56 protein-coding genes, 1 tRNA gene and 1 riboswitch (1 of these 58 only partly in view) are annotated in these 55,536 nt (G+C 64.5%); of the genes, 33 read left to right on the forward strand and 24 right to left on the reverse strand.

The window, feature by feature from the left end; all coding sequences use genetic code 11:
- Nucleotides 1-318 precede the first annotated feature (318 nt).
- The 9 genes from FJW04_RS13645 (at nucleotide 319) to FJW04_RS13685 (ending at nucleotide 11,084) form a co-directional block, all read left to right on the forward strand.
- Nucleotides 319-2,115: an acetolactate synthase 3 large subunit gene (locus FJW04_RS13645; protein ID WP_140615748.1), complete on the forward strand. Its 1,797-nt coding sequence runs from the start codon at nucleotides 319-321 to the stop codon at nucleotides 2,113-2,115.
- A 77-nt stretch (nucleotides 2,116-2,192) separates the two neighbouring features.
- A complete protein-coding gene (gene ilvN / locus FJW04_RS13650; RefSeq protein WP_013894763.1) occupies nucleotides 2,193-2,768 on the forward strand; it encodes an acetolactate synthase small subunit in 576 nt (191 codons plus the stop codon).
- A 117-nt stretch (nucleotides 2,769-2,885) separates the two neighbouring features.
- Nucleotides 2,886-3,482, forward strand: a complete 597-nt coding sequence (locus tag FJW04_RS13655) for a LysE family translocator (protein WP_140714685.1) — start codon at nucleotides 2,886-2,888, stop codon at nucleotides 3,480-3,482.
- Between the two features lie 235 nt (nucleotides 3,483-3,717).
- On the forward strand, nucleotides 3,718-4,980 hold the full coding sequence (locus tag FJW04_RS13660) for an efflux RND transporter periplasmic adaptor subunit (RefSeq protein ID WP_140714687.1): 1,263 nt from the start codon (nucleotides 3,718-3,720) through the stop codon (nucleotides 4,978-4,980).
- Complete coding sequence (locus tag FJW04_RS13665; protein WP_140660968.1) at nucleotides 4,977-8,138, forward strand: efflux RND transporter permease subunit; 3,162 nt, start codon at nucleotides 4,977-4,979, stop codon at nucleotides 8,136-8,138. Before FJW04_RS13660 ends, FJW04_RS13665 begins: the two co-directional genes overlap by 4 nt.
- Nucleotides 8,139-8,216: 78 nt before the next feature.
- The gene (gene nthA, locus FJW04_RS13670; RefSeq protein ID WP_140714689.1) at nucleotides 8,217-8,822 is read left to right on the forward strand and encodes a nitrile hydratase subunit alpha; all 606 of its coding nucleotides are present in this window, start codon (nucleotides 8,217-8,219) and stop codon (nucleotides 8,820-8,822) included.
- Nucleotides 8,819-9,478 carry a nitrile hydratase subunit beta gene (nthB, locus tag FJW04_RS13675; RefSeq protein WP_140714691.1) on the forward strand — a complete coding sequence of 220 codons (660 nt, stop codon included), beginning with the start codon at nucleotides 8,819-8,821 and terminating at the stop codon, nucleotides 9,476-9,478. Before nthA ends, nthB begins: the two co-directional genes overlap by 4 nt.
- A complete protein-coding gene (locus FJW04_RS13680) occupies nucleotides 9,465-9,830 on the forward strand; it encodes a nitrile hydratase accessory protein (protein WP_015317299.1) in 366 nt (121 codons plus the stop codon). The genes nthB and FJW04_RS13680 overlap by 14 nt, the downstream gene beginning before the upstream one ends.
- 126 nt (nucleotides 9,831-9,956) lie before the next feature.
- Nucleotides 9,957-11,084 carry an ATP-dependent RecD-like DNA helicase gene (locus FJW04_RS13685; protein WP_140714693.1) on the forward strand — a complete coding sequence of 376 codons (1,128 nt, stop codon included), beginning with the start codon at nucleotides 9,957-9,959 and terminating at the stop codon, nucleotides 11,082-11,084.
- Between the two features lie 25 nt (nucleotides 11,085-11,109).
- On the opposite strand, the gene FJW04_RS13690 is transcribed toward FJW04_RS13685, so the two are convergent.
- Nucleotides 11,110-11,538, reverse strand: coding sequence for an STAS/SEC14 domain-containing protein (locus FJW04_RS13690; protein ID WP_140714695.1), 429 nt, complete (start codon nucleotides 11,536-11,538; stop codon nucleotides 11,110-11,112).
- Nucleotides 11,539-11,698: 160 nt separating this feature from the next.
- Between FJW04_RS13690 and FJW04_RS13695 the strand changes: the two genes are divergently transcribed.
- The 4 genes from FJW04_RS13695 to FJW04_RS13710 all read left to right on the forward strand — a co-directional run bounded on the left by FJW04_RS13695 (nucleotide 11,699) and on the right by FJW04_RS13710 (nucleotide 17,640).
- Nucleotides 11,699-12,439 (forward strand): pyridoxine 5'-phosphate synthase, encoded by a 741-nt coding sequence (locus tag FJW04_RS13695; protein ID WP_140714948.1) that lies wholly within the window; start codon nucleotides 11,699-11,701, stop codon nucleotides 12,437-12,439.
- Between the two features lie 96 nt (nucleotides 12,440-12,535).
- Nucleotides 12,536-14,449 (forward strand): potassium transporter Kup, encoded by a 1,914-nt coding sequence (locus FJW04_RS13700; protein WP_015317303.1) that lies wholly within the window; start codon nucleotides 12,536-12,538, stop codon nucleotides 14,447-14,449.
- 194 nt (nucleotides 14,450-14,643) lie between these two features.
- Complete coding sequence (locus FJW04_RS13705) at nucleotides 14,644-16,563, forward strand: potassium transporter Kup (RefSeq protein ID WP_140714697.1); 1,920 nt, start codon at nucleotides 14,644-14,646, stop codon at nucleotides 16,561-16,563.
- Nucleotides 16,564-16,599: 36 nt separating this feature from the next.
- Nucleotides 16,600-17,640 (forward strand): aldehyde reductase, encoded by a 1,041-nt coding sequence (locus FJW04_RS13710; protein WP_140714699.1) that lies wholly within the window; start codon nucleotides 16,600-16,602, stop codon nucleotides 17,638-17,640.
- 35 nt (nucleotides 17,641-17,675) lie between these two features.
- Here the strand turns inward: FJW04_RS13710 and FJW04_RS13715 are convergent, their stop codons facing one another.
- Nucleotides 17,676-18,566, reverse strand: a complete 891-nt coding sequence (locus FJW04_RS13715) for an SDR family oxidoreductase (protein ID WP_140714701.1) — start codon at nucleotides 18,564-18,566, stop codon at nucleotides 17,676-17,678.
- A 135-nt stretch (nucleotides 18,567-18,701) separates the two neighbouring features.
- Here FJW04_RS13715 and FJW04_RS13720 point away from each other — a divergent pair, with 135 nt between their 5' ends.
- Both FJW04_RS13720 and FJW04_RS13725 read left to right on the forward strand, forming a co-directional pair.
- On the forward strand, nucleotides 18,702-19,112 hold the full coding sequence (locus FJW04_RS13720) for a helix-turn-helix domain-containing protein (RefSeq protein WP_015317307.1): 411 nt from the start codon (nucleotides 18,702-18,704) through the stop codon (nucleotides 19,110-19,112).
- 53 nt (nucleotides 19,113-19,165) lie between these two features.
- The gene (locus tag FJW04_RS13725; protein ID WP_140714703.1) at nucleotides 19,166-20,431 is read left to right on the forward strand and encodes an NAD(P)/FAD-dependent oxidoreductase; all 1,266 of its coding nucleotides are present in this window, start codon (nucleotides 19,166-19,168) and stop codon (nucleotides 20,429-20,431) included.
- Here the strand turns inward: FJW04_RS13725 and FJW04_RS13730 are convergent.
- The gene (locus FJW04_RS13730; RefSeq protein WP_140615768.1) at nucleotides 20,379-21,116 is read right to left on the reverse strand and encodes a glutathione S-transferase family protein; all 738 of its coding nucleotides are present in this window, start codon (nucleotides 21,114-21,116) and stop codon (nucleotides 20,379-20,381) included. The two genes, FJW04_RS13725 and FJW04_RS13730, sit on opposite strands and share 53 nt — an antisense overlap.
- A gap of 100 nt (nucleotides 21,117-21,216) precedes the next feature.
- Here FJW04_RS13730 and FJW04_RS13735 point away from each other — a divergent pair, with 100 nt between their 5' ends.
- The 3 genes from FJW04_RS13735 to ilvC all read left to right on the forward strand — a co-directional run bounded on the left by FJW04_RS13735 (nucleotide 21,217) and on the right by ilvC (nucleotide 23,523).
- Entirely contained in the window at nucleotides 21,217-21,675 is a 459-nt protein-coding gene (locus FJW04_RS13735) for a MarR family winged helix-turn-helix transcriptional regulator (RefSeq protein ID WP_140714706.1), read from the forward strand.
- Nucleotides 21,676-21,823: 148 nt separating this feature from the next.
- Complete coding sequence (locus tag FJW04_RS13740) at nucleotides 21,824-22,477, forward strand: TetR/AcrR family transcriptional regulator (protein WP_181172933.1); 654 nt, start codon at nucleotides 21,824-21,826, stop codon at nucleotides 22,475-22,477.
- Nucleotides 22,478-22,503: 26 nt separating this feature from the next.
- Nucleotides 22,504-23,523 carry a ketol-acid reductoisomerase gene (gene ilvC / locus FJW04_RS13745; RefSeq protein WP_140714711.1) on the forward strand — a complete coding sequence of 340 codons (1,020 nt, stop codon included), beginning with the start codon at nucleotides 22,504-22,506 and terminating at the stop codon, nucleotides 23,521-23,523.
- 79 nt (nucleotides 23,524-23,602) lie between these two features.
- Here ilvC and FJW04_RS13750 read toward each other — a convergent pair whose 3' ends face one another.
- Complete coding sequence (locus FJW04_RS13750) at nucleotides 23,603-24,184, reverse strand: BA14K family protein (RefSeq protein ID WP_015317312.1); 582 nt, start codon at nucleotides 24,182-24,184, stop codon at nucleotides 23,603-23,605.
- A gap of 183 nt (nucleotides 24,185-24,367) precedes the next feature.
- On the opposite strand from FJW04_RS13750, the gene FJW04_RS13755 reads away from it, so the two are divergent.
- From FJW04_RS13755 to FJW04_RS13770, 4 genes are all read left to right on the forward strand, one after another.
- Complete coding sequence (locus tag FJW04_RS13755) at nucleotides 24,368-25,480, forward strand: endonuclease/exonuclease/phosphatase family protein (protein WP_015317313.1); 1,113 nt, start codon at nucleotides 24,368-24,370, stop codon at nucleotides 25,478-25,480.
- Nucleotides 25,481-25,486: 6 nt separating this feature from the next.
- Nucleotides 25,487-26,203: a hypothetical protein gene (locus FJW04_RS13760; RefSeq protein ID WP_140714713.1), complete on the forward strand. Its 717-nt coding sequence runs from the start codon at nucleotides 25,487-25,489 to the stop codon at nucleotides 26,201-26,203.
- Between the two features lie 81 nt (nucleotides 26,204-26,284).
- Nucleotides 26,285-26,539: a plasmid stabilization protein gene (locus FJW04_RS13765; protein ID WP_140615778.1), complete on the forward strand. Its 255-nt coding sequence runs from the start codon at nucleotides 26,285-26,287 to the stop codon at nucleotides 26,537-26,539.
- Nucleotides 26,536-26,961: a type II toxin-antitoxin system VapC family toxin gene (locus tag FJW04_RS13770; RefSeq protein ID WP_140714715.1), complete on the forward strand. Its 426-nt coding sequence runs from the start codon at nucleotides 26,536-26,538 to the stop codon at nucleotides 26,959-26,961. Before FJW04_RS13765 ends, FJW04_RS13770 begins: the two co-directional genes overlap by 4 nt.
- Nucleotides 26,962-27,021: 60 nt before the next feature.
- On the opposite strand, the gene FJW04_RS13775 is transcribed toward FJW04_RS13770, so the two are convergent.
- The 4 genes from FJW04_RS13775 to FJW04_RS13790 all read right to left on the reverse strand — a co-directional run bounded on the left by FJW04_RS13775 (nucleotide 27,022) and on the right by FJW04_RS13790 (nucleotide 30,606).
- A complete protein-coding gene (locus FJW04_RS13775) occupies nucleotides 27,022-27,261 on the reverse strand; it encodes a hypothetical protein (protein WP_140714717.1) in 240 nt (79 codons plus the stop codon).
- Between the two features lie 132 nt (nucleotides 27,262-27,393).
- Nucleotides 27,394-28,611, reverse strand: a complete 1,218-nt coding sequence (locus FJW04_RS13780) for an ABC transporter permease (RefSeq protein WP_140714719.1) — start codon at nucleotides 28,609-28,611, stop codon at nucleotides 27,394-27,396.
- Nucleotides 28,608-29,315, reverse strand: a complete 708-nt coding sequence (locus FJW04_RS13785) for an ABC transporter ATP-binding protein (protein WP_140714721.1) — start codon at nucleotides 29,313-29,315, stop codon at nucleotides 28,608-28,610. Before FJW04_RS13785 ends, FJW04_RS13780 begins: the two co-directional genes overlap by 4 nt.
- Before the next feature lie 4 nt (nucleotides 29,316-29,319).
- A complete protein-coding gene (locus FJW04_RS13790) occupies nucleotides 29,320-30,606 on the reverse strand; it encodes an efflux RND transporter periplasmic adaptor subunit (RefSeq protein WP_140714723.1) in 1,287 nt (428 codons plus the stop codon).
- Between the two features lie 101 nt (nucleotides 30,607-30,707).
- Between FJW04_RS13790 and FJW04_RS13795 the strand changes: the two genes are divergently transcribed.
- Complete coding sequence (locus FJW04_RS13795) at nucleotides 30,708-31,616, forward strand: PhzF family phenazine biosynthesis protein (RefSeq protein ID WP_140660984.1); 909 nt, start codon at nucleotides 30,708-30,710, stop codon at nucleotides 31,614-31,616.
- A 106-nt stretch (nucleotides 31,617-31,722) separates the two neighbouring features.
- Nucleotides 31,723-31,798 (forward strand) — tRNA-Lys (locus FJW04_RS13800).
- 71 nt (nucleotides 31,799-31,869) lie between these two features.
- On the opposite strand, the gene FJW04_RS13805 is transcribed toward FJW04_RS13800, so the two are convergent.
- From FJW04_RS13805 to cbiE, 8 genes are all read right to left on the reverse strand, one after another.
- Nucleotides 31,870-32,268, reverse strand: a complete 399-nt coding sequence (locus FJW04_RS13805; RefSeq protein WP_140714725.1) for a hypothetical protein — start codon at nucleotides 32,266-32,268, stop codon at nucleotides 31,870-31,872.
- 90 nt (nucleotides 32,269-32,358) lie between these two features.
- Nucleotides 32,359-33,369, reverse strand: a complete 1,011-nt coding sequence (gene cobT / locus FJW04_RS13810; protein ID WP_140714727.1) for a nicotinate-nucleotide--dimethylbenzimidazole phosphoribosyltransferase — start codon at nucleotides 33,367-33,369, stop codon at nucleotides 32,359-32,361.
- A 37-nt stretch (nucleotides 33,370-33,406) separates the two neighbouring features.
- Nucleotides 33,407-34,183: an adenosylcobinamide-GDP ribazoletransferase gene (gene cobS, locus FJW04_RS13815; protein ID WP_140615791.1), complete on the reverse strand. Its 777-nt coding sequence runs from the start codon at nucleotides 34,181-34,183 to the stop codon at nucleotides 33,407-33,409.
- A gap of 4 nt (nucleotides 34,184-34,187) precedes the next feature.
- Nucleotides 34,188-35,501 carry a cobyrinate a,c-diamide synthase gene (locus FJW04_RS13820; protein ID WP_015317324.1) on the reverse strand — a complete coding sequence of 438 codons (1,314 nt, stop codon included), beginning with the start codon at nucleotides 35,499-35,501 and terminating at the stop codon, nucleotides 34,188-34,190.
- Entirely contained in the window at nucleotides 35,498-36,316 is an 819-nt protein-coding gene (gene cobA / locus FJW04_RS13825) for a uroporphyrinogen-III C-methyltransferase (RefSeq protein ID WP_015317325.1), read from the reverse strand. Before cobA ends, FJW04_RS13820 begins: the two co-directional genes overlap by 4 nt.
- The gene (cobM, locus tag FJW04_RS13830) at nucleotides 36,313-37,077 is read right to left on the reverse strand and encodes a precorrin-4 C(11)-methyltransferase (protein ID WP_015317326.1); all 765 of its coding nucleotides are present in this window, start codon (nucleotides 37,075-37,077) and stop codon (nucleotides 36,313-36,315) included. The genes cobA and cobM overlap by 4 nt, the downstream gene beginning before the upstream one ends.
- Nucleotides 37,074-37,460 (reverse strand): cobalamin biosynthesis protein, encoded by a 387-nt coding sequence (locus tag FJW04_RS13835; protein WP_140714729.1) that lies wholly within the window; start codon nucleotides 37,458-37,460, stop codon nucleotides 37,074-37,076. The genes cobM and FJW04_RS13835 overlap by 4 nt, the downstream gene beginning before the upstream one ends.
- Nucleotides 37,457-38,698 (reverse strand): precorrin-6y C5,15-methyltransferase (decarboxylating) subunit CbiE, encoded by a 1,242-nt coding sequence (cbiE, locus tag FJW04_RS13840; protein WP_140714731.1) that lies wholly within the window; start codon nucleotides 38,696-38,698, stop codon nucleotides 37,457-37,459. Before cbiE ends, FJW04_RS13835 begins: the two co-directional genes overlap by 4 nt.
- Before the next feature lies 1 nt (nucleotide 38,699).
- Between cbiE and FJW04_RS13845 the strand changes: the two genes are divergently transcribed.
- Entirely contained in the window at nucleotides 38,700-39,467 is a 768-nt protein-coding gene (locus FJW04_RS13845; RefSeq protein ID WP_140714733.1) for a cobalt-precorrin-6A reductase, read from the forward strand.
- On the opposite strand, the gene FJW04_RS13850 is transcribed toward FJW04_RS13845, so the two are convergent.
- The 8 genes from FJW04_RS13850 to FJW04_RS13885 all read right to left on the reverse strand — a co-directional run bounded on the left by FJW04_RS13850 (nucleotide 39,431) and on the right by FJW04_RS13885 (nucleotide 49,252).
- Entirely contained in the window at nucleotides 39,431-40,195 is a 765-nt protein-coding gene (locus FJW04_RS13850) for a precorrin-3B C(17)-methyltransferase (protein ID WP_140714735.1), read from the reverse strand. The genes FJW04_RS13845 and FJW04_RS13850 overlap by 37 nt on opposite strands.
- Nucleotides 40,192-40,950 carry a precorrin-2 C(20)-methyltransferase gene (locus FJW04_RS13855; protein WP_140714737.1) on the reverse strand — a complete coding sequence of 253 codons (759 nt, stop codon included), beginning with the start codon at nucleotides 40,948-40,950 and terminating at the stop codon, nucleotides 40,192-40,194. Before FJW04_RS13855 ends, FJW04_RS13850 begins: the two co-directional genes overlap by 4 nt.
- On the reverse strand, nucleotides 40,947-41,579 hold the full coding sequence (locus FJW04_RS13860; protein ID WP_140615803.1) for a precorrin-8X methylmutase: 633 nt from the start codon (nucleotides 41,577-41,579) through the stop codon (nucleotides 40,947-40,949). The genes FJW04_RS13855 and FJW04_RS13860 overlap by 4 nt, the downstream gene beginning before the upstream one ends.
- Before the next feature lie 2 nt (nucleotides 41,580-41,581).
- Nucleotides 41,582-42,919 carry a precorrin-3B synthase gene (gene cobG / locus FJW04_RS13865; protein ID WP_140714739.1) on the reverse strand — a complete coding sequence of 446 codons (1,338 nt, stop codon included), beginning with the start codon at nucleotides 42,917-42,919 and terminating at the stop codon, nucleotides 41,582-41,584.
- Nucleotides 42,916-46,290 (reverse strand): cobaltochelatase subunit CobN, encoded by a 3,375-nt coding sequence (gene cobN, locus FJW04_RS13870; RefSeq protein ID WP_140714741.1) that lies wholly within the window; start codon nucleotides 46,288-46,290, stop codon nucleotides 42,916-42,918. Before cobN ends, cobG begins: the two co-directional genes overlap by 4 nt.
- 19 nt (nucleotides 46,291-46,309) lie before the next feature.
- A complete protein-coding gene (cobW, locus tag FJW04_RS13875; RefSeq protein WP_140714743.1) occupies nucleotides 46,310-47,347 on the reverse strand; it encodes a cobalamin biosynthesis protein CobW in 1,038 nt (345 codons plus the stop codon).
- Nucleotides 47,348-47,349: 2 nt separating this feature from the next.
- Entirely contained in the window at nucleotides 47,350-47,778 is a 429-nt protein-coding gene (locus FJW04_RS13880) for a DUF1636 family protein (protein WP_140714950.1), read from the reverse strand.
- Between the two features lie 37 nt (nucleotides 47,779-47,815).
- Nucleotides 47,816-48,023: riboswitch (cobalamin riboswitch) on the reverse strand.
- Between the two features lie 29 nt (nucleotides 48,024-48,052).
- Nucleotides 48,053-49,252 carry a winged helix-turn-helix domain-containing protein gene (locus FJW04_RS13885; RefSeq protein ID WP_140714745.1) on the reverse strand — a complete coding sequence of 400 codons (1,200 nt, stop codon included), beginning with the start codon at nucleotides 49,250-49,252 and terminating at the stop codon, nucleotides 48,053-48,055.
- Between the two features lie 335 nt (nucleotides 49,253-49,587).
- On the opposite strand from FJW04_RS13885, the gene FJW04_RS13890 reads away from it, so the two are divergent.
- The 8 genes from FJW04_RS13890 to FJW04_RS13925 all read left to right on the forward strand — a co-directional run.
- Entirely contained in the window at nucleotides 49,588-49,953 is a 366-nt protein-coding gene (locus tag FJW04_RS13890; RefSeq protein WP_010910112.1) for an NADH-quinone oxidoreductase subunit A, read from the forward strand.
- On the forward strand, nucleotides 49,944-50,525 hold the full coding sequence (locus tag FJW04_RS13895; RefSeq protein WP_015317338.1) for an NADH-quinone oxidoreductase subunit B: 582 nt from the start codon (nucleotides 49,944-49,946) through the stop codon (nucleotides 50,523-50,525). The genes FJW04_RS13890 and FJW04_RS13895 overlap by 10 nt, the downstream gene beginning before the upstream one ends.
- 4 nt (nucleotides 50,526-50,529) lie before the next feature.
- Entirely contained in the window at nucleotides 50,530-51,132 is a 603-nt protein-coding gene (locus FJW04_RS13900; protein WP_015317339.1) for an NADH-quinone oxidoreductase subunit C, read from the forward strand.
- A 34-nt stretch (nucleotides 51,133-51,166) separates the two neighbouring features.
- A complete protein-coding gene (locus FJW04_RS13905) occupies nucleotides 51,167-51,544 on the forward strand; it encodes a four helix bundle protein (RefSeq protein WP_140714747.1) in 378 nt (125 codons plus the stop codon).
- A gap of 66 nt (nucleotides 51,545-51,610) precedes the next feature.
- Entirely contained in the window at nucleotides 51,611-52,801 is a 1,191-nt protein-coding gene (locus tag FJW04_RS13910) for an NADH-quinone oxidoreductase subunit D (RefSeq protein WP_140615815.1), read from the forward strand.
- Nucleotides 52,802-53,815 carry an NADH-quinone oxidoreductase subunit NuoE gene (gene nuoE, locus FJW04_RS13915; RefSeq protein WP_140714749.1) on the forward strand — a complete coding sequence of 338 codons (1,014 nt, stop codon included), beginning with the start codon at nucleotides 52,802-52,804 and terminating at the stop codon, nucleotides 53,813-53,815.
- A gap of 10 nt (nucleotides 53,816-53,825) precedes the next feature.
- Entirely contained in the window at nucleotides 53,826-55,130 is a 1,305-nt protein-coding gene (gene nuoF, locus FJW04_RS13920) for an NADH-quinone oxidoreductase subunit NuoF (protein WP_015317342.1), read from the forward strand.
- Nucleotides 55,131-55,195: 65 nt separating this feature from the next.
- Nucleotides 55,196-55,536: the start of an NADH-ubiquinone dehydrogenase gene (locus tag FJW04_RS13925; protein WP_140714751.1), read on the forward strand. It continues 355 nt past the right edge of the window; only the first 341 of its 696 coding nucleotides appear in the window; the start codon lies at nucleotides 55,196-55,198; the stop codon falls past the right edge of the window.

Here is a 55,536-nt window from a genome sequence, read left to right on the forward strand (position 1 = left end):
GGCACGTCGTCAGCCCGGCATAGTGGTGCGTCGATGGGATGGGCTCAACTGTACTATGGTAGCGCGCGGCGGAGCCGATCTCACGGCTGAGTGAATTCGTGCGGTACCCCATTGACGACCCCGCGACTTCGCCTTTATGGTCCGCCACCATGAAAACGGCACTCATTCTCGTAGGAAGGCGCGTGGGCAAGGCGGTGTAACCGCCGGGCGAAAACCCCCCATGCGCAGACACAGGCTCCCTCGGGGGCCTTTTTTATTGCCTGAAACACGACTAAACGACCAGCAACGCCCAATGGCGGACAGTACGGGACCAGACCGATGAGCAATGGACAGAACGAGCGGCGCGAGATGGCAGGTAGGGAAATGACCGGCGCCGAAATGGTGGTGCAGGCGCTGAAGGACAATGGCGTCAAGCATGTCTTCGGTTATCCCGGCGGCGCCGTTCTCCCGATCTATGACGAGATCTTCCAGCAGGACGAGGTCGAGCACATCCTCGTGCGGCACGAGCAGGGCGCTGGCCATGCGGCAGAGGGATATGCGCGGTCGACCGGCAAGGCCGGCGTCATGCTGGTGACATCGGGTCCCGGCGCCACCAATGCGGTGACGCCGCTGCAGGATGCGCTGATGGATTCGATCCCGCTGGTCTGCCTGACCGGTCAGGTGCCGACCTCGCTCATCGGCTCCGACGCGTTCCAGGAATGCGATACGGTCGGCATTACGCGGCCCTGCACCAAGCACAACTGGCTGGTGAAGGACGTCAACGAACTCGCCGCGACCATCCACGAGGCGTTCCATGTCGCGACGACCGGCCGTCCCGGTCCGGTCGTGGTCGACATCCCGAAGGACGTGCAGTTCGCCAAGGGCTTTTACGTGCCGCCGCAGATCGCGCCGCGCACCAGCTACCAGCCCAAGGTCCAGGGCGACCTGGAGAAGATCAAGGCGGCGGTCGAACTGATGGCCGGCGCCAGGAAACCGGTGATCTATTCGGGTGGCGGTGTCATCAATTCCGGCCCGGAAGCGAGCCATCTCTTGCGCGAACTGGTCGATCTCACCGGTTTCCCGATCACCTCGACGCTGATGGGGCTCGGCGCCTATCCGGCGTCGGGCAAGAACTGGCTCGGCATGCTCGGCATGCACGGCACCTACGAAGCCAACATGGCCATGCATGATTGCGACGTCATGCTCTGCATCGGCGCGCGTTTCGACGACCGTATCACCGGCAGGCTGAATGCGTTCTCGCCGAACTCGCGCAAGATCCACATCGATATCGATCCGTCCTCGATCAACAAGAACGTCCACACCGAAGTGCCCATCATCGGCGATGTCGGGCGGGTGCTGGAAGACATGGTGCGGCTGTGGCGGGCAACCGCCAAGGCCGACAAGAAGGCGCTCTACCCCTGGTGGGAGCAGATCGCCAAATGGCGCGGGCGCGATTCACTCGCCTTCAAGATGAACAACGACGTGATCATGCCGCAATACGCCATCCAGCGGCTCTACGAGCTGACCAAGGACATGGACACCTACATCACCACCGAGGTCGGCCAGCACCAGATGTGGGCGGCGCAGCATTATCATTTCGAGAAGCCGAACCGCTGGATGACCTCGGGCGGGCTGGGCACGATGGGCTACGGCCTGCCGGCCGCGCTCGGCGTGCAGATCGCGCATCCCGACGCGCTGGTCGTCGACATTGCCGGCGATGCTTCGGTGCAGATGACCATGCAGGAGATGAGTGCGGCCGTGCAGCACGACGCGCCGATCAAGATCTTCATCCTCAACAACCAGTATATGGGCATGGTGCGCCAGTGGCAGCAGCTGCTGCACGGCAACCGGTTGTCGCACTCCTATACCGAAGCGATGCCCGATTTCGTCAAGCTGGCCGAGGCCTATGGCGGCCACGGCATTCGCTGCGACAAGCCAGACGAACTGGACGACGCGATCAAGGAGATGATTTCGGTCAGGAAGCCGGTGCTGTTCGACTGCCGCGTGGCGACGCTCGCCAACTGCTTCCCGATGATCCCGTCAGGCAAGGCGCATAACGAGATGCTTCTGCCCGACGAGGCGACGGACGAGGTCGTGGCCAATGCAATCGACGCCAAGGGCAGGGAACTGGTGTAGACGACGAACCGGAGCACGGCTTGTCAAAATAAGCCGTGCGAAAACAGATAATTAGTCAAGAACTTGAGATTCATGTCATGAACGCACAGCACCTTCAACCCACCGGTTCCGCCTACTTCATCGCCAAGGAGACGGAGAGGCCGGAAAACCACACGCTTTCCGTGCTGGTCGACAACGAACCGGGCGTGCTTGCCCGGGTCATCGGCCTGTTTTCCGGCCGCGGCTACAATATCGAGAGCCTGACCGTCTCGGAGACCGAGCATGAAAAACACCTGTCGCGCATCACCATCGTGACGCGCGGCACGCCGCATGTGCTGGAGCAGATCAAGCATCAACTCGAGCGCATCGTGCCGGTGCATCGCGTGGTCGATCTCACCGTGCGTTCGCACGAGTTCGGACAGGAGCGGCCGCTGGAGCGGGAACTGGCGCTGGTCAAGGTTGCCGGCACCGGCGAAGCCCGGGTCGAGGCGCTCAGGCTCGCCGACGCGTTCCGCGCCAGCGTCATCGACGCCAACACCGAGCATTTTATCTTCGAGATCACCGGCAAGGGCTCCAAGCTCGACCAGTTCATCGCCATCATGAAGCCGCTCGGCTTGGTCGAGATCTGCCGCACCGGCGTGGCAGCCATGAACCGCGGCCCTCAGGGGATGTAGGCCGACTTACCCATCTGAATTTCCAGGAGTGTAGGGACTGGCGCGACCAACGGTCGGCACTGGCCTTTGTGCATCGTTGGAAAAAGACAATAGTGCTGACGTATCTGGGAGGATATCATCTCACTCGACGCGTTCCTCGCACTGCTCGTCTATGCCTTCGTGACCTCGATCACGCCGGGCCCGAACAACCTCATGCTGCTGGCCTCCGGCGTCAATTTCGGCATCGTCAGGACTGTGCCGCACATGCTGGGGATCAGCATCGGCTTTCTTGTCCTGCTGCTCGCTGTCGGCTTCGGGCTTGGCGCGGTGCTGACGGCCTTCCCGGCGCTGCACACCGGGCTGAAGATCGCCGGTGCCGTCTATCTGCTCTACCTCGCCTGGAAGATCGCCACGTCGCGCTCGATGGGTGGCAAGGGTGAGACGGATGCGCGGCCGATGCGATTCATCGATGCCGCGGCCTTCCAGTGGGTCAACCCCAAGGCCTGGGTGATGGCGATCACCGCGATGGCCGTCTACACCAATCCCGAACGGCCGTTCTTGTCCGTCATTCTGATCGGCGTGGCTTTCACCGTGGTCAATCTCCCCAGTGTCTCGGTCTGGGCCGGATTCGGCACGGCACTACGCGGCTTCCTGTCCGACCCGGTGCGGTTGAAATGGTTCAACATCGGCATGGGCGTGCTGCTGGCGGCGACGCTTTGGCCGATGCTGCGCTAGATAAGGCTGCCCTCTCGGAGGCCATATTTCGGAGCCCATCCGGCTTCCGGCTTTGAGGATAGCCGGCTGCACAGCTATTGTGCAGTGCACATTAAATCTTCGTAATGCCGTGTTTTGGCCCTTTTCCGACAAACCCGCGTCCTATCTATTCGGCGAAATCGCGGCAGTGAGCCGGGAATTGCGTTAGAATACGACCACCTGGCTATGGCGTGTCGGACGGAGAGGTCTTTTGTCGATGCGTGGAAAAGTCATGCTTTCATTGCTGGCGGTCGCCTGTGTCGGCGCGGCCTGGCTCTATCTGTCGCCGGACGCGCTGAACAAGGCTCAGCAGATCATCGGCGCAAAGCAGGTCGCCGCGACAGACAAGCCAGCGACCGAAAAGCCTGCGGCGGGGGACAAGGCGGCGGGTGGCGGCAACGGTGCCCGTTCGGCGTCGATCGTTTCGGCGACGGCGACGACCGCGGATTTCCCGATCCGCCGCTATGCCATTGGCTTCGTCTCCTCTCCGGCCGTGGTCAACATCAACGCGCGCGTCTCCAGCCAGATCGTGTCGATCGACGTCAAGGACGGGCAGATGGTGAAGGCGGGCGACCTCCTGTTCTCACTCGACGATCGGGCGCTGAAGGCGCAACTCGCCAAGGACCAGGCAGCGCTTGCCAAGGACCAGGCGCTGCTCGCCAGCTCGAACTCCGACCTTCAGCGCGCCAAGGACCTTGTCGCCAAGCAGGCCGGTACGCAGCAGACCTACGACCAGGCCGTTGCCGCGCAGAAGGCGGCGGCGGCGACCGTCGATGCCGACAAGGCGACGATCGACGCCGACAATGTCCAGCTTGGCTTTGCCACCATCACCGCGCCGATCGCCGGCAGGCTGGGTGCCGTGAATGTCGCCGTCGGCGACCTCGTCACCGTCAGCAACGGCAACAGCAGCACGGCGACGCCACTGGTAACCATCACCCAGATGGACCCGCTGCAGGTCAACTTCAATCTGCCGGAAAGCAACCTTGCGCTGCTTCACAAGGCGCTTGCCAATCCACAGCAGAACGCGGTGACGTTGATCCAGAACGGCGACCCGACGCCGATCGGCAAGGGCACGCTCGATTTCGTCGATTCCAGCGTCGACACCGCATCGGGCACGATCGCGACGCGGGCAAGCATTCCGAATGCCGATCTTTCCCTTTGGCCGGGCCAGTATGTGAATGTCGTGCTCGACGCCGGCATCATGCCGCGGATGACCTCGGTTCCGACCGTGGCGGTGCAGCCCAGCCAGAAGGGGCCGTTCGTCTACGTGGTCAAGCCGGACAGCACTGTCGAGATGCGGCCGGTGCAGGTGGCGCTGACCGAAGGCGCAAACAGCGCCATCAGTCAGGGGCTGAAAAGCGGCGAGAAGGTCGTCACCGAGGGCCAGACAAGGCTGAAGAACGGCGCCGCGGTGCATGAAGGCAAGGCGGCCGCGCCGAAGGTTGCCGAGGCGACCAACGCCGGCGAGGCGGCCCAATGATCTCCGAATTCTGTATCCGCAGGCCGGTCGCCACCCTTCTGATGTCGTTCGCCCTCGTGCTGGGCGGACTGTTCGCCTACAAATTCCTGCCGGTGGCGGCACTGCCGAGCGCCGAATTCCCGGTCGTCAACGTCTCGGCCTCGCTGCCCGGCGCTTCGCCGGAAACCATGGCCACGTCGGTGGCGACGCCGCTGATCAAGCAGTTCGCGACCATCGCCGGCATCGATTCCATTTCGACCACCAACTCGCTCGGCCAGACCTCGATCGCCATCCAGTTCGTGCTCAACCGCAACATCGACGCGGCCGCCGCCGACGTCCAGGCGGCGATCGCGCGCACGCAGAAATCGCTACCGCCGCAGATGACGGCGCCGCCAAGCTACCGCAAGGTCAATCCGGCCGATGCGCCGATCCTCTTGATGTCGCTGGTCAGCGACACGGTGCCGCTGACCGACCTCGATGCCTTCGCCGAAAACGTCATCTCGCCGTCGCTGTCGACCATCGACGGCGTCGCACAGGTCTCGATCTTCGGCCAGCAGAAATACGCGGTGCGCATCCAGATCGATCCGACCGCGCTTGCCGCGCGCGGCATCTCGATCGATCAGCTGCAGGCGGCGGTCGCGTCCGCCAACAGCAACACGCCGCTCGGCGTGCTGCAGAACAACAAGCAGCAGCTCACCATCACCGCCAACACGCAGCTTACCGACGCGGCCGGTTTCTCAAACCTCATCATCGCTACCAAGAACGGCCACCCGGTGCGGCTGGGCGAGGTGACCCGTGTCGTCGATTCAGTGCAGACCACCACGACCGCAAGCTGGTATGACGGTACCCGCGCGATCATTATGGCGGTGCAGCGCCAGCCCGACGCCAACACGGTCGACGTCGTCGACAAGGTCAAGGCGATGCTGCCGTCCTTCCAGGACCAGATGCCGGCCGCAGCCCAGATCAAGCTGCTCAACGACCGCTCGAGCTCGATCCGCCAGGCGGTCGACGACGTGCAGTTCACGCTGCTTTTGACCATCGCGCTGGTGGTGATGGTGATCTTCGTGTTCCTGCGTCGCGTCACGGCGACCATCATCCCGGCCGTGGCGGTGCCGATCTCGCTGATCGCCACGCTCGGCGCGATGTTCCTGTTCGGCTTTTCCATCGACAACATATCGCTGATGGGCCTGACGCTCGCCGTCGGCCTTGTCGTCGACGATGCCATCGTGATGCTCGAAAACATCTTCCGCCATATGGAAGAGGATGGGCTGTCGGCCTTCGACGCGTCGCTGAAGGGCGCGCGCGAAATCGGTTTCACCATCATCTCGATCTCGATCTCGCTGGTGGCGGTGTTCATCCCGGTGCTTCTGATGGGTGGCGTGATCGGGCGCATCTTCAACGAGTTCGCCGTCGTGGTGACCGTCGCCATCCTGGCCTCCATGTTCGTGTCGCTGACGCTGACGCCGATGTTGTGCTCGCGGCTGCTGTCGGTGACCAAGGCCGACCGCGAGGCACATGGTGCTGGCCACAAGCGCGATTTCCTCACGCGCGGCTACGATCGGATTCTGAGCTTCTGCCTGCGGCACACCTTCCTGGTGTTCCTCGTCTTCGTCGGCACCGCGGCAGCCTCGGTGTGGCTGATCGAGGTTTCGCCGAAGGGTTTCTTCCCGCAAGAAGATATCGGCCAGATTTCGGTGACCACCATCGCGCGCCAGGACATTTCGTTCGACGCCATGGCCAAGCTGCAAGGGCAGGTGGCCAGCGTGTTCTCGAAGTCACCCTATGTCGACCATGTGGCGTGGTCGGCGGGCAGCGGTAACAATGCGCTGAACCAGGGACAGCTCTTCGTCCAGCTCAAGGGCAAGGACCAGCGTCCCGATATCGAGAAGGTGCTTGCGGATCTGCGCAAGCAACTGGCCGGCGTGGCGGGCATCGAGACTTACATGCAGCCGGTGCAGAATCTGCGGCTCGGCTCGCGCTCGTCGGCCAGTGCCTACCAGCTTGTGGTTCAGGGCCTCGATACCGGCCTGACGGATCAGTGGGCGCAGAAACTGAATGACGCGATGGCGGCCGACCACACGACCTTCACCGACGTCACCAGCGACCTGCAGAACAACGCCTTGCAGGCGACGCTGGTGGTGGACCGCGACAAGGCCGCCCAACTCGGTATCGACACCGACACGCTGCGCTCGGCGCTTTATGGCGGGTTCGGCACCGACCAGGTTTCAACGATCTTCGGCTCGGCCGACAGTTACGAAGTCATCGCCGAACTCGATCCCAAGATCGAATGGTCGCCGGAGCGGATGCTTGCCATCCAGATGCGGACGGCGAGCGGCAGCCTGGTGCCGCTCGGCGCCTTCGCCAGGGTCGACCGCACGGCCGGAGCCTTGACGGTTAACCAGCTCGGCCAGCTTCCGGCGGTGACGATCTCCTACAACCTGCCGCAGGGCGTGGCGCTGGGCGACAGTGTGAAACGCATCGACGCGCTGAAAGAGCAGATCGGCATGCCGACGGCGATCTCGACGACCTTCGCCGGCACCGCCAAGACCTTCCAGGATTCGCTTGCCAACCAGGGCCTGCTGGTCGGCGGCGCCATCCTGACCATCTATATCGTGCTCGGCATTCTGTATGAGAGCTTCATCCACCCGCTCACCATTCTGACCGGCCTGCCGTCGGCTGTGCTCGGGGCGGTTGTCGCCTTGCGCTTCGCCGGCATGGATTTGTCCGTCATCGCGGTGATCGGCATCCTGATGCTGATCGGCATCGTCAAGAAGAACGGCATCATGATGGTCGACGTCGCGCTTGAACTGCGACGAGAGGGCATGTCGGCCACCGATTCCATCCACAAAGCCTGCCTGATGCGGTTCAGGCCGATCATGATGACGACGCTGGCGGCACTGATGGGCACGTTCCCGATCGCGCTCGGCACCGGCGCCAGCGCGGAACTGCGCCAGCCGCTGGGCGTTGCCGTCGTCGGCGGCCTGCTCGCCTCGCAGGCGCTGACCCTGTTCGTGACACCGGTGATCTACGTCTACATGGAGAATTTCTCGGGCTGGCTGGTCGGACTCATGCCGAAGCGCAAGGCCGAGTTGCACCTGGTCGAAGAGGGCGACCAGCCCTCGCTGTTCGGCACCAATGACGACATCCCCGGTGAGCCGCAGAAGACCGCCGCCGAGTAGCAGGTCGCCACGCAGCCAGTTCCGCTGGCCCAAGCCGTGATACTTGCGGCCGGCGGATCGGAACTTTAGTTTGCCGTCATGTCCCACGATCATGACCACGACAACGAACTCGATCCGTTTGCCGCGCGGGTGCGCGCGCTGGAAACCATCCTGACCCGCAAGGGGCTGATCGATCCGGCTGCGATCGACGTCATCGTAGATACCTACGAGACGAAGATCGGTCCGCGCAACGGCGCCCGGGTGGTGGCCAAGGCCTGGAGCGATCCCGCTTTTGCCGCGTGGCTGAAGCGCGACGCGACGGCGGCGATCGAATCGCTGAGCTATACCGGCCGGCAAGGCGAGCATATGCAGGCGGTGTTCAACACCGGCGATACCCACAATCTCGTCGTCTGCACATTGTGCTCCTGTTATCCGTGGTCGGTGCTTGGCCTGCCGCCGGTGTGGTACAAGGCGCCGCCCTACAGGTCGCGCGCGGTGATCGATCCGCGCGGCGTGCTCGAGGAGTTCGGGCTGGTGCTGCCGGCCGGGACGAAGATACGCGTCTGGGATTCGACAGCGGAACTGCGCTATCTCGTCGTGCCGACGCGGCCCGACGGCACCGAGGGCTGGAGCGAGGAGCGGCTGGCCGAGCTGGTGAGCCGCGATGCCATGATCGGCACGGCTCTGGCGAGTCACCCGGCATGAACGGGCCGCAGGATCTCGGCGGACAGATGGGTTTCGGGCCGGTCGCGCCCGAACGAGACGAGCCGTATTTCCATGCCGACTGGGAGAGGCGGGCGCTCGGCTTGACGCTCTGCGCCGGCGGCATGGGCGCCTGGAACATCGACGAGAGCCGGCACGCACGGGAATCGCTGCATCCGGCCGAATATTATGGCTCCAGCTACTATCAGATATGGATCAAGGCGCTTGAGATCTTGCTCAAGCGGCATGGTTTCGTCAGCGAGCGCGACCTCGGGGCGGGCGAGGCGATTGATCCGGCGGCGACACCCAAAAGAGTGCTGAAGGCGGAAAACGTTCCCGCTGTGCTGGCCAAGGGCGGTCCTTGCGATCGGCCGGTGGAGACAGCGCCATGCTTCAAGGCCGGGGATTCGGTGCGGACGAAAAACTTCAACCCGACCGGCCATACCAGGCTGCCGCGCTATGCGCGCGACAAGCAGGGCACCATCGAGGCGGTGCGCGACGGCTTCGTCTTTCCCGACAGCAACGCGCATGGGCAGGGCGAGAATCCGCAATGGGTCTATACCGTGGTTTTCGATGGCACGGAAATCTGGGGCGAGGGCGCCGACCCGACACTGACCGTCTCGATCGACGCCTGGGAGAGCTATCTTGAGCCGGCCTGAAGCGAAGGGATCCGCCGCCAGTTTGCCCGCCGGCTTCGACGCACCGGTGTTCGCCGAGCCATGGCAGGCCGAAGCCTTCGCCATGACTGTGGCACTGCACGACAAGGGCCTGTTTTCGTGGAACGAATGGGCGGATGCCCTGTCAGCCGAGGTGAAGAAGCCGGATGCCGCGGCGGACGGCCATGACTATTACGAGCATTGGCTGGCGGCGCTGGAAGGGCTGCTCGCCTCCAAGGGGCTGGCTGCCAAGCCGGACGTCGATGCGATGGCGCGGGCCTGGGAGCGCGCCGCGCACGCCACGCCACACGGCAAGCCGATCCTGCTGGAGAACGATCCGCACGCTGCCAACTGAATTTTCGTTCCCTTTACGTTCTTGCTTGCGGCTGATAGCCTGAACAGCAGGGAAGTTCGCCACCGGCGTGTCGATGGTGGTGGCGGCGATCTTGTGTTTGCCTCGCGAATCCGGTCACACGATCAGATGGAATTTTCACCCCAACAAGACGAGGCGCTGCAAGCGGTCGCGCGCTGGCTGAAGACCGGCACGCCGCAGTTGTTCCGGCTGTTTGGCTATGCCGGCACCGGCAAGACGACGCTGGCGCGCTATTTCGCCGAACATGTCGACGGCCAGGTGCAGTTCGCAGCCTTCACCGGCAAGGCCGCCCAGGTGCTGCGCTCCAAGGGCGCGGTCAACGCCCGCACCATCCATTCGCTGATCTACCGGCCCAAGGGCGAGGAATCGGTGGCCGACGAGGTCACCGGCAAGACCTCGATGTCGCCAACCTTCTCACTCAACCGGCAGAGCCCGATCTCGCGCGCCAAACTGGTCGTCATCGACGAGTGCTCGATGGTCGACGAGCAGCTTGGCCGTGACCTGATGAGTTTCGGCACGCCGATCCTGGTGCTGGGCGACCCCGGCCAGTTGCCGCCGATCTCGGGTGGCGGCTTCTTCACCGACCATGAGCCGGACTTCCTGCTGACCGAAATCCACCGGCAGGCGCGCGACAATCCGATCCTGCGGCTGGCGCTCGACGTGCGCGAGGGCCGCGAATTCATGCGTGGCGACTATGGCACCGCGAAGGTGATCGGCAAGGAAGACGTCAATCAGGAACTGGTGCTGAGGGCGGACCAGGTGCTGGTCGGCACCAACCGCACGCGGCGGCGCTACAACCAGCGCCTGCGCGAGCTCAAGGGCTTCAATGCCGATTATCCGCAAGCCGGCGACAAGCTGGTGTGCCTGCGCAACGATCCCGCCAAGGGTCTGCTCAACGGCTCGCTGTGGAAGGTGATGACCTCGTCGCGCGAGACGGTCAAGCCCGGGATCAATCTTCTGGTTTCGCCCGAGGAGGACGATCCGGATCGCGGCGTCGCGAAAATCAAGTTGCTGAAGGCGGCGTTCGAGGATCCGGACGCCGAAATCCCTTGGCAGCAGAAGAAGCGCTTCGACGATTTCGACTATGGCTATGCGCTGACGGTGCACAAGGCGCAGGGCTCGCAGTGGAACGAGATCGTGCTGTTCGACGAGAGCTGGGCCTTCAAGGAAACGCGCCAGCGCTGGCTTTACACAGCCATCACCCGGGCCGCCGAACGCCTGACCATCGTCAGGTAGAAGGGGGGTAGCCGGGAGAACCGTTTCATCCTCTTTCTGGAGCGGCGGTCGCCTCCTCACTCGTCGGCCTCGCGCCGAGCCATTCCCAGGCAGCGGCTTCGTCCTCGATCTTGAAATGCCTGAATTCGACGGGCGAGGAAGCCGGCAAGGCGTGTCGTGCGTTCGGCGTCCAGTCAGGGGCGCCGATCGCCGCGCAACGGCCAATATGTTCCAATGCATGGACGGCACCCTTCTTGATGGTCTCGTCCGAGATGTCGGCCCAGTCGACGCCCTCATGATCGACTATGCGCACGGCCATGTCGATTTTCTGATGGAGCAAATAGGCCGCCTCCAGCAGGCCGAACAGGTTTTCGGCATCGGCGGCCGAGACATGGCCGACCACATCGATGGCAAAGAGGTCGTCGCGGCTGGTCTCGATGCGGCGGATCGCCGGCACGGATTGGAGGAAATTCAAGGTGGTGCCTCCCTTTCGTGGAGTATGTTGGTCTTCTGGAACACCGGAAAGGCCCTATCTGTTCCCGTCAAAGACGCTATAGATGCGCCGTCTCAAATGCGCCGTGCCGGAACGAATGAGCGTGGCGCGCCTCGATCGCCTGTTTCACGGACGCCAAACCATGCCCGCCAAGCTTTCCGTCAACCTCAACGCCATCGCCATGCTGCGCAACCGGCGCGACCTGCCGTGGCCCGATGTGATCGGTGTCGGCCGCCTCGCCCTTGCCGCCGGAGCGCATGGGCTGACGGTGCATCCGCGGCCCGACGAACGTCACACACGGCATTCCGACCTGCCCGAGATCAGGGCGCTGATCGATGACGAGTTCCCGCGGGCGGAATTCAACATCGAGGGCTACCCGAGCGAGGATTTCCTGGCGCTGGTGGAGAAGCATCAGCCCGAACAGGTGACGCTTGTGCCCGACGATCCCTCCCAGGCAACCTCCGATCATGGCTGGAACTTCGTCACCGATGCGACGTTGCTGACGCCGATCGTCAGACGCCTGAAGAAGGGTGGTTTCAGGGTCTCGCTGTTTTCCGATGCCGATCCCGCCGGCATGGCGGCCGCGCGCGACACGGGCGCCGATCGTATCGAACTCTATACCGGTCCTTATGGCAGCTACCATTCCGATTCGGGTAAGGCGGCCAAAGAACTGGAAAGATTGGGCAAAACCGCTGACGCGGCATTTGCCGCCGGTCTCCAGGTCAATGCCGGGCACGATCTGACGGTGGCCAATCTGCCCGCGCTGGCCGGGCGCATTCCGGCACTGGCCGAAGTGTCGATCGGACATGGGTTGACAGCCGACGCGTTGGAGTATGGCATGGCCGGAACGGTGGGCCGCTTCCTCAGGGCCTGCGGTTGGTAGGGGGCAATGCTTCGTATTGGTATGGCAGCCATCGCGTGCATTTGATATCGTATCGCAGCATGCATAAAGCACCGCGCGCTTATCGGAGAGTGGTCGATGGCCCTTGCCAATAGCGGGAGCGAAGCTGAAACCGTCGAGCAATCGAGCCATGCCGGGGTCGAGCAGCACAGCACCAAGGTTCTCATGCTGGGCGCACTCGGCGTTGTCTATGGCGACATAGGCACAAGTCCGATCTACGCCTTTCGCGAGGCGCTTCACGCTTCGCCCGGCATCGATACGCGCGTTCACGTGCTTGGCGTGCTGTCGCTGATCGTCTGGGCGCTGACGATCATCGTGACCGTCAAATATGTTGCCTTCGTGCTTCGTGCCGACAACAAGGGCGAAGGCGGCACGCTGTCGCTGATGTCGTTGGCACGCAGCGCCTATCCCAAAGGCGCTCGACTGATTCTGGTGATCGGTCTTTGCGGCGCGGCGCTGTTTTTCGGCGATTCGATCATAACCCCGGCCATCTCGGTGCTGTCGGCGGTCGAAGGCCTCACCGTGGTCACCCCAACGCTCGACGCCTATGTCGTGCCGATCACGCTGGTCATCCTTGCTATCCTGTTCTCCGTGCAACGCTTCGGCACGGGAAAGGTGGCGGCGGTGTTCGGGCCGGTGACGGCGCTGTGGTTCCTGGCCATCGGCGTTGCCGGCATCTATCACTTGATGGACGATCCATCGATCCTGCTTGCCATCAATCCCTACTACGCGGTCATTTATCTGGCCAGCACACCGACCGCCGCCTTTGTCACCGTCGGCGCCGTGTTCCTGGCGGTAACCGGGGCTGAGGCGCTTTATGTCGATCTCGGCCATTTCGGACGCAAGCCGATCGTGCTGGCATGGTTTTCCGTGGTTTTCCCCTGCCTGCTGCTCAACTATTTCGGGCAGGGCGCCTTTGTGCTCGCCAATGACGGAAAACCGACCAATCCGTTCTTCCAGATGCTGCCTGACTGGGCACTGATGCCGATGGTGGGACTTGCAACGGCCGCGACGGTCATTGCGAGCCAGGCGGTCATTTCAGGAGCTTTTTCGCTGACCCGCCAGGCGGTGCAGCTCAATCTTCTGCCGCGCATCGAGGTGCAGCATACCTCGGAAATGCAGTCCGGGCAGATCTACATGCCGCGCGTCAACCTGCTCATAGCAATGGGTGTGATGCTGCTGGTGGTCGGTTTCGGCAGTTCGAGTTCGCTGGCGTCCGCCTACGGCATCTCGGTGACCGGCGAAATGCTGATGACGACGATCCTGCTGTTCGTGGTGATGCGCAAGATGTGGAAATGGAAGCTGGCGCTCGCCCTGGCGCTGACCTTGCTGTTCGGCGTCATCGACAGCGGCTTCTTCCTGGCCAATGTCGTGAAGATCGTGGAAGGCGGCTGGGTCTCGATCACCGTTGCCTGCCTGATGGGACTGATCATGTGGACGTGGATACGCGGCACCCGCTATCTCTTCGACAAGACCCGCCGCAACGAAATCCCGCTCGATTTCCTCGCCGGCAATCTGCTGAAGAAGAAGCCGCAGCTGGTGTCCGGCACCGCGGTGTTCCTGACCAGCGATCCCTTGAGCGCGCCGACCGCCCTGATGCACAGCCTCAAGCACTACAAGGTGCTGCACGAGCAGAACGTCATCCTTTCGGTGGTGACCGCGCCGCAGCCCGTCGTGCCCGACAGCGAACGCGTCAAGATGGAGACGGTCAACGAGTTGTTCATGCGGGTGACGCTGACCTTCGGCTACATGGAACAGCCCAACATTCCGCGCGCGCTGGCGATCTGCCGCAAGCAGGGCTGGAAATTCGACATCATGACGACATCGTTCTTCCTGTCGCGGCGGTCGCTCAAGGCATCGCCCAATTCAGGAATGCCGGTGTGGCAGGACCGGCTGTTCATCGGCTTGGCGCGCTCGGCGGCCGACGCGACGGAGTATTTCCAGATACCCACAGGCCGCGTCGTTGAAATCGGCACGCAGGTCGCCATTTAACAGACACGTGCTCGCCGGCCCGCAGGTTTTGCCACAGGCCCGGACATGAGCCCGCGAATGTCGCATTGACCGGCATTCGCTCGAAGTCGCCCACCAGAAGCCGCGCGCTGCCAACATGAGTGCCATACCGTTACGGCACTTGATATTGCAGTGCAGCAAGCGTAGAGCACCGCGCGTTTATCGGAGTGTCGTACATGGCCCTTGCCAGTGCTGGTAGTGAGGCAGAACCCGTCGACCAATCGAGCCATCCCGAAATCGAACAGCACAGCACCAAGGTGTTGATGCTGGGCGCGCTCGGCGTGGTCTATGGCGATATCGGCACCAGCCCGATCTATGCGTTCCGCGAGGCGCTGGTCGCGTCGTCGGGCGGGCAAGTTGCCGATCGTGGCGACATTCTTGGCGTTTTGTCGCTGATCATCTGGTCGCTGACGATCATCGTCACCATCAAATACATCATGTTCGTGCTGCGTGCCGACAATCGCGGCGAGGGCGGCGTGCTGTCGCTGATGGCGCTGGCGCGCGGCAGTTTTCCAAAGCGTTCGGCGCTGATGCTCGGCATCGGCATCGTCGGCGCCTCGCTGTTTTTCGGCGACGCCGTCATCACGCCGGCGATTTCGGTGCTGTCGGCGGTCGAGGGCATGAATGTCGTCACCCCCACCTTCCAGCCCTATGTCGTGCCACTGACGCTGGTCATCCTCGCCATGGTGTTCGCGGTTCAGCGTTTCGGCACCGGCGGCGTCGGTCTGGTCTTCGGCCCGGTGACCGCGATCTGGTTCCTGGCCATCGGCCTTTCCGGTCTCAAGCACATCATCGCCGATCCGGAGATCCTGTGGGCGGTCAGCCCGCACTATATTGTCGCCTTCCTGATCCATTCGCCCGATGTGGCTTTCGTCACCATCGGCGCCATCTTCCTTGCCGTCACCGGCGCGGAGGCGCTTTACGCCGATCTCGGCCATTTCGGCCGCAAACCCATCGTGCTCGCCTGGCTCTCGATCGTGTTCCCCTGCCTGCTGTTGAATTATGCCGGGCAGGGCGCCTTCGTGCTGGCGAAGAACGGCGTGGTCGGCCATCCGTTCTTCGAAATGAACGAGGGTTGGGCACTGATCCCGATGGTGGTGCTGGCGACGGCGGCGACCGTCATCGCCAGCCAGGCGGTCATTTCAGGGGCTTTTTCGCTGACCCGCCAGGCGGTGCAGCTCAACATGCTGCCCAGGCTCCAAATCCTGCACACGTCGGAAAAGCAGTCCGGCCAGATCTACATGCCGCGCGTCAACCTGCTGCTGGCGCTGGTGGTGATGATGCTGGTGGTCGGCTTCGGCGAGTCCAGCAAGCTGGCCTCCGCCTACGGCATCTCGGTGACCGGCAACATGCTGGTGACGACGGTGCTGCTTTATGTGGTTATGACCCGTATCTGGAAGTGGAAGCTGTCGGTGGCGGTCCCGCTGACCGTGCTGTTCGCTTTCATCGATATCGGCTTCTTCGCCTCCAACATCGTCAAGGTGTTCGAAGGCGGCTGGGCGTCGCTGGTGGTGGCCTTCACCATCGTGCTGGGCATGTGGACCTGGGTGCGTGGCAGCCGCTATCTCTTCGACAAGACCCGCCGCAACGAAATCCCGCTCGATTTCCTCGCCGGCAATCTGCTGAAGAAGAAGCCGCAGCTGGTGTCCGGCACCGCGGTGTTCCTGACCAGCGATCCCTTGAGCGCGCCGACCGCCCTGATGCACAGCCTCAAGCACTACAAGGTGCTGCACGAGCAGAACGTCATCCTTTCGGTGGTGACCGCGCCGCAGCCGGTCGTGCCCGACAGCGAACGCGTCAAGATGGAGACGGTCAACGAGTTGTTCATGCGGGTGACGCTGACCTTCGGCTACATGGAACAGCCCAACATCCCGCGCGCGCTGGCGATCTGCCGCAAGCAGGGCTGGAAATTCGACATCATGACGACGTCGTTCTTCCTGTCGCGGCGGTCGCTCAAGGCATCGCCCAATTCAGGAATGCCGGTGTGGCAGGACAGGCTGTTCATCGGCCTGGCGCGCACGGCGGCCGACGCGACCGAATATTTCCAGATCCCGACCGGGCGTGTGGTAGAAATCGGCACGCAGGTGGCGATCTGACGAGGTCGATCGCCTCGGCCTGACGGAGAGGTGGCCATGGGCGGCGAATTGGTGCTTGTCACCGGCGGATCGGGTTTCCTCGGCGCGCACTGTATTCTTGCCCTGTTGAAGGCGGGCTATCGCGTGCGCACGACGGTGCGCTCCGCCAGGCGTGAAGCCGACGTTGTCGCCATGCTCGAGGCCGGCGGCGGCGAGCCGGGCGACAGGCTTTCCTTTGCCATCGCCGACCTCATGAGCGATGCCGGCTGGCCCGACGCTGTCGCCGGCTGCGACTATGTCCTGCATGTCGCGTCACCATTTCCGCCCGGCGCGCCGAAGCATGAGGACGACCTAATCATCCCGGCTCGCGAAGGCGCGTTGCGCGTGCTCAGGGCGGCGCGAGACGCTGGCGTCAAACGCGTCGTGCTGACCTCGTCCTTCGCCGCCATCGGCTATGGCAAGATGCCGCCCGGCGGCCGGCCTTTCACCGAGGAGAGCTGGACCGATCCGACGGCCAAGGTCAGCGCCTATGTGAAATCGAAGACGCTCTCCGAGCGCGCGGCCTGGGATTTCATCGCCGCCGAGGGTGGCAAGCTGGAGTTGGCCGTCGTCAATCCGGTCGGCATTTTCGGACCGGTGCTCGGGTCCGACCATTCGACCTCCACCGAATTTGTTCAGCGCATGATGAACGGTGCGATGCCTGGGTTGCCGCGCCTGTCGTTCGGCGTGGTCGACGCGCGCGACGTGGCGGACCTGCATGTGCGCGCAATGACCAATCCCGCCGCCAGTGGCGAGCGCTTCCTGGCCGTTGCTGGCGATTTCATGACCGTGCGGGAGATCGCCCAGACGGTGAAAACGCGGCTCGGCGCGGCCGCCTCGCGGGTCACGACCCGGGAGCTTCCCGATTGGTTGGTGCGGGTGGTGGGGCTGTTCAACGCGGAAGCCGCGCAACTCGTGACGGAACTCGGCAAGGTCAAGAACGCCACCAACGCCAAGGCGGTGCGCATGCTCGGCTGGGCGCCGCGCTCGCGCGAGGACGCGCTGGCCGCCACCGCCGAAAGCCTGGTCCGGCTCGGGCTGGTCAAGACCCCGAAATAGCGCGGCGGGAGAAAGAACTTCCCGCCGCGCTGACATCAACCCGCCAGTGCGGCCTTGTTGGCCTCGAGGAACTGCTTCAGCGGTACCGATTTCCGACCGGAAAGTGTCTCGACCGAATCCGTTACCATGCCAAGGTCGCCGGCGCGCGTGGCGGCGTCGAAGGACACCAGGAGCCTGGCGATCGGCTCGGGCAGCCCGGCTGCCTTCATGCCTTCGGTCAGCGCTTCATCGGAGAGCTGGACGACCTGGATCGGCTTGCCTGTGACTTCGGTGACGAGCACGGCGACTTCGGCTGATGTGTAGGCCTCGGGGCCAGTCAGCGTGTAAGTCGTGCTTTCGGTGTTATCCGAAGCCAGCCCCGCGGCTATGGCCGCGGCGAGGTCGTCACGCGCGCCATAGGAAATGGCGCCGTCGGCCGCCGACGTATACCATTGGCCCGATGCGAGGATTTGCGGCATCGCCATGAACAGGTTCTCGTCGTACCAGCCATTGCGGAAGATCGTGTAGGGAATGCCGCTGGCCTTGATCGCCTGCTCGGTGTCGTAATGATCGGGGGCAAAGAGCACGGCGGAACCGGGTTCGGTGTTGGGCAACGAGGTGTAAAGCAGGTGGCCGACGCCAGCCTGCCTGGCCGCCGCGACGGCGGCAAGCTGCTGCTCGCGCCGCTTTCCCTGGATCGCCAGCTCGTTGGTCGAAATGATGAGCGCCCGGTCGGCGCCCGCGAAGGCTTGGGCAAGCGAGGCCCGATCGTCGAAATCGGCCTCGCGAACGGTGACGCCGCGCGCCGACAGGTCGGCAAGATTGGCGGGCGTGCGGGTCGTGGCGATGATCCGGGCCGCCGGCACCTCGAACGTGTCCAGCAGATGGTTGATGACGCTGCGGCCGAGCTGGCCGGACGCGCCGGTGACGAGAAGAATTGCGGTCATGGGGGATCCTGACATTGCGCCGGAAGGGCGGTTCGGGTGGTGGTCTCAAAAAGAGACCAGCACTAAAATAGGAATTGACCCGGTGCCGTAAAGAAGGCAGTTTTTGGGAAGGTAGGCACACGCAGGGAACCAGCCATGGACAGCCGGACCGTCAATCTGAAATCCAAACTCGAAGTCTACAAAGCGATGACCGACGGCGGAAACATTGCCGATTGCCCGGTCCGCGACGTCATCCAGGGCCTCAATGGCAAATGGAGTTCGCTGCTGACGGCGGCGCTGGCCGAGCAGCCTTATCGCTTCGGCGAGCTGCGGCGGCTGGTTCCCGATATCTCGCAGCGCATGTTGACCCAGACGCTCTACGATCTGCAGCGCGACGGCTATGTGCGCCGCGAGGTGTTTCCGACCAAGCCGCCCAGTGTCGAATACAGCCTGACCGACCTTGGGCGATCGATGTTCGACGCTTTGCAGTATCTGCTGCAGTGGGCCGAAAACAACCATGACGCAGTGCGCGGCGCGCGGACTGCCTTCGATTCGACGCAAGCTTGACCAGCAGGCTAGCGCTCGGCGTCGCGACTTGATTTCGTCCGGCGGCTGAAGGATTGTCCCGGCCAGTTCGGCTTGGGGGCAGCGGCATTTCCTACGATATCGCAATCGCCGGCGCTGGTCCGGCCGGGCTCGCCGCGGCGCTTTATCTCAAGCGCGCCGGCCACCGCGTCACCATCTTCGAGCGCTTCGAGGAACCGAGGCCGGTCGGCTCCGGGCTGATCCTGCAGCCGACTGGGCTGACGGTGCTCGCCGATCTCGGCCTGCTCGACGATATAATGGCGCTAGGCAGCAGGATCGATCGACTGCATGGGGTCGATGCGTCGAGCGGCCGCACCGTGCTCGATGTCCGCTACGATGCCCAGCGCGGCAACCGTTTCGGCCTGGCGGTACACAGGGCCGCCCTGTTCGGCGTACTCTTTCGCGCTGCCCGGCGCGAGGCGATCCCCATCGAGACCGGCGTCGAAATCGAGGCCCTGGAGACCGGCGAGCGGGTCACGCTGATCCGAGGTCATGGCCGAAGGGAAGGGCCGTTCGATCTAATTGTCGACGCCAGCGGCGCGCGCTCGAAGCTGCGGCGGTGCGCCGGTAGTGCCGAAGCGCCACGGCCACTCACCTATGGCGCGTTCTGGGCATCGCTCGGCTGGCGCGGCGAGGGCTTTGACGAGCACGCGCTTCTGCAGCGCTACGACAAGGCCAGCGTGATGATCGGCGTGCTGCCGATCGGCCGGCCGGAACCGGGTGCCGAAAGGATGGCGGCCTTCTTCTGGAGCCTGAAACCGGCGGATGCCGATGTAGTCCGCAGCCTCGGCATCGATGCCTGGAAGGAGCGGGTGGTGCGGCTGTGGCCGCAGGCCGAGGCGTTCACCAGCCAGATCGACAGTTTCGACCAGCTCTCGCTGGCCCGCTACGGCCATCACACGATGAAGTTTCCGGTTTGCCGGCGGCTGGCCGTGATCGGCGACGCCGCCCATTCGACCAGCCCGCAGCTTGGCCAGGGCGCCAACATGGCGCTACTCGACGCCGCGGCACTTAGCTATGCGCTGGCGCGAGCGGACGGCGTGGAGACAGCGCTGGAAGTCTATGCGCGAGCGCGGCGCCGGCATGTCAGGGTCTTTCAGGCACTGTCGCTGGCGTTCACGCCCTTCTACCAGGCGGATTCGGTGGCGCTGCCCTTCATCCGCGACAGGCTGGTGGCGACGATCGCCAAGATCCCGCCGGCGCCGCGGTTCCTGGCCTCCATGGTCGCCGGCACGGTGATCGATCCGTTCAGGCGGGCTGGGCTTGCCGAAGCGCTATGGCCGGATCGCCTTGCCGAATGAGGCTCGATAGAAATGATCCCTTCGCCCGCAGGAAGGCATGCAGGCGCTGCGGATAGTCCGGCGCCACGGCCTGCCTGATCGACGGACGGTCACTCAACGCACTGCGCCAAGCCTGGACAAGCGGCTTGCCGTCAAGAATACCGAAATCGCCGATCCGATCGAAGGCGTCGAGGTAGCGGAAGACCGGACCGTAAACGGCATCGACGAGGGAAAAGCGGCTGCCAGCGAACCATGGCCCGCTCCGCCCGGCGCCGCCCGGCAGTTCAGCCTCAACACGGTCGAACATCGCCGATAGCGCGCTGGCTTCGGCGAGGAAGCCGGCCTCGCTCGGCGCTGAATAGAACCGGCCGATGGTGTTGAGGATGGCTGAGCCATACTCGATCCAGGCACGGTGCCGGGCGCGTGCATAGGGGTCGGCGGGATGGAGGGGATTGGCCTGCGTTTCCTCGAGGAATTCGAGGATGACCGCGGATTCGAAGATTATCGTCTCGTCGCCATTTTGCCGTACGCACAGCAATGGCACCTTGCCGAGCGGCGAGATTGCCTTGAACCAGTCCGGTTTGTCGGCAAGGTCGATGTCGATCCGCTCGAAAGGCACGCCTTTCTCGGCCAGCGAGATCGCGGCGCGCTGGACATAGGGGCAGAGCGGATGGCTGACGAGAACGAGGGTGTCGGCGGGTTTCATAGGAATGTGCCTTTCAATGTCGATGCAATTGCATTTATGTAGATGCATGTGCATTGAGCGTCAAGCTTGATGCATCTGCATCTATCGCCTAGGGTGGGCCATGATCGAAAAAGCCAAGCCTTCGCCCGAAGCCATCAAGGCCTGGGCTCGCCTGATGCGGGTTTCGCGCCAACTGATGGAACGGGCCGAAGACGCGCTGAAGGAGGGCGGCCTGCCGCCGCTCGCCTGGTACGATGTGCTGCACGAGCTTGCCGAGGCGGGCGAGGGTGGGTTGCGGCCGTTTCAACTGATCGAACGCACCCTGTTCGCGCAGTACAACATCTCGCGTCTATTGGCTCGGCTCGAGGCCGACGGGCTGGTTGAGAAACTGCCGGTGGCCGATGATGGCCGCGGCCAGACCATCCGCGTCACGCCCAAGGGACGGGAGACGCGCCGCCGCATGTGGGCGATCTATGGCAGGTCGATTGAGGAGTTGGTTGGCGCGAAGCTGTCGTCGGATGAGCTGAGCACGGTCTCGGCACTGCTGGGCCGCCTGCGTCATCTGCCTACCGGGGACTGAGCATGCGGACTGCGCGGCTGCGCGGACATCAGCGGATTTTTTCTTCTTTGCCCTTGCGCCGCTCACCGGATTGCGCAATATGCCGAACCGTAACGTACGGTACGGCAGGTCGAATTCACGCCCTGCCTTGTCCTTCCGAGGGAAGAGCGTGTTGCAGAGCGTACCCGACATCGACAACAGCGAGGCGCTGACGGAGCGGCAGCAGGCCGTCCTGGACGCGGCTTTGCGGCTGCTGGTCGAGGAGGGCGATCACCTGACCATGACCGCCGTGGCGCGTCGCGCGAGCTGCTCGAAGGAAACACTCTACAAATGGTTCGGCGATCGCGACGGGCTCTTGACGGCGACCGTGCAGTGGCAGGCCTCGAAAGTGCGGGTGGCTTCGGTCGGCGGCAAGGGGCTTGATCTTGCCTCGCTCACGGCGAGCCTGGAGCGCTTTGGCTCCGACTGGTTGAAGGTGATCTCCAGCGATACGTCGATCGCCCTCAATAGGGTGGCGGTCGGCCATGCCGGTTCGGGGAAGGACAATCTCGGCGCCGTCGTGCTGGAGAATGGGCGCTTTGCGCTGGCCAAGCGGCTGAAGCCCGTGCTGGAAGCCGGCCGGCAGGCCGGGCTCCTTGAATTCGGGGATGCCGAGATGGCCTTCCGTACCTTTTTCGGGCTGGTTGGCCGGGACGTGCAGATCCGCCTGCTGCTCGGCGACCGGCTGGAATTGACTGAAGCGACGATCGGCGGCGATGCCGTCCGCGCGACGCAGCAGTTTCTCGCTCTTTTCGGAGCAAAAACCGGGCCGCAAGGCCTCTGATCTTCAAAAACGGGAAGGAAGACAAAATGCGTGTCTATTACGATCGTGATGCCGATCTCAACCTGATCAAGGGCAAGAAGGTCGCCATCATCGGCTATGGCAGCCAGGGCAGGGCGCATGCGCTCAACCTCAAGGATTCCGGCGCCAAGGAGATCGCCATCGGTCTCAAGGCCGGCTCGGCGACCGCCAAGAAGGTCGAGGCCGACGGGCTCAAGGTGATGAGCGTCGCCGACGCCGCCAAATGGGCCGATCTGATGATGATGGCGACGCCCGACGAATTGCAGGCCGACATCTACAAGAACGAAATCGCGCCGAACATCCGCGACGGTGCCGCGATCGCCTTCGCGCACGGTCTCAACGTGCATTTCGGCCTCATCGAGCCGAAGTCGACCGTCGACGTCGTCATGATCGCGCCAAAGGGCCCGGGCCACACGGTGCGCGGCGAATACCAGAAGGGCGGCGGCGTGCCGTGCCTGGTCGCCGTCAACCAGGACGCCTCGGGCAACGCGCTCGATCTCGCGCTTTCCTACGCCTGCGGCGTTGGCGGCGGCCGTTCGGGCGTCATCGAGACCAATTTCCGCGAGGAATGCGAGACCGACCTGTTCGGCGAGCAGGTCGTGCTGTGCGGCGGCCTGGTCGAACTGATCCGCGCCGGCTTCGAGACGCTGGTGGAAGCCGGCTATGCGCCGGAAATGGCCTATTTCGAGTGCCTTCACGAGGTCAAGCTGATCGTCGACCTGATCTATGAAGGCGGCATCGCCAACATGAACTACTCGATCTCGAACACCGCCGAGTGGGGCGAATATGTCTCGGGTCCGCGCATCATCACCGCCGAGACCAAGGCCGAGATGAAGCGCGTGCTGAAGGACATCCAGACGGGAAAGTTCACCTCGGAATGGATGCAGGAATACCGCGCCGGCATGTCCCGCTTCAAGGGCATCCGCCGCAACAACGACAGCCACCAGATCGAGGAAGTCGGCGCCAAGCTGCGCGCCATGATGCCGTGGATTTCCAAGAACAAGCTGGTCGACAAGGCCAAGAACTGAGCGATCCACGCTTCGCGATCAATAACGAAAACGGCGCCACGTGGCGCCGTTTTCATTTCTGGTATCGGCCGCAGGCAGCTCAGCTATAGGGCGACCAGCACTGCTGGCGCGGGCCGTTATAGGGTTGGAACGTGTTGTCGTAGGCGCGATACGAGCGGTAGCGGTTGTAGCACCATTGCACATGCGCGTTCGACAGCCGGCCGGCGCGATAATAGCGGCGCGGCGCCGGCGCATAGTAATCGTAGTTGTTGTAGTTGTTGTACATGCTGCCGAGGCCGAGCCCCAGGCCGAGACCGAGGACCGCCGCAGCGCCATCATCGTAGTAGCGTCCGCCACGATAATGATGGCGGCCATGGCGCCAGCGCCAGTTGTCGCCGCGGTTCCAGTTGCCACCACCGTTCCAGTGGCGGCCGCTCCAGTTGCCTCCGCCATTCCAATGGCGGCCGTTCCAATTGCTTGACCGGCGCCATCTCCAATCGCCGCCGTTGTTGCCGCCAGCCCAGCCCTCGCGGACCGGGATGACCGTCGGCGCGGCGGTGCTGGCCGGGATCGACACATCCGGCTGCAGAATCGGCGCGGCAGCGGATGGCGCCGTGATGCCGGAGACAATACCGAGCGCTATCAGCCCGGATTTGACAGTGGAAGAAAAGAGCGCGTTCATTGCACTTCTCCAAGAGAACAGGCCCCTACCCTAGAATGGGCTTACCGTGGACCTTTGCGTCTGAACGGCGGATGAACGGAAAGGTTCCGTCAACCATGGCGCGAACGCCACCAGGACCAAGGGATCCCTGCTTGTGGTCCTGCGATCTTGTTTTCCGCCGCTCTTGCAGGCAAAGGTCAGCGCATGTCGCTGCGCCTTGCCACCTTCAATGTCGAGAACCTGATGAACAGGTTCGATTTTTCCGGCTTTCGCAACCAGCTCAATGAGGATCGCACGCTGGCGCTCTTCGATATCCAGAGCGAGGCCGAATACAAGATGCTGGAACAGGCGCGCGCCATCGCGCAATCCGACGACACGCGCCAGCTGACGGCGTTGGCGATTGCCGCCGCCCGTGCCGACATCATCTGCATGCAGGAGGTCGACAACATTGAGGCCTTGAAGGCCTTCGAGTACGGCTATCTGTTCAAGATGGTGGGGCAGGGCTACCGCCAGAAATACACCACGTCGGGCAATGATTCGCGCGGCATCGACGTCGCGGTGATGATGCGCAACGAGACCGCGCAGGGACAGCCGATCGAATTCGTGCGCATGACCAGCCACGCCTATGTCACCTACGAGCAGTTCGGGTTGCATACGCCCGAGCTGGCGGCCCTCGGCAACCAGCCCAATGAACGCATCTTCCGGCGCGACTGCCTGGAGGTCGACATCAAGGTGGGCGGCGCGCCGATGACGCTCTATCTCGTGCACTTCAAGTCCATGGGCTCTCCCCGCAACGGGCTCGACGGACGCGAGGCGACAATGCCGGTGCGCATCGCGGAGGCGCAAGCCGTGCGGCGCATCATCGAGGAGCGTTTCGGGGCGGAGCACGCGGCCGACAAGCGCTGGGCGATCTGCGGCGACATGAACGATTACCGCCAGCGGGTGAAGATCGCCGGCGATGAGGTCGACGGCTACCGTTTCGAGGTGGTCGACGAGAACCTGTCCTGCATCAATGTGCTGACGGCGGGCGGCTTCTGTGAAAATGTGGTCGAGCGACGGCCGGAAATGAACCGCTGGACCTTCTATCACACACGCGGGCCGCAAGAGCGGCATCTGTGCCAGCTCGACTATATCCTGCTGTCGAAGGGGCTGGCGGCGAAGAACGCCACCGCAGTTCCCGACATCATCCGCAATGGCCAGCCCTGGCGCACGATCTTCCCCGCGGGCCAGGAAGTCGAGCGCTTCCCGCGCGCCGGCTGGGATCGGCCCAAGGCTTCGGACCACTGCCCGGTGGCGATCACGCTGGACATGGCCTGAGCCGACATGAATTTTGATCTTCCGCGCAACGTCATCCTGCCGGTCGATGCCATCGATGTCCGTCTCGATCCCGGCCCGCATCCCTTCACGGTGGAGAATGCCGCGGTGATTGCCGAGAACTGGCGGGGCGAGATCGAGGCCAATCCGGCGCTGTTCGACGGCATTGTGGTGCTGCTTTCCGAGCTTGCCTATCGCGACCGCAGCCTTATCGGCCGCTGCCATGCGGTCAATTACTCGACCTTCATGCTGTGGCGGAAGCGGCGCGAGAATTCCGGTGCCGAACACGCCTATGCCCATGCCGTGCTGGTGGCCGGGGACAACGCTCTGGTGGCGATCCGCATGGGACCGCGAACCGTCAGTGCCGGCCGGGTCTATTTCGCCGCCGGTTCGTTCGAGCCGATCGATTTCCGCGACGGTCTCGTCGATGTCGATTTCAACATGATGCGCGAGGTGCGCGAGGAGACCGGCATCGACCTGTCGAACGCCAGGCGTGGTGTGCGCTGGCACGCCCTGTCGACGGCAAGCGGCACCGTCATCTTCCGCCGCTATCACGTCGACGCGCCCGCCGATGAGATCGCGCGCCAAATCTTGGCCTTCGTCGCCACCGAAGCCGACCCGGAGATCGAGGGGCCGGTGATCATCCGCCATGCCGGCGACCTGCCGGACGGCCTGTCGCCGCACATGAAGCCGCTGATCGAGTGGCATTTCGCGCGCGCAGACTAATATCGGTGCGTACCAGTTGTATCTGATAGCAGATTTTCTATGCTGATAGCAGTGACATCATTGTAGATTGGAATGATATCGATGAGCGCCGTCACGATCCGCAATTTGCCAGAGGAGACGCTCCGCGCCTTGAAGGTGCGGGCTGCGCATCATGGCCGCAGCACTGAGGCCGAAATGCGTGAGATCCTGGAAACGGCCGTGCGGCCGGCCAACCGGGTCAAGCTCGGCTCGCTGCTCGCCGCCATCGGCCGCGAGGCCGGATTGTCGCAAGAGGATGTCGATACCTTGCAGCAGCTCCGCGACAAAACACCGGGCGAGCCGGTGCGGTTCGAATGATCCTCATCGACACCAGCGTCATGTCTGAGCCATGGAGACCTGCACCCGATCCTCGCGTCATCGCGTGGATCGACGCCCAGGCCGTCGAAACCCTATATCTTTCGGCCGTCACCGTGGCTGAGTTGCGTTTCGGGATCGCGGCCATGCCTTCCGGCAAGCGCCGCACGACCCTGCATGATCGTCTTGAGCAGGACGCGTTGCCGTTGTTTGCGGGCCGCATTCTGCCGTTCGATCTCGACGCGTCGCGCGCCTATGCCGACCTCATGGTACAGGCGAGAGCCGCAGGCAAGGCGATCGGCAACGCCGACGGTTATATCGCGGCGACGGCCGTAGCGCACGGTCTCACTATCGCCACACGTGACACCGGTCCATTCGCGGCCGCCGGTTTGAACACCGTCAATCCGTGGGAAAGCGCGTCGTAGTCTTGCCTGCCACTGAAACCGTACGTCAGTGCCGCGATCATGTCGTGGAGCGGCCAGGCCCTATGATTTCTTGCTTTTGAGTGCCTTGCGGTCGTTGCGCGCGGCGGCGAAGAACAGGATGAAGCCGATACCCAGCAACCCACCCATGGCCATTCCCATCGTTTGGCCAACGACCGCCTGGAAATCGGCGGTGACGCGATCGGGATTGGTCATGCCGTAGCGGGCGAGATACCACCAGATGCCTGCAAGGGCGGCCTCGATGATGATCATCACCAGGATCACGCGCGCCTTCTTGCTCATCTGCTGCTCCTCGACCAGATATGCCTTGGCATAACATCGCCAACCCAGTGACGACAGGGTTGGGCAAGGCGGAAACGTCGAAGGTTGTGTAAAACCGGCCCGGAGTGCCGGGCTTCCTCGCAGCTTGCCCTTTTACTCGTGACGCAAGGCGTCGATCGGATCGAGCCTGGCGCCGCGCAGCGCCGGGAAGAAGCCGAACACCATCCCGATCAGCGCGGAGAAGCCGACGGCAAGCAGAATGACGGCCGGGCTAGGCGCGAAAGGTATGGTCAGCGTCACCGAGGCAAGGCCGGCCAGCGCCAGCCCAATCAGGATGCCGATGATGCCGCCAAGCAGCGACAGCACCGTCGCCTCGACCAGGAACTGGATGAGGATGTGCTTTTCATGCGCGCCGATGGCGAGCCTGATGCCGATCTCGCGCGTGCGCTCGGTGACCGACACCAGCATGATGTTCATGATGCCGATGCCGCCGACCAGCAGGCTGACACCGGCGACCGCGCCCAGCATGCCGGTCATCGTGGTGGTGGCGCTGGCCATGGCGTCGGCGATCTGGGTCATGTCGCGGATGGCGAAATCGCTCTCGCGGTCGGGCGTGATGCGGCGCGCATCGCGCAAGATGTCCTCGACGCGCGGCTGCAATTCGCTGGTCGGCGTGCGGTCGTCGGCGGCGATGTAGATGTTGTCGATGTCGCGGTTGCCGGCGATGCGGCGCTGATAGGCGGCGAGCGGCATCAGCACGACGTTGTCCTGGTCCTGGCCGAAGCCGGTGTAGCCTTTCGGCTCGAGCAGCCCAACGATCCTGCAGGAGGTGCGGTTGACGCGGATGATCTCGCCCTCGGGATCGCCGGCGCCGAAGAATTGCTGGCGCACCGTCTCGCCGATCAGGCACACACCGGTGCCGGAGCGGGTTTCGGAATCGCTGAACGGGCGGCCGGACACCAGTTTCCAGTCGCGTGCGTCGAGATAGGCGCTGTCGGTGCCGGTAACGCCAGAGGTCAGGCTCTCGGTGCCGAAGATGACGCGCACCTGCTTCTGCGCGGCCGGCGAGATGGCGCGGGCGCCGGTGAGATGCGCAACCAGCGCTGCCAGATCCTTTTCCGCCAGCGGCCGCACCGCCTGGTCGAGCCCGCCGGGACCGCCGGGGCCGGCCGGGCGCCCGGCTCGGACGACCAGCAGATTGCTGCCGAGCTTGGAAATGTCGGACTTGACCTTTTGCGTGGTGCCGGAGCCGATGGTCAGCATGGCAATGACGGCGGCGACGCCGATGACGATGCCTAGCAAGGTCAGGAACGAGCGCAGCACGTTGCGGCGGATCGAGCGCAGCGAGAGGCGGACGGTTTCCCAGATCATGCCACCTCCATATTCATGGTGTCGGAGGCGACATGGCCGTCGAGGAAGCGGATGGTACGCTCGGCATATTCGGCGACATCGGCTTCGTGGGTGACCATGGTGACGGTCAGGCCAAGCTCTTTGTTCAGACGCGTCAGCAGCTCCATGATCTCATGCGTGCGTGCGGTGTCGAGATTGCCGGTCGGCTCGTCGGCGACGAGCAGCGTCGGCCTGGTGACGATGGCGCGTGCGATCGCCACGCGCTGCTGCTGGCCGCCGGAGAGTTCGGCCGGCGTGTGATGCTCGCGGCCGACAAGGCCGACCTCGGCCAGCGCCTGCATGGCAAGGTCGCGGCGCTCGCGGGCGGCGACACCACGATAGATCAGCGGCAGTTCCACATTTTCGGCCGCGGTGGTGCGGGCCAAGAGATTGTAGCCCTGGAAGACGAAGCCGACATAGAGGTTGCGCAGCATGGCGCGGCGGTTGCGGTCGAGCCGGCCGGCATCGACGCCCATGAAGGAATAGGTTCCGGCCGTAGGCGTGTCGAGGCAACCGATGATGTTCATCGCCGTCGACTTGCCGGAGCCCGATGGGCCCATGATGGCGACGAATTCACCGCGCCGGATGGCAAGATCGACTCCGGCCAGCGCATGCACCTTGGCTTCGCCCTGGCCGTAGCTCTTCCAGACCTTGTCAAAGGTGATGAGGGGGGCGCCCGCGGCCACTGCCTCAGCTCCGCGACTGCGAAGCGGTGATGATCTGCGCGCCTTCCTCCAAGCCGGAGGTGATCTCGGTCAGCTCGCCATCGGTCGAACCGATCTTGACGTTGACCGGATGCGGGCGGCCGTTCTCCAGCACATAGAGCGTGCGGGAACCATCGGTCGGGGCCTTCGCCACCGGGCGCTGGCGATTGCCGCGGCCCATGCGGCCGGTGAACAGGTCGCTCAGGCTCCAGCCGCGCGCCGCTTGCTGCGCCGGGCGATAGCGGAAAGCGGACGAGGGCACGGTGAGCACGCCCTTGGCTTCCCTCGTGACCACAGAAACGGTGGCGGTCATGCCGGGCCGCAGCAGCAACTCGTTGTTGTCGACTTCGAGCCGCGCATTGTAGGTGACGACGCCGTCCGTCGTGACCGAGGCATAGGAGATGTCGCGGATTTTGGCATCGAACGGCCGCTCCGGGAAAGCGTCGACGGTGAAACGGGCATGCTGGCCCGACTTGACCGCGCCGATATCGGCTTCGTCGACCGCCGCCACCAGTTCCATGTTCCTCAAATCGGCGGCGATGATGAACAGCACCGGCGCCTGCAGCGAGGAAGCGACCGTCTGGCCGGGGTCGACCGAACGCGTCAGCACGATGCCGTCGATCGGCGCGTAGATGGTGCTGTTGGCAAGGTCGGTCTGCTGCGACTTGAGATCGGCATTGGCGATGGCGAGATTGGCCTCGGCGCTATCGAGTGCCGCCTTGGAACGGTCGCGCGTCGCCGTCGCCGCCTCGAGCGACTGGTCGGTTGCCATGCCACGCTTGGTCAGGGCCGCGGCGCGGACAAGCGCACTCTCGTTCTCGGCGAGCGTCACCCTGGCGTCCTCCACATTGGCGGCCGCTCCCTTAGCGGACGCTTCGGCGCGTTCGATCTGGACCTGCAGCTTGGCGGTGTCGAGGGCCGCCAGCACGTCGCCCTTCTTCATCTGCTGGTTCTCGTTGACCGCGACCGAGCGTATGATGCCTGAGAGCTGGCTTGATATGTCGACCTGGGTGAGCGGCTGCAGCGTGCCTGTCGCCGACACCTGAACGGTGAGGTCGGCCTTGGCGGCCGGCACCGTGGTGTAGTCAATCCTGGTCGGCGTGCCCGCATACCATTGATAGAGGCCAAGGCCGGCGGCAAGCACGATGAGGGTCAGCAACGCATAGAGCCAGCCACGCCGGCGCGTCCTGCGCCGACCGGTCTGGTCGAGCCCAAGCGCCGTCTCGATGGCGGAATCCGATTCCGTCTTTGGCAGATTGACAATCTGGTCCACGTCGGACCCCTATAAAGCGTAGTGTCCCTGTCTGTGCACAGATCAGGCTTACCGGTTCGAATATCAAATTAAATTTCGCCCATGTTGGGATTGAGGCAGGGATGCAAACCCGGAATTACTTGCTTTACGATGTGTTTACGACCGAGCGACTGGCCGGCAACCCGCTGGCCGTGGTGTTGGATTGCAAAGGTCTGGACACGGCAGCGATGCAGGCCATCGCGCGCGAGTTCAACCTGTCCGAATCGGTTTTCGTGTTGCCGCCGGACAATCCCAAGCACCGCAACCGCATCCGCATCTTCACGCCCGATTATGAAATGCCATTCGCCGGCCATCCGACGGTGGGCTCGGCCATCGCGTTGGCCGAACTGGCGGGCGAGGGCGGCGCCGGCATCTTCGTGCTTGAAGAGAACATCGGCCCGGTGCGTTGCGCGGTCAGCACGCATGATGGCGCCACCTTCGCCGAGTTCGACCTGGCGAAATTGCCGGAGCCGCTGAAGCTGGAGGCCGATCCGGAGGCGATCGGCGCCGCCCTTGGCCTGGCGCCGCACGAGATCGGTTTCGAGAATCACCGCATCGCCTTCTGGTCGGCCGGCGTGCCCTATGTGACCATTCCTGTCGCCAATCTCGAAGCGGCGGGCCGCATCCGGCTGGACAACCAGGCATGGTCGGAACTGGCGCCGCGCAAGAGCGAATGGGCCTTCGCCAGCCCGTACGTCTATTGCCGCGAGACGGTGAATCACGAAAGCGCTTTCCATGTCCGCATGATCGTTCCCGGCACGCCTTCCTATGAGGACCCGGCGACCGGTTCGGCAGCGGCGGCCTTCGCCGGCGCCATCATGCATTTCGACGGTCCGACGGACGGGGTTTCGCAGCTATGGATCGAACAGGGACTGGAGATGGGCCGGCCGTCGCGCATCCGCCTCGAACTGACCGTGCAAGGCGGAAAACTGGCGTCCGCGCGCATTGGCGGGCATGCGATCAAGGTGGCGGAAGGCAAGCTTTTCGCCTGATTGGAGAGAGCCCCGGTCGATTTGTCGGGAAATGATTCCAGCAGGGCTGGACAGGACCGGTATCGGCGGCTATATGCCCGCCAACGCCGGTTTTTGCCGGCCGAGTGGGTGCGTAGCTCAGTTGGTAGAGCAGCTGACTCTTAATCAGCGGGTCCACAGTTCAATCCTGTGCGCACCCACCAAATTCCTAGAAGACTTGGTGGAAGACCTAGAGACGAGACGCGTTTGGCGCGTCTCGGACCGCAATGGCCGTTCACTGCGCCGCTTTGCCAATACTGGCCTTGAACTTGACCTTCATGGCGATCTGCCCGGTCACCGTCATCTGCGATCCCGCAGCGCCTCCCATGCTGCGATCCCTGGCGTTGACGTTCGTGGTCACGCTGGTTACCTCGCACGTGTCGGCGACGGTATCGAGCACCATGGCGCAACTGGCGGCAGCGACCTTGTAGAACGAACGCAGCGCGGTTTGCTGCTGTGTGGCGACATCCTCTTCGTCCTTGACCGGAAGGGTCATGGTCAGGCTGGACTGGACCTTGGCCAGTCCATCGTCGCCCGCGTGCCGGAAGCGGCCGTTCTCATCGACATACTGCGAAAAAGCTGGCGCAGCAGTGCCGAAAAGCAGTGCAATGACAATTATCGCCTTCAAATACATCGCCTGATCTCCACATGAGATCTACTGATCTCACGTAACAATCAAAACGACGTTATTATTTTGGCTCAATCACGTTAAAAGTTTGACGGATTATTTCTCCGAAACCCCAGCCTCGGCAAAGCTTGCCATCGTCGCATGGCACTCCAGCGCCGAGCGGACGATGTTGACGGCCAGACACGCGCCGGAGCCTTCGCCGAGCCGCATGCCGAGATCGAGCAGCGGCGGCAGGGCGAGCGCTTCGAGCAGGCCGCGATGACCCGATTCGGCGGAGACGTGAGCGGCGATCGTGTGAGCAAGGCCGGTTGGGTGCAGCTTTGCCAGCGGCGCGGCGGCGGCGGTGCAGACGAAGCCGTCTAGCAGCACGGGTATGCCCAGATGCCGGGCAGCGAGCGTGGCGCCGAAGATGGCGGCGAGTTCGCGCCCGCCGAGGCTGGCTGCGACCCCCAGCGGATCGGCAAGGGCGGCGGCGTGGCGCTTCAGGCCGGCTTCGATGGCGACCACCTTGCGCTTCAGTCCGGCATCGTCGACGCCGGTGCCGCGCCCGGTCCATTTTTCCGCCCCACCGCCGAATAGCGCCGCCGAAATGGCGGCGGCGGGCGTGGTGTTGCCGATGCCCATTTCGCCAAAGCAGACCAGGTCGAGGTCTTTCGTTACGGCGTCATAGCCCGCCGAGACAGCGGCGAGGAAGGCCTTCTCATCCATTGCCGGCACTTGCGTGAAGTCACCGGTGGGATGGTCGAGATCAAGCGGGATGACGTCGAGTTCCGCGCCGGCGATGCGGGCGAGCTGGTTGATGGCGGCACCGCCGCCGGCAAAATTCGCCACCATCTGCACGGTGACTTCGGAGGGGTAGGCCGACACGCCCTGCGCGGTGACGCCGTGGTTGCCGGCGAAGACGAAGACTTTCACGCGGTCGAGCCTTGGCATGTCGCGGCCTTGCCAGCGCGCCAGCCAGGCGGCGATCGCTTCGAGCTTGCCGAGGCTGCCTTGCGGCTTAGTCAGCGTGTCCTGGCGGCGAGCGACGGCACTGGCGGCCACCTCGCTGCCGGCAGGCAGGTCGAGGCAGGCGGCGCGCAGTTCAGCGAGGGATTTGAAGGGCATGGGGGCAACGTCTCCGGAAGGGAATCAGGTCAAGGGGTCAGGAAAGGGCGACGGAAGCGACGAGAAGCACCGCGATTTCGCTCAACTGCTGCAAGGCGCCAACCGTGTCGCCGGTCTGGCCCTCGATCTGGTTGAGGCAAAGGGCGTGGAAGGCGGCAAAGAACAGGCCGAGCAGGATGAGCGCGGCAATGGCGCCGCCAAGCCCGAGCAGGAACAGTGGTATCGCGCCGAGCACGGCTCCGGTTATTGCCGTTTCGAGCGAAACGGTGCCGGCGCCAGCCGACAGGCCGTCGGACCGCGCCGGTGGCAAGAGATGCATGAAGGCGCCGAGCACGCCACGCGAGGCTGCGTGCGCCGCCACGAGCGCAAACAGAGCCTGTGTGGGTTCCACCACTTGCGACAGCGCGCTCCAGCGGATCAGCAGCGACAGCGCCAGCGCCATGGCACCATAAGCGCCGATGCGGCTGTCGCGCATGATCTCGAGCTTGCGGCCGCGCGACTTGCCGCCGCCGAAGCCGTCGGCAACGTCCGACAATCCATCCTCGTGCAGGCAGCCCGTGATAGCCACGGTTGCAACAAGGGCAAGGGCAGCCGCCGGCCCAATGGCAAGGCCAAAGCGTTCCGCCGTGGCAAAAACGATGGCGCCGATCAGGCCCACGACAAGGCCGGCAATGGGGGCGGCCCAGATCGCGGCGGCGAGGTTGCGGCCGCGAAAATCAAACACGGGCAGCGGCAGGCGGGTGAAGAAGACCAGGCAAAGCGCGATGTCGTCGAGGACTTGCCGGGGCGACAGGGTGATTTTCGGGAGCTTCATGGCCCTAGCTCCTCGCAATCGCATGAAAGAAGGTGCCGCTGACGTGGCCACGCCGGTAGCCTGAGGCGCCGAGCGGATTGCCCTGGCCGTCGGCAAGGTCAGCCAGCGGCTCGTCATTGCCGGTGGCCGTCATCTGCGCATAGTGGAATTCGTGACCCCGGATCAGCGCGCCCTGCGAACCCAGCGGGCAATCGGCACGCAGCCGAGCCTCGCGGTAGCCAAGATTCATCTTGCGCCTGGCGAAGCTGGTGGAATGGCCGAGCAGGCCGAGCATGCGATGCGTTTCGCCTGATGCATCCTCCATCGCTTCACCAAGCACCATGAAGCCGCCGCATTCGCCATGGATCGGCTTTGTCGTGGCGAAACGTGCCATCCCCGCATGGAAATTCGCGGCGGCCGTGAGTTTGCCGGCATGAAGCTCGGGATAGCCGCCGGGCAGCCAGCAAACATCGCAATCCTCGTCCGGCGCTTCGTCGGCGAGCGGCGAGAACGGGACGATTTCCGCGCCGGCCTTGCGCCAATAGGCGGCGACATGCGGGTAGAGGAAGGTGAAGGCGGCATCCTCGGCAAGCGCGATGCGTTGACCGGGCGGCCGCAGCGCGTCGGCGAAGGAACCTGCTGCCGGGGCGAAGGGCGTTGCCAGGGCCATGACCGCGTCGAGGTCGAGCGACTTCTCCGCCGTGTCGGCGAGCCGGTCGAGATGCGCCATCAGGTCGTCATATTCGCCGGCCTGGACGAGGCCGAGATGGCGCTCGGGCAAATTGAGCGAGGGGTCGCGCAAAATAGCGCCGACGACGGGCAGGCCGATCGCCTCGATGGCGTCGCCGGACAGCTTCCGATGGCGCTCGCTGCCCAGCCGGTTGAGCACGACGCCGGCCATGCGCACATCCGGGTCGTACGTGGCAAAACCCTTGGCGACGGCCGCCGCCGTTGTCGACTGGCCTGACACGTCGAGCACCAGCAGCACCGGCAGACCGTAGAGCCGGGCCAGATCGGCAGCCGAACCGGTGCGGCCAGGCGAGGCCGGGATGCCGTCGAACAGGCCCATGGCGCTTTCGAGGATGACGAAATCGGTGTCGTCGGCCGCTTGTGCGGCCAGCGCATTGAGCAGCGGCGGCGACATCGCCCAGCTGTCGAGATTGACGCCGGACAGGCCGGTGGCGGCGGTATGGAAGCCGGGGTCGATATAGTCGGGGCCGGACTTGGCGCCGCGCACTTTCAGGCCACGCCGGGTGAGTGCGCGCAGGATGCCGATGGTGACGCTGGTCTTGCCCGAACCAGAGCGCGGCGCGCCGATGATGATCGCCCGGGCCGTCATGCCCCGCCCGCCAGCGCCGCGCGCATGGCGACGATGCCGCCGACGACGATCAATGCCGGCGAGGCGAGCCCGGCCGCCGCCGCTGCCTCGGCAATGGTGGCGAGCGTGGCGACGACGGTCCTTTCCCGCGGCGTCGTCGCGGCGACGATCACGGCCGCCGGTGTCGATGGCGCCAGTCCGCCGTCGAGCAGGGCGGCTGCTATGAGAGGCAGATTGGCCATGCCCATGTAGACGACGACCGGCTGGCCGGTGCGGGCGATCGCCGCCCAGTCGAGATCGTCATCGGTGCCGGCGGCGTGGCCGGTCGCCAGAATGACAGCCTTGTTGATGCCGCGCATGGTGGCGGGAATGCCGGTGGCGGCGAGCGCGCTGAGACCCGAGGTGAGGCCTGGCAGGACGCGGAACGGGATGTTCTCACGCGCCAGCGCCAGCGCCTCTTCGCCGCCACGGCCGAAAATATAGGGATCGCCGCCCTTCAGCCTGATGACGCGGCGGCCTTCACGCGCCAGCCGCACCAGCAGAGCGGTGATGTCATCCTGCTTCATCGAGGGCTTGCCGCCGCGTTTTCCCGCAAAGAAAAGCTCGGCATTTCCGGCAACAGCAACCACATCGGGCGAAACCAGCGCGTCGTAGACCAGCGCATCCGCCTCGGCCAGTGCCGCCAGCACCTCCAGCGTCAGGCAGCCGGGATCGCCGGGACCGGCGCCGGCCAGCCAGACATGCCCCGGCTCAAGCGGACGCGGCTTGAAGTTCAGCCGTGCGAGCGCCTGTTCGAGTGTGGCGTTTTCGCCGTTATTTCCAGTGCTGGCGCTCACAATCCGTCCCGTCCGCGAAAACGCCGCTGATAGTGGGCGTCGTATAATGAACTCTCGCCGAAATCTTGTGCCGCCAGCGAGCGGCCGACGAAGATGATGGCCGTGCGCTCCATCGGATCGGCCGCCAGTTGTGCCTCGATGGATTCCAGCGTGCCGGTCATCACGCGCTGGTCCGGCCAGGAGGCGCGGAAGACGATCGCCACCGGGCAATCGCCGCCATAGTGCGGCGTCAGCTCGGCGACGACGCGGTCGATGGCGTGGATGGCAAGGTGGATGGCCAGCGTGGCGCCGGTGCGGCCGAAGCCGGCCAGGGTTTCGCCCGGCGGCATTTTCGACGCACGTCCGGAAACGCGGGTCAGCACCAGGCTTTGCGCGACTTCGGGGATGGTCAGCTCGCGGCGAAGTGCGGCGGCGGCGGCCGCGAAGGAAGGGACGCCCGGCGTCAGCGTGTAGGGGATGCCATGCTTTTCCAGCCGGCGGATCTGCTCGGCCACGGCACTCCACACCGACAGGTCGCCGGAATGCAGGCGGGCAACATCATGGCCGGCCATTTGGGCTGCCACATATTCAGCCTCGATCTCGTCGAGCGACATCGGCGCGGTGTCGACCAGCTTCGTTCCCGGCGCGCAATGCTGCAGCAGTTCCGGCGCGACGATGGAGCCGGCGTGGAGGCAGACCGGGCAACTCGCCAGGAGCCTTGCGCCACGCAGCGTGATGAGGTCCGCCGCACCTGGGCCGGCGCCGATGAAATGGACGGTCATGGCGCGTCTCCGCTGATGGCGATGGCGCAGGTGACCGGACCGAGCACGGTGCGGGACCCAAGCAGCGTCGCGCCTTTGCCGGCGACGGCAAGGGCGGAGGCTTCCGAGACCGATGGCGTGCCCGCCAGCTTCCGCGAGAGACTGGAGCTGCTGAGCGTCCCCGGCGAGGCGGCCTGTAGGGCTGAGTCATCAACGACAATGACGGGGAGGTTCAGCTTGCGACCGGCGGCAACGATGGCGTCTTCATCCTTCTTGAGCGCAGCGGTGGCCAGTGCCGAAAGAGCCGTCATCGCCAGGCCATGCGCTTCGAGCGCGGTTTCTATGGCCGCGAGCACGTCCTCGACGGTGACGCCCCTTCGGCTGCCGATGCCCGCGACCATCATGGCTTCACCCAGCTCCATTGCGTGACGGGCATGGCCGGCCGCCATGCCTGCATGGAGCCGACCGGCGAAGCGCGGGAGATGCCGATGCGGGTGAGGTCGCCGCCGCGCTTTGTGTGCTGGGCGAGGAGCAGGGCTTCCATTTCCAACGTCACCGCGTTGGCGACAAGACGGCCGCCGGCGCGCAAGGCTCTGATGGCGGCATTCATGACGCCGGCGTCGCTGCCGCCGCCGCCGATGAAGATGGCATCAGGTGTCTCCAGTCTGGCCAGGGCCTTGGGCGCGCTGCCTTCCACAATGACGAGGCCGGGAACGCCGCAGGCGACGGCGTTGTGGGCGATGCGAGCGGCGCGGGACGGGTCGACCTCGATGGCGATGGCGCGCAGCGAAGGGTGGGCGAGCATCCATTCGATGCCGATCGAGCCCGAGCCGGCGCCGACATCCCACAGCAATTCGCCGCGCCTCGGCGCCAGCGCCGACAGGGTGATAGCGCGGATTTCGCGCTTGGTGATCTGGCCGTCATGCTCGAACAGATGGTCGGCGAGGCCTGCCGTGAGCGACAGCACGCGCGCCTGCGGGGCCGAATCAATTTCGATGGCCAGGACATTTAGCGGATTGATGTTTTCGAGGTCGAAGGCATCGGCGCGAGCCGAGCGCAATGTCTCCTTCGGCCCGCCCAACGCTTCCAGCACCGTCAGCCGTGAAGTGCCGAAGTCGAGTTCGGCGAGCAGGCGGGCAACCGCCGCCGGAGCGAAGCCATCGGATGTCAGCGCCAGGATGCGGGCATTGGGCTGCAGCAGTGGGCGGATCAGGTCGATCGGGTGGCCGTGCAGTGAGACGGTCCCGACATCCTGTAGCGCCCAGCCAAGCCGCGCCGCGGCCAGCGACAACGCCGACGGCGCTGGTATGACGTGCATCTCGCGCGGCTTGACCTTGCGGGCGAGGGTGGCGCCGACCCCGTGGAAGAACGGGTCGCCGGAGGCGAGCACGCAGACGTTCCTACCGGCAAGCGCCAGGACGTCGGCCATCCCGGCATCGAAAGGAACCGGCCAGGGACGCGGCTTGCCCTTGGCGAAGGAAGCGACGAGCGCCAAGTGCCGCTTGCCGCCGAAGATGAACTCCGCCTCGGCGATCCGCCGCTTGGCCTCGTCGCCGAGACCCGCTAAACCGTCCTCACCGATGCCGACGATTGTGAGCCATCTCGGGTTGGGCTTGGCGGCGCGGGGACCCTCAGCAGGCATGATGACCCACCGCATTCTGATCCTCGGCGGCACCACCGAAGCCCGGCAACTGGCCGGAAAACTGGCGGCGCGCGCCCATTGCTCGGTCACGCTGTCGCTGGCCGGCCGTACGGAAAACCCCGTCGCGCAGGGCGTGCCCGTGCGAAGTGGAGGGTTCGGCGGTGCCGACGGTTTGGTCGCTTATCTCAGGGAGACAGGCACTGGTCTGCTGATCGACGCCACGCATCCCTACGCGGCGCGTATCTCCGCCAATGCCGCGCAAGCGGCACGCGCCACCCGCGTACCGATTCTTGCCTTGCGGCGTCCGGGCTGGGATGTCGTCCAGGGCGACCGCTGGCTTGAGGTCGACAGCGTTGCCGGGGCGGCGCGGGCGCTTGGCGATGTGCCGCGCCGCGTGTTTCTGGCGCTTGGCCGGCAGGAGGTCGCCGCCTTCGAGGCTGCGCCCCAGCACCACTACCTCATCCGCAGCGTCGATCCGGTCGAGCCGAAGCTGGTTGTGCCCGATGCCGACTATCTGCTCGCGCGGGGGCCATTTGGCGAGACCGACGAGCGCGTGCTGCTCGAAAAGCATCGTATCGATGTCGTGGTGTCGAAGAACAGCGGCGGCGTGGCGACATACGGGAAGATTGCCGCGGCGCGAACGCTTGGCATCGAGGTGATCATGGTGCGCAGGCCCGTCCTGCCGGATGTGCCCTCGGCTGAGACAGTCGAAGCGCTGGCCGCGATGGTCCGTCATTTCGTCGAGCCCGATGCCGAGCGCGGCGTGTAGACCAGCGCCGGCTTTTCGCCGCGCTTGATGATCCGGGTCTCCGGCGAGCCGATGATGATGCAGGTCGCCATGTCGGCCTTTTCGGCGTCGACATCGGCCAGCAGATAGACCTCGATGCGTTCGTCCGGCCGGCCGGCGGCGCGGCCGAAGATCACCGGCGTCGTGCCGGGCAGGATGGCGGCCAGGCATTCGAAGGCGCGGCCAAGCTGCCAGGGACGCGCCTTGCTGATCGGATTGTAGAGCGCGATGACGAAGCCGGCGCCGGCCGCCGCCAGAAGACGCAGTTCGATCAGATCCCAAGGCTTCAGGTTGTCGGACAGCGAGATAGCGCAGAAGTCGTGGCCAAGCGGCGCGCCGATGCGGGCGGCGACCGCGAGCATGGCGGTGACGCCGGGCACGACGGCGACATCGACCGTGCGCCATTCGGCTGGGCCGGCCTCGATGGCCTCGCAGACCGCTGCGGCCATGGCGAAGACGCCGGGATCGCCGCCCGACACCACGGCGACGTCGTGACCCTCGGCGGCCTTGGTCAAGGCATCCTTGGAGCGGGCGAGTTCCTCGCGGTTGTCGGAAGCGACACGGGTCTGGTCCGGGCGCAGGTCGAGCCGGTCGAGATAGGGCTTGTAGCCGTAGAAGAATTTTGCCTCGACGATAGCGCGGCTGGCTTGCGGCGTGACCTGGTCGGCATTGCCGGGCCCAAGGCCGATGACGGTGAGACGGCCGCTCATATCTGGGCTCCAGCCGCGCCCGGTCGACCGGACCAGCCGGCAACCAGCACGATGGCGAAGTAGGGCGCCTTGTCGTCCGGCTTGTCGGCAAGTTTCATCGAGACGCTGCCGGCCATCGTGCCGCGCTCGACATAAACGGCGCGCGTCAGCCTGCCGGTCGCCTCCAGCGCGCGCCTGATCTTGGGCAGGTTGCGGCCGACCTTCATGATGACGGCGGCGTCGGTGTCGGCGAGGCGGCGCGTCAGCTCGAACTCGCTCATCGTGCCGGGCAGCACGGTCAGCACGTCGTCGCCCTGGACGATCGGCACACCGGTCTGCGACCAGCAGCCGGACATTGCGGTGATGCCGGGGATGACCTCGGTGGGGAAACGATGGGCAAGGCGGACATGCAGGTGCATGTAGGAGCCGTAGAACAGGGGATCGCCTTCGGACAGCACGGCAACCATCCTGCCGGCGTCGAGGTGCTCGGCGACCTGTTCCGCCGACCCCTCGTAGAAACCCGTGATCTGCGACCGATAATCGTCGTGATCCTTGTCGATCTCGGTGGTCACGGGATAGAGCAGCGGCAGTTCCAGCATGTCGGGCCGGAAGCGCGCCTCAACGATGGCGCGCGCATTGCTGTTGTTGCCGCGTTTGGCGAAATACGCCACGACATCGGCCTCGGCTAGCACCCGCGCGGCCTTCAGCGTCAACAATTCTGGGTCGCCGGGACCGGTGCCGACACCGACGAGACGGCCTTTGGGGAGCGCGTTCACAGACCCGGCCTCGCCAGTGAATTGAGCGCGGCGGCGGTCATGGCGCTGCCTCCAAGCCTGCCGCGCACGATGGCATAGGGCACGCCATAGGAATTCTCGGCCAGTGCGTCCTTGGATTCGGCAGCGCCGACGAAGCCGACCGGCATGCCGATAATGGCCGCCGGCTTCGGCGCGCCATCGCGCAACTTCTCCAGGAGATAAAAGAGCGCGGTCGGTGCGTTGCCGATGGCGACCACCGAACCGGCGATGCGCTCGCCCCAGAGGTCGATGGCGGCCGCCGAGCGGGTATTGCCGATCTGCCTCGCAATGTCGTGCGTGCGCGGGTCGCGCAAGGTGCAGATCACCTCATTGCCGGCCGGCAGCCGGGCGCGGGTGACGCCATGCGAGACCATTTCGGCGTCGCAGAAGATCGGCGCGCCGGCGGCAAGGGCTTTGCGCGCGGCGCTGACGAAGTCGGGGGAGAAAACGAAATGACTTGCTGCCTCGACCTGGCCGCAGGCATGGATCATGCGGATGGCGACATCGGCCTCGGCCTCGGAAAAGCGCGAGAGATCGGCCTCGGCGCGGATGATGGCGAAGGAGCGCTCGTAGATCGCCGTGCCGTCGTGGATATAGTCGTAGGCGGCCATGCTCATTCCTGTTGGTACATTTCGGCGATTGCTGCCGTGCCAAGCCTTGTCAGGCAAGCGGCGGCGGTTTCGCCCTGATGTCGTGCGCCGCGGATCATCGCCGCGACGCGGCTGAAGCCGCGCGGGGCGTCATAGCCCGGCCTGTAGCCGGCAGGAAGAGACTTTGCCGTCGCGTTCACGACAAGTCCGGCTCCATTTTCGCCGCCGACTAATGTGAGCGCTGCCGGGCCGGGATTGGCGCAGCCCTTGGCGCAGCCCGACACGTGCAGCGTGAAATCGAGGATGTCGGCGTTTTCGGTGGCGATCGCCTCGGCGATGTCGCGGGTCGCGATCCGGCCGGAAGCGCAGGCCGGGGCGCCGGGGCAGGCCGCGATGCGCGTGCGCGGGTCGGTGGGAGAGGTGACGAAGCCGAGGGTGGCGGCGGTATCTTGAAGGGATTGATTGGCTTCCGTCGGCTGGCCGAGGAAAAGCAAGGCGCGGCCGGGGGCGAGGCGGATCTCTGACGTGCCGAGAGCAAGAGCTTTTTGCGCGAGGCCGATGATCTTGTCCGCCGGCATGCTGCCGTAGGGAAGGCCGATGCCGAAGGTGAAAATGTCGCCGGCTAAGGAGAAAAGGCCGATAGGCTTGCGCGAGGCGCCCCCCTCAGAGGGGGGCGCCGTAGAGTGCCAACCTGCGAGAGAGGCCAACTGCCGCTCCGACAAATCCCGTGTGTGTGCGTCCCGACCTTTCTCAGCGACCATCCGAAGCGCTGCGACAGCAATGTCGCGCACCGCATCTTCGTCAGCCGTCGCAAGTCGCTTCTCACTTTGGCGGTCACCGGCAACTGATATGGCCCAAAGGGTGCCAGCGCTGACCCGAACCGCCTTCAGCCTGACATCGGCCGTCACCGCATCCAGAGTCAGCTGCCCGCCGCCGTCGACGACCACCGAAACCTTCGGCCCCAGCCTTGGTGCCAGTCCGGCATCTTCGATCGCCGCCATGATCCGCTCAGCCATCGCCCGGGGATCCGCAATCTCGTGTGGGTCGATACCCGCCAGCGGGCCGGTCTCGACCGGTACGCCGGTGCGCACCGCGATGCCCAGCCCATCGACCTCCGCCGCCAGCAACGCGGCACTTTCCGTTGTCAGGCCGCGGATCTGCAGGCTGCCGCGGGCCGTCACTTCCATGATGCCGTTGCCGTGCCGCGAGGCGGACTCGGCCAGGGCGATCAACAGCTTCGGGGACAACCCTCCGGAAGATGGGCCTCCAGCGACCGGGTTGAGCCGCACCAGCAGGCCGTCGCCTGTCAGCATCGGGGCCGACAAAGCAGGGCAGGCGCCACGGCGCGAGAAGGCGTTCATGCCGCGACCCCGAGCGCGTTGGCCTCGGCGATCAGTGCGGCGAGATCGTCGTCGATGGAATTGCGCAAGGGATGCCAGAGGCCGCGCCGCCGCGCCGACAGGAAGCGCTCGGCAATGACTTTGGCGGCAGCGGGATTTTCGCGCAGGATAAAGGCGCGGACGTCCGCGTCGCCAAGATAGGCATCGTGCACGGCCTGGATCAGCGCGCCTGAAATCGCATGGGTGGTCTCGGCGAAGCCGACCAGCCGGTCGACGGTTTCGGCGAATTCGGAGGCGCCGCGCGGGCCGTGGCGCATCTGGCCCGATATGAAACGTGAATTGACCGCACGGGCGCGCACCACGCGCGAGACCGCCTCGGCGACCGATCGCGGTTTCGGCCTCTGCGGATCCGTGGTGTCGAGCACGATGACGTCGGCGTTCCTGCCAAGTGTGGCCAAGGCGGCCGAGAAGCCGCCGATGAAAGCGACGTCGGCGGAGCCTTCGAGAATGTCGCGGCCGGGGTCGTCGCCGGTGTGGACGAGAAGATCGGCCTCGGCGATGCGGCCTTCAAACGCTCCAGGTGCCGAGACGCCTTCGCCGCCGGCACCGCCATAGGCATGCGAGGTCGCGTCGAGATAGGCGCGGCCGATCTCTTCGCGCGCCGTCCAGTCGCCGCTCGACAGCATGTCCTCGACGCCGGCGCCGTACGTGCCGGGCGAAGTGCCGAAGATTCGTGGGCTGACCTTGCCGTCGGCGCGGGTTTTGGCGGCGAGCGGGTTTTCCGAATCGTCCTCGTCGCGCGCGGCAACGGCCTTGGCGGCGGCGTCGATCAGCGCGATCTGGGTCGGGAACATGTCGCGAAACAGACCTGATATACGCCAGGTGACGTCGACACGCGGGCGGCCGAGCGCCGCCGGGGGCAATACCTCGACGCCGGTGATGCGGCCAGTGGCAGTGTCCCATTGCGGTCGGCAGCCCATCAAGGCCAGGCCCTGCGCGATCTCCTCGCCGCCGGTGCGCAGCGAGGCCGAGCCCCAGAGATCGATCACCAGCGAACGCGGCCAGTCGCCATGCGACTGCATGTAGCCGCGCACCACTTCTTCCGCCGCGGCTTTGCCAAGATCATAGGCGGTCGGCGTCGGCATGGTGCGCGGATCCGAGGTGAACAGGTTGCGGCCGGTGGGCAAAACATCGGAACGACCACGCGCGGGTGCGCCGGCCGGGCCCGCCTTGATGTGACGGCCATCGAGCGCGGCGAGCAGGGAGGCTTTCTCGGCGTCCGCGCTTTGCCAGCGCATGGAGTCTGGTTCGTTGTTGGGGACGCGGCCGTAGATATGCAGCCCGTCCTTGATGGCGAAATCCTTGAGGTCGCAGAGCCAGGCGTCGATGCGGCGCAGCGCTTCGTCGGGCGCGTCGGTCTTGGCGACGCCGGCTTCCGAGGCAAGGCCGGTCTTTTGCGCGGTTTCGACAATCAGCCTGGCGAGCCGGTCGCGGCGACGGCGGTCGAGCCCGTCGGCCTGGGCGTATTCGTCGACCAGCCGCTCGAGCTTGTGCTGGTCCTCGTCCAGCCCGGCGCCTGCAAGCGGCGGCGGCAAATGGCCAAGCGTGACGGCGGCGATGCGCCGTTTGGCCTGCGCTGCTTCGCCGGGGTTGGAGACGATGAAGGGATAGATGACGGGTAATGCGCCGGTGACGATCTCGGGAAAGCAGGTTTGCGACAGCGCGACGGTCTTGCCGGGCAGCCATTCCAGCGTGCCGTGGGCGCCGACATGGACGAGAGCGTGAACCCCGAGCGATTTGCGCAGCCACAGGCCAAAGGCGATCAGGGCATGGCGCGGGGGGAGGGTCGGGTCGTGGTAGTCGGCGCGGCGATCGGCCGAGCGGCCCCGGTCGGGGGCGAGAGCCACGGTGACATTGCCGAAATGCGCGGCGCGGAAGGGGAAGTGGTGTTTGCCTGATAGCGAAGGTGTGTGCGAGCGCAAACCTGTCTCGCTTTCCGCTCTGCCCCAAGCAGCCTCTACAGCGGCAGTTGCAGACGTCGGTAACTCCGTCGAAAAGGAGTTATAGTCTGCCAGCCTCAGCCCACCGTTGCTATGCTCCAGCAAATCCAACAATTCACGCGGCGTTTGCGGAATCCCCTCAACGGCATAGCCATGTTCGCTCAGGTCGTGCAGCATGGCCAGCACGCTGGACGGCACATCCAGCCCGACCGCATAGCCGGTGCGGCCAGGTGCACTGGGATAATCGGGAATCAGGATCGCGAGCTTGCGCTCCTCCCGCTTCGTTTCGCGCAGCCGGATGAAAGCCGCGACTCGACCCGCCACTTGCTCCACCCGATCCAGTTCCGGGCGGTTCGCCAACGCACGATGGCCAAGCGCCGGATCGATATCGCTCTCGGCCTTGAAGGAAATGGCGCCGGCGAGGATGCGGCCGTCGAGTTCGGGCAGCACGACATGCATGGCAAGGTCGGCGGGCGCCAGGCCGCGCTGGTTGTTTTCCCAGATGTCTCGGCGCGTGGTGGCAACGATGACCTGGAAGACGGGCACGCCGGCGCGGTCGAACAAGGTTTCGACGCCGGGCTCGGCGCCGGAAGCGAACGCGGTCGCGGTGACGATCGCGGCGGGTTTCAGCGATGCGACGGCATTTTCGACGAACGCAAGCGACACCGGATCCTTCAGACTGGAAACGAAGATCGGGACCGGTGCCAATCCCCTGGAGCGCAAAGCCTCGGCCAGCGCATCGATCGGGGCGACATCGGCGGCGAGCAGCATCGATCGGTAGAAGAGAATCGGGATAATGGGAGTGCCGCTATTGGAACCGGTCGGCTCCTCCGCGACCCCCAATCCAGCCTGATAGTAACCGGCCTTCGGCACGCTGACCGGGTTGGCGACGGGCGCATCCTGTCCAGCCAAGCCTGCCAGCCTGTGCACCAGCGCGCCCATATTGGCCGGGCCGCCCTCGCGGAAATAGCCGAGCAGGCCGTCCAGTTCGGCGCGCCGCAGCGTCGAGGCTTCGACCAGCCTGAGATCCTCGTCGTGGCTTTCGCCGGGAAGCAGCGCCAGTTTGATGCCGCGTTCGCGGGCAATCACCGCCAGTTGGTCGCAGCCATAGCGCCACCAGTCGTAGCCGCCGAGGATGCGCACCAGGATGATTTTGGCGTGGCGGGCGACGCTGTCTATCCAGAGGTCGACGGACATGGGATGGCGCAGGTCGCGCAGTGCGGCCAAGCGCATAGAGGGCAGGCGACCGGCATCGGCCTTCCACGCCGCAGCCAGTCCGGCGAGATCGCTGTCGGTGAAGGACAGGGCCACGATATCCGCTGGCGTCTGCCTGAGATCGACAGGCTCGGCGAGGTCGTCGAGCGAGGCGGAGGTCGTGGTGAGGATGTGCATCGCGGCCCGGGCCTGAAAATCAGCCGGCGAGGATACGTTCGATCGCCGGGCGGTTCAGCCCCTTGAGGCCAATGACGACGAGCCGCGAGCGGCGGTCGTCCCCAGCGGTCCAGGCGCGGTCGTAGTAATGATTGACGCGCGGGCCGACGGCTTGCAGCAGGAGCCGCATAGGTTTGCCGCCGACCTCGACGAAGCCTTTCACGCGCAGCACGTTTTCCTGTTCGGCGGCCGCGGCGACGCGCTTTGCCAGCTCGTCGGGATTGGCGATCGAGGGAATGTCGACGATGAACGTGTCGAAGTCGTCATGCTCGTGATCGAATGCGCCGTCATGGTGGGACTTGCGGTTCTCGATGTCGTCCTCGACGGCGAGACCGAGCCCGAGCAGCACCGAGGGATCGACCTTGCCATGAGACGTCGGCACGATCTTCACGGCGCGGGCGGAGTGTTCGTTGACGATGCCCTTGGCGCGAGCCGAGCCGGCGGCATCCATTAGGTCGCTCTTCGACAGGATGATTAGGTCGGCGCAGGCGATCTGGTCCTCGAACACTTCCTCGACCGGATCGTCATGGTCGAGGCTCTGGTCCTGCGCGCGCTGCGCCTGCAGGGCGTCCATGTCATTGGCGACGCGGCCTTCCGCCAGTGCGGGACCGTCGACCACGGCGATGACGCCATCGACCGTTACGCGGCTCTTCACCGTCGGCCACTGGAAAGCCTGGACCAGCGGTTTGGGCAGAGCGAGGCCCGAGGTTTCGATCAGGATATGGTCGACCTTCGGCGTCAGCGACAGGATCTTGTCGAGCGCCGGCACAAAATCGTCGGCCACGGTGCAGCAGATGCAGCCATTGGCCAGTTCGACGATGTTTTCCTCTGGGCAGGTGTCGATGCCGCATCCCTTGAGGATCTCGCCGTCGATGCCGATGTCGCCGAACTCGTTGACGATGATGGCGATCCGCTTGCCGCCGGCGTTTTCCAGGAGATGGCGGACCAGCGTCGTCTTGCCGGCGCCGAGGAAGCCGGTGACGACGGTGCAGGGAACGCGGGACAGAGATGTTGTCATGATCAATCTTTCAGCATGTCGAGGGGAGGGATGCGGGCAACGAGGCCGCGCTTGAGGCTATCGGGTCTGCCTCGCCAGGGAATGAGGCCGTCGTTCGAGGTGGCGAAGAGTTTCGCGCCGGTGACGAGATCGGCGCCGCTGGTCGTGGTCAGATCGCCGAACACATAGCTCCAGCAGCCGTCGCGCAGGACCGCGGCGCTCAGCCGGCGCTTGCAATTGCCGAGGCATTCGACCGTGCGGATGCGAATCTTCTCGCCCGAGGCGGCTTGGCGCGTATCTTCGGCCAAAAGTTCGCCGGCCCGGGGATGGGCATCGGAGCCGGTCTCGTCGCGACAGGAAGCGCAGACGATGACCGTGATGCCGACCAGGGGATGATCCCCGCCGGACGAAATGTCGGTTGTTTCAGCCGAAAAACTGCTGTCGCGATCCACATCAGGCTCCTTGCCCGGAAAACCCGCCAGGCGATCGGATTCTTGCATTCCAGACGGCAGGTCTCCTGGCTCGCGGGTCATCGCCTTGGGTAGCCGCCTTCCCGGGACAATCCCAGTGGCTTTCGGCCTTGGCTCTTCGCTCACAGTTGCGGGGACAGCCGCGGATTTGGGATCTTCAATCCCGCACCGCATTCCCTCTTGGCTCCTCCCTTTGCCGAGAGGAGACCGTCTGGATGGGATTTAGGCTCTTGCGGGCAGCGGTGTCAACGCGAGCTTACGACACCGCGATGTCGGACAGCGCCGGGCCGAGATCGCCGGCAGGCGTTATTTCCATGCGCTCGAGGCCAAGCCAGCCCTGCATCTGCTTCAATTCCTCGAAGAGTTGAGCCGCAGTCTCCGCCGGTGCGTTGGCCTGCGCATAGGCCGCATGGACACGCAGGACACTGGCCGGCCGGTCAGCCTTGAGGTCGACGCGCGCCACGATCCTGTCGCCGAGCAGGAAAGGCAGGACATAGTAGCCGTATTGGCGCTTGTCGGCCGGCGTGTAGATTTCGATGCGGTAATGGAAGTCGAACAGCCGCTCCGAGCGCGAACGCTCGAAGACGACCGGATCGAACGGCGCCAGCAGAGCGCGGGCCTCGATCTTGCGCGGGATACGGGCGTCCTTGTGAAGGTAAGCCGGCTTGTCCCAGCCCTCGACACGGACCGGCAGCAAGTCGCCGAGTTCGACCAGTTCCTCCAGCCGGCCTTTCATGTCGGCCGGCGAGAGCCGAAAATAATCGCGCAGGTCGCCTGATGTCGCCACGCCATGGGCACGGGCGGAAATGCGCAGCAATTCGCGGTGCGCGTCCTCAGGCGTCGGTACCGGCAGATCGAGGATCGCCTGCGGCAGCACGCGCTCCGGCAGGTCGTAAAAGCGCTCGAAGCCGCGCCGGTGCGCGGTGGTGATGCGCCCGGCCCAGAACAGCCATTCGAAGGCGTGCTTGGCATGGCTCCAACCCCACCAGCCACCGGAGCCTTTCTGGCCTTCGAGCGCCGAAGCGGCGATCGGCCCGCGCGCGACGACCTCGCGGTAGATCTCTTCTATATAGGCGGCGTGCTCGCGGCCCCATTTGGCCAGCCCCAGATACATTTCATCGCCTTGCTCGGCGCGCTGCATGCGCCAGCGCATCAGTGGGTAGGTCTCGACCGGCAGGAACGAGGCTTCATGCGCCCAATATTCGAAGACGGTGCGCTTGCGCGTTACGGCGGCGTTGTCGAGCAAAGCGAGGGGATAGGGGCCGAGACGCGAATAGAGCGGCATGTAATGAGCGCGCACCACCGCACTGACGGAATCGATCTGCAACAGGCCGGTGCGGGACAGAACGCGGGCGAAATGGCGGCGGTCCGGCGTGCCGGCGGGGCGGGGATCGAGAAATCCCTGGGCGGCGAGCGCGATGCGCCGGGCGGCGGCAAGCGAGATCTTTTCCTTCATGCGTATGCGTCCCTGATGGACCTGTCTGGCGTCATTGCCCGGCGTGATTCCCGTCCATGCTAGCAGGGTTTTGGCGGCAACCCTGTCAGGAGACAAAAGTGGAGTGAAAAGCGAAGGAAATCAAACAGGAGCGGATGGGACCAGTTTCTCCCGGAATGCCGTCCAGCTCGGTGTTTTGAACAAGGTTTGACTTGCTTCGCTGGAAGTGCTGCGCTAACCCTCGCCGCGTTGCAGCATAGGCCCCTTAAAACGGTTCAGCGGTTAATCTGTCACGCTTCCGCATTAAGGTTCGGTGCTGTAGTCAAAGTGGATTGGCGCCAACGGAAAGCCGCTGCATGAACGCACTTCTCAGTTCGTACCTGCCCATCGTCCTGTTTATCGGCGTGGCACTGGTCGTCGGCCTGGCGCTGCTGGCGGCTCCGTTCCTGGTGGCGTATCGCAACCCCGATCCCGAAAAGCTTTCCGCCTACGAGTGCGGTTTCAACTCGTTCGACGATGCCCGCATGAAATTCGACATCCGCTTCTACCTGGTGTCGATCCTGTTCATTATATTCGACCTGGAAGTTGCCTTCCTCTTCCCCTGGGCAGTGTCCTTCTCGAAGATCGGCATGCTCGGTTTCTGGTCAATGATGGTGTTTTTGGCAGTGCTGACCATCGGCTTTGCCTATGAATGGAAAAAAGGAGCGCTGGAATGGGATTGAACGACAGTTCAGGCACCCTCGTCGCGCCGAAGCCCAAAGGTATTATCGACCCCAACACCGGTAGGCCGGTAGGGGAGGACGATCCCTTCTTCCTCGAAATCAACAATGAGCTTGCCGACAAGGGCTTTCTGGTCACCTCGACCGAGGCGCTGATCACCTGGGCGCGTAGCGGCTCGCTGATGTTCATGACCTTCGGTCTGGCTTGCTGCGCGGTCGAGATGATCCACACCTCGATGCCGCGCTACGATTCGGAGCGGTTCGGTGTCGCGCCGCGGGCGTCTCCGCGCCAGTCCGACATCATGATCGTCGCCGGCACGCTGACCAACAAGATGGCGCCGGCGCTACGCAAGGTCTACGACCAGATGCCGGAGCCGCGCTACGTCATCTCGATGGGCTCGTGCGCCAATGGCGGCGGCTACTATCACTATTCCTATTCGGTGGTACGCGGCTGCGACCGCGTCGTGCCGGTCGACATCTATGTGCCCGGCTGCCCGCCGAGCGCCGAAGCCCTGCTCTATGGCATTCTTCTGCTGCAGAAGAAGATCCGCCGCACCGGCACGATCGAACGGTAAATCCATGGCCGCCTCCTTAAGCGAACTGTCGACCTATCTCGGCGAGAAGCTGCCTGGCCGCTTCGGCGATGCGGTATTCGCCTATGGCGAGCTCACCGTTCACGTCGAGCCTCAAAACCTGATCGAGGTGATGACCTTCCTGCGCGACGATGCGCGCTGCCAGTTCATCTCGATCATCGATGTCTGCGGTGCCGACTATCCGTCGCGGGCCAAGCGCTTCGACGTCGTCTATCACCTGCTTTCGCCGAAGCAGAATGTGCGCATTCGCATCAAGGTGCAGGCCGACGAGGAGACGATGGTGCCTTCGATCACCGGCGTCTATCCCGGCGCCGACTGGTTCGAGCGCGAAACCTACGATCTCTATGGCGTGCTGTTTTCGGGCCACCCGGACCTGCGCCGCCTGCTGACGGACTACGGTTTCGAAGGCCATCCGCTGCGCAAGGATTTCCCGCTGACCGGTTTCGTCGAAGTGCGTTACGACGACGAAGCCAAGCGCGTCATCTACGAGCCGGTGGAACTGAAGCAGGAATTCAGGAACTTTGACTTTTTGAGCCCCTGGGAGGGAACCGACTATGTCCTGCCCGGCGACGAAAAAGCGAAACAGTGAGTAGGGAAGTAGTGAGTAGTCAGTAGGAGAAAAGTTGGAGCGACGGATCGAATCTTATCGCGACTTGAAGGTGTGGCAATCAGCGATGACGCTCGCTGAAGACTGTTACCGCCACACTAAGGACTTCCCGAAAGAAGAGATCTACGGCATGACCTCTCAGATGCGCCGATCGGCGGTTTCGATCGCGGCGAATGTCGCGGAGGGATACGGTCGCGAAAACAGAGGTTCGTTCGTTCAATTTTTGCGCATGGCGCAAGGTTCGTTGAAGGAACTGGAAACGCACATACTACTGGCATGCCGGGTCGGCTTGCTGCGAAAAGACAATGAGATTGAACTGCTGCTGCGATGCGAAGAGATTGGAAAAATGATGAGATCTCTTATCCGAACGGTGCAGGCCAAGCAGGCGGAATGAAGCAGGCATTGAGATTGATGATCACTACTCACTACTCACTACTGACTCTTCGCCAGAGGCGCCAGAATGGCTGAAACCTCCGTCCGCAACTTTAACATCAACTTCGGACCTCAACACCCTGCGGCGCACGGCGTTTTGCGCCTCGTGCTGGAGTTGGACGGCGAAGTCGTCGACCGCGTCGATCCGCATATCGGGCTCTTGCATCGCGGTACGGAGAAGCTGATCGAGGCAAAAACCTATCTGCAGGCGCTGCCTTATCTCGACCGGCTCGATTATTGCGCGCCGATGAACCAGGAGCACGCCTTCGCGCTCGCCGCCGAGCGCCTGCTCGGTATCGAGGTGCCGCGGCGCGGCCAGCTGATCCGCGTGCTTTACTGCGAAATCGGCCGCATCATGTCGCACATCCTCAATGTGACGACGCAAGCCATGGACGTCGGCGCGCTGACGCCGCCGCTGTGGGGCTTCGTCGAGCGCGAGAAGCTGATGGTGTTCTATGAACGCGCCTCGGGCTCGCGCATGCATGCGGCCTATTTCCGGCCCGGCGGCGTCCACCAGGACCTGCCGCGGCAGCTGGTCGAGGACATCGGCAAGTGGATCGACCCGTTCCTGAAATCGCTCGACGATCTCGACAGGCTGCTCACCGGCAACCGCATCTTCAAGCAGCGCAATGTCGACATCGGCATCGTCTCGCTGGAAGATGCCTGGGCCTGGGGCTTTTCGGGCGTCATGGTCCGTGGTTCGGGCTCGCCGTGGGACCTGCGCAAGTCGCAGCCCTATGAATGCTATTCGGAAATGGATTTCGACATCCCTGTCGGCAAGAATGGCGACTGTTTCGACCGCTACCTCGTGCGCATGGAAGAAATGCGCCAGTCGGCACGGATCATGCGCCAGTGTGTCGATCTTCTGCTCGGCAAGGAAAGCACCGGCCCGGTGTCGAACCTTGACGGCAAGGTGGTGCCGCCCAAGCGCCAGGCGATGAAGCGTTCGATGGAAGCGCTCATCCATCATTTCAAGCTCTATACCGAGGGCTACCGCGTGCCGGCCGGCGAAGTCTATGCGGCGGTCGAGGCGCCAAAGGGCGAGTTCGGCGTCTACCTGGTCTCCGACGGCACCAACAAGCCCTACCGCTGCAAGCTGCGCGCACCCGGTTTCGCGCATCTGCAAGCCATGGATTTCCTCTGCCGCGGCCACATGCTGGCCGACGTCACCGCCGTCCTCGGCTCCCTCGACATCGTGTTTGGTGAGGTCGATCGCTAAATGTCAGTCCGCCGTCTCGCAGAAGCCAGCGTCCAGCCAGCCTCCTTCGCCTTCAACCGGGCGAATGCGGCAGCGGCGAAGCAATGGATCAAGAAGTATCCCAAGGGCCGCGAGCAGTCGGCGATCATTCCCCTGCTGATGATAGCGCAGGAGCAGGAGGGCTGGGTCACCAAGGCGGCGATCGAGACCATCTCCGACATGCTCGGCATGCCGCGTATCCGCGGCCTCGAGGTCGCGACCTTCTATACGCAGTACCAGTTGAGCCCCGTTGGCACCCGTGCGCACATCCAGGTTTGCGGCACCACGCCCTGCATGCTGCGCGGCTCGGAAGCGCTGATGGATGTGTGCCGCTCGAAGATCCATCACGACCAATTCCACACCAACGACAAGGGCACCTTGTCGTGGGAAGAGGTCGAGTGCCTCGGCGCCTGCGTCAACGCGCCGATGGTCATGGTGTTCAAGGATACGTTCGAGGATCTGACACCGGAACGGCTGGCTGAAATCATCGATCTCTACGATGCGGGCAAGGGCGCCTCGGTGACGCCGGGACCGCAGAACGGCCGCACCGGCTCGGAGCCGGCCTCCGGCCTGACCACGTTGAAGAGCGAAAAGGCGATCCTCAAGTCGACCCGCGACCGTGAAGCCCGGGAAGCAGCCAGGGCCGCGAAGGCAGCGCCCGACGCGATCATCGCTGCGCCGGTGCCGGCACCGGCCGCCCCAGCTGCGCCTGGTCCGGTTGCTCCGTCGAAATCCAGCAGGCCGAAGACCGCCGCGCCAGAGACCAACCCGACGTTGAAGACGCCGTCGCCGGCCAAGGTCGCGCCGGTCACCGAGAACGCGGCTAGCGTTGCGCCACCCCTTCACTCGGCCGCCAACGCCAACAAGGCCGCTCCTGAAGTCGAGGCGACTCCAAAACAACGCAATGGGCCGAAGAACCGGGCCGAACCGGGCAGCGCCTTCAAGGCGCCGGAGACCAAGCAGCCTGCCGCCAAGCCGACCAAGAAGCCGGTCTGAGGGACGAAAAATGCTTCAGGACAAAGACCGCATCTTTACCAACATATACGGCCTCTTCGACAAGTCGCTGGCCGGCGCCATGGCGCGCGGCGCCTGGGACAACACGCCCGGCATCGTCGCCAAGGGGCGTGAGTGGATCGTCAACGAGATGAAGGCGTCGGGACTGCGCGGACGCGGCGGCGCCGGCTTCCCGACCGGGCTGAAATGGTCGTTCATGCCCAAGCAGAGCGACGGCCGGCCGAGCTATCTCGTCATCAACGCCGACGAATCCGAGCCCGGCACCTGCAAGGACCGCGACATCCTGCGCAACGATCCGCACACGCTGGTCGAGGGCGCGTTCCTGGCCGGCTTCGCCATGGGCGCGATTGCCGCCTACATCTATGTGCGCGGCGAGTTCATCCGCGAGCGCGAGGCGCTGCAGCGGGCGATCGAGGAGGCCTACGAGGCCAAGCTGATCGGCAAGAACAACACGTCGGGCTACGATTTTGAAATCTACATGCATCACGGCGCCGGCGCCTATATCTGCGGCGAGGAAACGGCGCTGCTGGAAAGCCTCGAAGGCAAGAAGGGCCAGCCCCGGCTGAAACCGCCATTCCCGGCCAATGTCGGCCTCTATGGCTGCCCGACCACTGTCAACAATGTCGAATCGATCGCGGTGGCGCCGACCATCCTGCGCCGGGGGGCTGCCTGGTTCTCGTCCTTCGGCCGGCCCAACAATGTCGGCACCAAGCTGTTCTGCGTTTCCGGCCACGTCAACAATCCGTGCACCGTCGAAGAGGCGATGTCGATCCCGTTCCGCGAGCTTATCGAGACCCATTGCGGCGGCATCCGCGGCGGCTGGGACAATCTGCTCGCCGTCATTCCGGGCGGCGCCTCGGTGCCACTGGTGCCGGCGGAGCAGATCATCGATACGCCGATGGATTTCGACGCGCTGCGCGATCTCAAATCCGGCCTCGGCACGGCCGCCGTCATCGTCATGGACAAGTCGACCGATGTCGTGAAGGCGATCGCGCGGCTTTCCTACTTCTACAAGCATGAAAGCTGCGGCCAGTGCACGCCGTGCCGCGAGGGCACCGGCTGGATGTGGCGGGTGATGGAGCGGCTGGTGCGCGGCGAGGCTCAGAAGCGCGAGATTGACATGCTGCTCGACGTCACCAAGCAGGTCGAAGGCCACACGATCTGCGCGCTGGGCGATGCGGCGGCATGGCCGATCCAGGGCCTGATGCGGCATTTCCGCGGCGAGGTGGAGCGGCGCATCGACGAGTTTTCGCGCAACGCGCACCGGGCCGAACCGGTGATGGTGGCGGCGGAATAACAAGAAACTTTTGAACGCGGGAAGAGACGGGGCGGGGCGAACGAAGAAACGACCAGGAGAACTCTATGGCGCCGTATTCGACACCCTACCCATTGATGCCCAATTTGGACCAGATCGAGAAGATGAACCAGGACCTGACCAGGATGATGCCGAAGGAGATGGCCAGCGCCGTCAACCTTTTCGCGCACCCTGTCGCGGGTGCGGCGGCGATGTCGGCGCTTGGCATGGGGCTCGCCAATCATGCGTTCGGCGTCTGGATGGGCGCGCTTTCGGGGGCCGCCGAGGCATCACACCGCCTCATGCAGCCGCTGATCGAGGATTTCGAGGCACGCGTCGAGCAATTCGAGGATGCGAACTCGTCGTCCATCAGGGCGCGGGCGACCGCGAAGACGATGATTGCCGAGGC

Origin of the sequence: Mesorhizobium sp. B2-7-3 (assembly GCF_006440715.1) — a bacterium.
GTDB lineage: Bacteria > Pseudomonadota > Alphaproteobacteria > Rhizobiales > Rhizobiaceae > Mesorhizobium > Mesorhizobium australicum.

Excerpts from the sequence above, each read along its gene's own strand:
- FJW04_RS13835 (WP_140714729.1), bottom strand. The coding sequence starts at position 37,460 with ATGATGGTCGCGGGCATCGGCAGCCGAAGGGGCGTCACCGTCGAGGAC.
- FJW04_RS13890 (WP_010910112.1), top strand. The coding sequence starts at position 49,588 with ATGAACGCACTTCTCAGTTCGTACCTGCCCATCGTCCTGTTTATCGGC.
- FJW04_RS13780 (WP_140714719.1), bottom strand. The coding sequence starts at position 28,611 with ATGATCTGGGAAACCGTCCGCCTCTCGCTGCGCTCGATCCGCCGCAAC.
- FJW04_RS13805 (WP_140714725.1), bottom strand. The coding sequence starts at position 32,268 with ATGTATTTGAAGGCGATAATTGTCATTGCACTGCTTTTCGGCACTGCT.
- FJW04_RS13895 (WP_015317338.1), top strand. The coding sequence starts at position 49,944 with ATGGGATTGAACGACAGTTCAGGCACCCTCGTCGCGCCGAAGCCCAAA.
- FJW04_RS13720 (WP_015317307.1), top strand. The coding sequence starts at position 18,702 with ATGGACAGCCGGACCGTCAATCTGAAATCCAAACTCGAAGTCTACAAA.
- FJW04_RS13715 (WP_140714701.1), bottom strand. The coding sequence starts at position 18,566 with ATGACCGCAATTCTTCTCGTCACCGGCGCGTCCGGCCAGCTCGGCCGC.
- FJW04_RS13685 (WP_140714693.1), top strand. The coding sequence starts at position 9,957 with ATGGAATTTTCACCCCAACAAGACGAGGCGCTGCAAGCGGTCGCGCGC.
- FJW04_RS13820 (WP_015317324.1), bottom strand. The coding sequence starts at position 35,501 with ATGACGGCCCGGGCGATCATCATCGGCGCGCCGCGCTCTGGTTCGGGC.
- cobN (WP_140714741.1), bottom strand. The coding sequence starts at position 46,290 with ATGCACATCCTCACCACGACCTCCGCCTCGCTCGACGACCTCGCCGAG.
- FJW04_RS13665 (WP_140660968.1), top strand. The coding sequence starts at position 4,977 with ATGATCTCCGAATTCTGTATCCGCAGGCCGGTCGCCACCCTTCTGATG.
- FJW04_RS13845 (WP_140714733.1), top strand. The coding sequence starts at position 38,700 with ATGACCCACCGCATTCTGATCCTCGGCGGCACCACCGAAGCCCGGCAA.
- cobT (WP_140714727.1), bottom strand. The coding sequence starts at position 33,369 with ATGCCCTTCAAATCCCTCGCTGAACTGCGCGCCGCCTGCCTCGACCTG.
- FJW04_RS13760 (WP_140714713.1), top strand. The coding sequence starts at position 25,487 with ATGAATTTTGATCTTCCGCGCAACGTCATCCTGCCGGTCGATGCCATC.
- FJW04_RS13910 (WP_140615815.1), top strand. The coding sequence starts at position 51,611 with ATGGCTGAAACCTCCGTCCGCAACTTTAACATCAACTTCGGACCTCAA.
- cobW (WP_140714743.1), bottom strand. The coding sequence starts at position 47,347 with ATGACAACATCTCTGTCCCGCGTTCCCTGCACCGTCGTCACCGGCTTC.
- FJW04_RS13695 (WP_140714948.1), top strand. The coding sequence starts at position 11,699 with ATGCCCGCCAAGCTTTCCGTCAACCTCAACGCCATCGCCATGCTGCGC.
- FJW04_RS13700 (WP_015317303.1), top strand. The coding sequence starts at position 12,536 with ATGGCCCTTGCCAATAGCGGGAGCGAAGCTGAAACCGTCGAGCAATCG.
- nthA (WP_140714689.1), top strand. The coding sequence starts at position 8,217 with ATGTCCCACGATCATGACCACGACAACGAACTCGATCCGTTTGCCGCG.
- FJW04_RS13710 (WP_140714699.1), top strand. The coding sequence starts at position 16,600 with ATGGGCGGCGAATTGGTGCTTGTCACCGGCGGATCGGGTTTCCTCGGC.
- cobS (WP_140615791.1), bottom strand. The coding sequence starts at position 34,183 with ATGAAGCTCCCGAAAATCACCCTGTCGCCCCGGCAAGTCCTCGACGAC.
- nthB (WP_140714691.1), top strand. The coding sequence starts at position 8,819 with ATGAACGGGCCGCAGGATCTCGGCGGACAGATGGGTTTCGGGCCGGTC.
- nuoF (WP_015317342.1), top strand. The coding sequence starts at position 53,826 with ATGCTTCAGGACAAAGACCGCATCTTTACCAACATATACGGCCTCTTC.
- FJW04_RS13900 (WP_015317339.1), top strand. The coding sequence starts at position 50,530 with ATGGCCGCCTCCTTAAGCGAACTGTCGACCTATCTCGGCGAGAAGCTG.
- FJW04_RS13645 (WP_140615748.1), top strand. The coding sequence starts at position 319 with ATGAGCAATGGACAGAACGAGCGGCGCGAGATGGCAGGTAGGGAAATG.
- cbiE (WP_140714731.1), bottom strand. The coding sequence starts at position 38,698 with ATGCCTGCTGAGGGTCCCCGCGCCGCCAAGCCCAACCCGAGATGGCTC.
- FJW04_RS13705 (WP_140714697.1), top strand. The coding sequence starts at position 14,644 with ATGGCCCTTGCCAGTGCTGGTAGTGAGGCAGAACCCGTCGACCAATCG.
- cobG (WP_140714739.1), bottom strand. The coding sequence starts at position 42,919 with ATGAACGCCTTCTCGCGCCGTGGCGCCTGCCCTGCTTTGTCGGCCCCG.
- FJW04_RS13885 (WP_140714745.1), bottom strand. The coding sequence starts at position 49,252 with ATGAAGGAAAAGATCTCGCTTGCCGCCGCCCGGCGCATCGCGCTCGCC.
- FJW04_RS13750 (WP_015317312.1), bottom strand. The coding sequence starts at position 24,184 with ATGAACGCGCTCTTTTCTTCCACTGTCAAATCCGGGCTGATAGCGCTC.
- nuoE (WP_140714749.1), top strand. The coding sequence starts at position 52,802 with ATGTCAGTCCGCCGTCTCGCAGAAGCCAGCGTCCAGCCAGCCTCCTTC.
- FJW04_RS13775 (WP_140714717.1), bottom strand. The coding sequence starts at position 27,261 with ATGAGCAAGAAGGCGCGCGTGATCCTGGTGATGATCATCATCGAGGCC.
- FJW04_RS13860 (WP_140615803.1), bottom strand. The coding sequence starts at position 41,579 with ATGGCCGCCTACGACTATATCCACGACGGCACGGCGATCTACGAGCGC.
- FJW04_RS13770 (WP_140714715.1), top strand. The coding sequence starts at position 26,536 with ATGATCCTCATCGACACCAGCGTCATGTCTGAGCCATGGAGACCTGCA.
- FJW04_RS13755 (WP_015317313.1), top strand. The coding sequence starts at position 24,368 with ATGTCGCTGCGCCTTGCCACCTTCAATGTCGAGAACCTGATGAACAGG.
- ilvN (WP_013894763.1), top strand. The coding sequence starts at position 2,193 with ATGAACGCACAGCACCTTCAACCCACCGGTTCCGCCTACTTCATCGCC.
- FJW04_RS13850 (WP_140714735.1), bottom strand. The coding sequence starts at position 40,195 with ATGAGCGGCCGTCTCACCGTCATCGGCCTTGGGCCCGGCAATGCCGAC.
- FJW04_RS13730 (WP_140615768.1), bottom strand. The coding sequence starts at position 21,116 with ATGAAACCCGCCGACACCCTCGTTCTCGTCAGCCATCCGCTCTGCCCC.
- FJW04_RS13795 (WP_140660984.1), top strand. The coding sequence starts at position 30,708 with ATGCAAACCCGGAATTACTTGCTTTACGATGTGTTTACGACCGAGCGA.
- FJW04_RS13735 (WP_140714706.1), top strand. The coding sequence starts at position 21,217 with ATGATCGAAAAAGCCAAGCCTTCGCCCGAAGCCATCAAGGCCTGGGCT.
- FJW04_RS13660 (WP_140714687.1), top strand. The coding sequence starts at position 3,718 with ATGCGTGGAAAAGTCATGCTTTCATTGCTGGCGGTCGCCTGTGTCGGC.
- FJW04_RS13765 (WP_140615778.1), top strand. The coding sequence starts at position 26,285 with ATGAGCGCCGTCACGATCCGCAATTTGCCAGAGGAGACGCTCCGCGCC.
- ilvC (WP_140714711.1), top strand. The coding sequence starts at position 22,504 with ATGCGTGTCTATTACGATCGTGATGCCGATCTCAACCTGATCAAGGGC.
- cobM (WP_015317326.1), bottom strand. The coding sequence starts at position 37,077 with ATGACCGTCCATTTCATCGGCGCCGGCCCAGGTGCGGCGGACCTCATC.